Origin of the sequence: Paracoccus sp. (in: a-proteobacteria), from assembly GCF_030538755.1 — a bacterium.
In the GTDB taxonomy this organism is placed as follows: domain Bacteria; phylum Pseudomonadota; class Alphaproteobacteria; order Rhodobacterales; family Rhodobacteraceae; genus Paracoccus.
On sequence record NZ_JAUNTJ010000001.1, the window covers coordinates 165,438 to 218,918 of the forward strand.

Annotated in this window: 62 protein-coding genes (2 of these 62 running past the window's edge); 32 read left to right on the forward strand and 30 right to left on the reverse strand. The window is 66.4% G+C overall.

Translation table 11 applies throughout. The annotated features are described in order from the left end of the window. The 5 genes from Q4G14_RS00845 to Q4G14_RS00865 form a co-directional block, all read left to right on the forward strand. Positions 1–1,608 carry the 3' portion of an alpha/beta hydrolase gene (locus Q4G14_RS00845; RefSeq protein WP_303359818.1) on the forward strand. 126 nt of this gene lie to the left of the window's left edge, so 1,608 of the gene's 1,734 nt are visible here — the last part of the coding sequence; the start codon falls outside the window, past its left edge; it ends in the stop codon at positions 1,606–1,608. 118 nt (positions 1,609–1,726) lie between these two features. After that, positions 1,727–2,545 carry a UDP-2,3-diacylglucosamine diphosphatase gene (locus Q4G14_RS00850; RefSeq protein WP_303359819.1) on the forward strand — a complete coding sequence of 273 codons (819 nt, stop codon included), beginning with the start codon at positions 1,727–1,729 and terminating at the stop codon, positions 2,543–2,545. Continuing rightward, entirely contained in the window at positions 2,542–3,669 is a 1,128-nt protein-coding gene (locus Q4G14_RS00855) for a ceramide glucosyltransferase (protein ID WP_303359820.1), read from the forward strand. The genes Q4G14_RS00850 and Q4G14_RS00855 overlap by 4 nt, the downstream gene beginning before the upstream one ends. Next, the gene (locus Q4G14_RS00860; RefSeq protein ID WP_303359821.1) at positions 3,669–4,241 is read left to right on the forward strand and encodes a DedA family protein; all 573 of its coding nucleotides are present in this window, start codon (positions 3,669–3,671) and stop codon (positions 4,239–4,241) included. The genes Q4G14_RS00855 and Q4G14_RS00860 overlap by 1 nt, the downstream gene beginning before the upstream one ends. Continuing rightward, a complete protein-coding gene (locus Q4G14_RS00865) occupies positions 4,241–4,915 on the forward strand; it encodes a glycosyltransferase family 2 protein (protein WP_303359822.1) in 675 nt (224 codons plus the stop codon). The genes Q4G14_RS00860 and Q4G14_RS00865 overlap by 1 nt, the downstream gene beginning before the upstream one ends. Before the next feature lie 55 nt (positions 4,916–4,970). Here Q4G14_RS00865 and Q4G14_RS00870 read toward each other — a convergent pair whose 3' ends face one another. The 9 genes from Q4G14_RS00870 to Q4G14_RS00910 are packed head-to-tail and all read right to left on the reverse strand — an operon-like array spanning position 4,971 to position 11,842. Further along, positions 4,971–5,369: a CBS domain-containing protein gene (locus Q4G14_RS00870; RefSeq protein WP_303359823.1), complete on the reverse strand. Its 399-nt coding sequence runs from the start codon at positions 5,367–5,369 to the stop codon at positions 4,971–4,973. Then, on the reverse strand, positions 5,366–5,584 hold the full coding sequence (locus tag Q4G14_RS00875) for a hypothetical protein (RefSeq protein ID WP_303359824.1): 219 nt from the start codon (positions 5,582–5,584) through the stop codon (positions 5,366–5,368). The genes Q4G14_RS00870 and Q4G14_RS00875 overlap by 4 nt, the downstream gene beginning before the upstream one ends. Further along, positions 5,538–6,506, reverse strand: coding sequence for an FAD:protein FMN transferase (locus Q4G14_RS00880; protein ID WP_303359825.1), 969 nt, complete (start codon positions 6,504–6,506; stop codon positions 5,538–5,540). The genes Q4G14_RS00875 and Q4G14_RS00880 overlap by 47 nt, the downstream gene beginning before the upstream one ends. A 4-nt stretch (positions 6,507–6,510) precedes the next feature. Then, positions 6,511–7,731, reverse strand: a complete 1,221-nt coding sequence (gene nqrF, locus Q4G14_RS00885; protein ID WP_303359826.1) for an NADH:ubiquinone reductase (Na(+)-transporting) subunit F — start codon at positions 7,729–7,731, stop codon at positions 6,511–6,513. Further along, positions 7,728–8,339, reverse strand: coding sequence for an NADH:ubiquinone reductase (Na(+)-transporting) subunit E (gene nqrE, locus Q4G14_RS00890; protein ID WP_303359827.1), 612 nt, complete (start codon positions 8,337–8,339; stop codon positions 7,728–7,730). The genes nqrF and nqrE overlap by 4 nt, the downstream gene beginning before the upstream one ends. Then, positions 8,336–8,995 (reverse strand): NADH:ubiquinone reductase (Na(+)-transporting) subunit D, encoded by a 660-nt coding sequence (locus Q4G14_RS00895; RefSeq protein ID WP_303359828.1) that lies wholly within the window; start codon positions 8,993–8,995, stop codon positions 8,336–8,338. The genes nqrE and Q4G14_RS00895 overlap by 4 nt, the downstream gene beginning before the upstream one ends. A 3-nt stretch (positions 8,996–8,998) precedes the next feature. Next, the gene (locus Q4G14_RS00900) at positions 8,999–9,853 is read right to left on the reverse strand and encodes an FMN-binding protein (protein WP_303359829.1); all 855 of its coding nucleotides are present in this window, start codon (positions 9,851–9,853) and stop codon (positions 8,999–9,001) included. Continuing rightward, complete coding sequence (locus Q4G14_RS00905; protein WP_303359830.1) at positions 9,798–10,586, reverse strand: RnfABCDGE type electron transport complex subunit D; 789 nt, start codon at positions 10,584–10,586, stop codon at positions 9,798–9,800. Before Q4G14_RS00905 ends, Q4G14_RS00900 begins: the two co-directional genes overlap by 56 nt. Beyond that, positions 10,583–11,842 carry a Na(+)-translocating NADH-quinone reductase subunit A gene (locus tag Q4G14_RS00910; RefSeq protein ID WP_303359831.1) on the reverse strand — a complete coding sequence of 420 codons (1,260 nt, stop codon included), beginning with the start codon at positions 11,840–11,842 and terminating at the stop codon, positions 10,583–10,585. Before Q4G14_RS00910 ends, Q4G14_RS00905 begins: the two co-directional genes overlap by 4 nt. A 98-nt stretch (positions 11,843–11,940) precedes the next feature. Between Q4G14_RS00910 and Q4G14_RS00915 the strand changes: the two genes are divergently transcribed. The 5 genes from Q4G14_RS00915 to Q4G14_RS00935 all read left to right on the forward strand — a co-directional run bounded on the left by Q4G14_RS00915 (position 11,941) and on the right by Q4G14_RS00935 (position 20,308). Then, positions 11,941–13,155: a cytochrome C gene (locus Q4G14_RS00915; RefSeq protein WP_303359832.1), complete on the forward strand. Its 1,215-nt coding sequence runs from the start codon at positions 11,941–11,943 to the stop codon at positions 13,153–13,155. A 217-nt stretch (positions 13,156–13,372) separates the two neighbouring features. After that, on the forward strand, positions 13,373–13,972 hold the full coding sequence (gene mobA / locus Q4G14_RS00920) for a molybdenum cofactor guanylyltransferase MobA (protein WP_303359833.1): 600 nt from the start codon (positions 13,373–13,375) through the stop codon (positions 13,970–13,972). Positions 13,973–14,163: 191 nt separating this feature from the next. Continuing rightward, the gene (locus tag Q4G14_RS00925; RefSeq protein WP_303359834.1) at positions 14,164–14,610 is read left to right on the forward strand and encodes a hypothetical protein; all 447 of its coding nucleotides are present in this window, start codon (positions 14,164–14,166) and stop codon (positions 14,608–14,610) included. After that, a complete protein-coding gene (locus tag Q4G14_RS00930; protein WP_303359835.1) occupies positions 14,607–17,501 on the forward strand; it encodes a hypothetical protein in 2,895 nt (964 codons plus the stop codon). The genes Q4G14_RS00925 and Q4G14_RS00930 overlap by 4 nt, the downstream gene beginning before the upstream one ends. An 11-nt stretch (positions 17,502–17,512) precedes the next feature. Further along, complete coding sequence (locus Q4G14_RS00935) at positions 17,513–20,308, forward strand: hypothetical protein (protein WP_303359836.1); 2,796 nt, start codon at positions 17,513–17,515, stop codon at positions 20,306–20,308. Positions 20,309–20,561: 253 nt separating this feature from the next. Here Q4G14_RS00935 and Q4G14_RS00940 read toward each other — a convergent pair whose 3' ends face one another. Beyond that, positions 20,562–22,337: a M10 family metallopeptidase gene (locus Q4G14_RS00940; protein ID WP_303359837.1), complete on the reverse strand. Its 1,776-nt coding sequence runs from the start codon at positions 22,335–22,337 to the stop codon at positions 20,562–20,564. A gap of 185 nt (positions 22,338–22,522) precedes the next feature. Here Q4G14_RS00940 and rfbC point away from each other — a divergent pair, with 185 nt between their 5' ends. Genes rfbC through rfbA form a run of 4 tightly spaced genes read left to right on the forward strand, consistent with a single transcriptional unit; the run spans position 22,523 to position 25,823 of the window. After that, positions 22,523–23,077, forward strand: coding sequence for a dTDP-4-dehydrorhamnose 3,5-epimerase (gene rfbC / locus Q4G14_RS00945; protein WP_303359838.1), 555 nt, complete (start codon positions 22,523–22,525; stop codon positions 23,075–23,077). Beyond that, entirely contained in the window at positions 23,074–24,111 is a 1,038-nt protein-coding gene (gene rfbB, locus Q4G14_RS00950; protein ID WP_303359839.1) for a dTDP-glucose 4,6-dehydratase, read from the forward strand. The genes rfbC and rfbB overlap by 4 nt, the downstream gene beginning before the upstream one ends. Continuing rightward, the gene (gene rfbD, locus Q4G14_RS00955) at positions 24,108–24,950 is read left to right on the forward strand and encodes a dTDP-4-dehydrorhamnose reductase (RefSeq protein ID WP_303359840.1); all 843 of its coding nucleotides are present in this window, start codon (positions 24,108–24,110) and stop codon (positions 24,948–24,950) included. The genes rfbB and rfbD overlap by 4 nt, the downstream gene beginning before the upstream one ends. Before the next feature lie 3 nt (positions 24,951–24,953). Then, positions 24,954–25,823 carry a glucose-1-phosphate thymidylyltransferase RfbA gene (rfbA, locus tag Q4G14_RS00960; protein ID WP_303359841.1) on the forward strand — a complete coding sequence of 290 codons (870 nt, stop codon included), beginning with the start codon at positions 24,954–24,956 and terminating at the stop codon, positions 25,821–25,823. Here the strand turns inward: rfbA and Q4G14_RS00965 are convergent, their stop codons facing one another. Continuing rightward, entirely contained in the window at positions 25,824–26,435 is a 612-nt protein-coding gene (locus Q4G14_RS00965; protein ID WP_303359842.1) for a TetR/AcrR family transcriptional regulator, read from the reverse strand. Positions 26,436–26,490: 55 nt separating this feature from the next. Between Q4G14_RS00965 and Q4G14_RS00970 the strand changes: the two genes are divergently transcribed. Continuing rightward, on the forward strand, positions 26,491–26,709 hold the full coding sequence (locus Q4G14_RS00970) for a hypothetical protein (protein WP_303359843.1): 219 nt from the start codon (positions 26,491–26,493) through the stop codon (positions 26,707–26,709). On the opposite strand, the gene Q4G14_RS00975 is transcribed toward Q4G14_RS00970, so the two are convergent. Genes Q4G14_RS00975 through Q4G14_RS01020 form a run of 10 tightly spaced genes read right to left on the reverse strand, consistent with a single transcriptional unit; the run spans position 26,669 to position 32,253 of the window. Continuing rightward, a complete protein-coding gene (locus Q4G14_RS00975; protein WP_303359844.1) occupies positions 26,669–27,634 on the reverse strand; it encodes a glycosyltransferase in 966 nt (321 codons plus the stop codon). The genes Q4G14_RS00970 and Q4G14_RS00975 overlap by 41 nt on opposite strands. Positions 27,635–27,690: 56 nt before the next feature. After that, on the reverse strand, positions 27,691–28,203 hold the full coding sequence (locus tag Q4G14_RS00980) for a hypothetical protein (protein WP_303359845.1): 513 nt from the start codon (positions 28,201–28,203) through the stop codon (positions 27,691–27,693). Positions 28,204–28,212: 9 nt separating this feature from the next. Continuing rightward, entirely contained in the window at positions 28,213–28,959 is a 747-nt protein-coding gene (gene flgH / locus Q4G14_RS00985) for a flagellar basal body L-ring protein FlgH (RefSeq protein WP_303359846.1), read from the reverse strand. Between the two features lie 3 nt (positions 28,960–28,962). Then, on the reverse strand, positions 28,963–29,376 hold the full coding sequence (flgA, locus tag Q4G14_RS00990; protein ID WP_303359847.1) for a flagellar basal body P-ring formation chaperone FlgA: 414 nt from the start codon (positions 29,374–29,376) through the stop codon (positions 28,963–28,965). Beyond that, a complete protein-coding gene (gene flgG / locus Q4G14_RS00995; protein WP_303359848.1) occupies positions 29,376–30,161 on the reverse strand; it encodes a flagellar basal-body rod protein FlgG in 786 nt (261 codons plus the stop codon). Before flgG ends, flgA begins: the two co-directional genes overlap by 1 nt. Before the next feature lie 13 nt (positions 30,162–30,174). Then, positions 30,175–30,891, reverse strand: a complete 717-nt coding sequence (locus Q4G14_RS01000) for a flagellar hook-basal body complex protein (RefSeq protein ID WP_303359849.1) — start codon at positions 30,889–30,891, stop codon at positions 30,175–30,177. 3 nt (positions 30,892–30,894) lie between these two features. Next, positions 30,895–31,161: a flagellar biosynthetic protein FliQ gene (locus Q4G14_RS01005; RefSeq protein ID WP_303359850.1), complete on the reverse strand. Its 267-nt coding sequence runs from the start codon at positions 31,159–31,161 to the stop codon at positions 30,895–30,897. 10 nt (positions 31,162–31,171) lie between these two features. Further along, on the reverse strand, positions 31,172–31,462 hold the full coding sequence (gene fliE / locus Q4G14_RS01010) for a flagellar hook-basal body complex protein FliE (RefSeq protein WP_303359851.1): 291 nt from the start codon (positions 31,460–31,462) through the stop codon (positions 31,172–31,174). Between the two features lie 11 nt (positions 31,463–31,473). Then, positions 31,474–31,863: a flagellar basal body rod protein FlgC gene (gene flgC / locus Q4G14_RS01015; RefSeq protein ID WP_303359852.1), complete on the reverse strand. Its 390-nt coding sequence runs from the start codon at positions 31,861–31,863 to the stop codon at positions 31,474–31,476. A 3-nt stretch (positions 31,864–31,866) separates the two neighbouring features. Next, positions 31,867–32,253, reverse strand: a complete 387-nt coding sequence (locus tag Q4G14_RS01020; RefSeq protein WP_303359853.1) for a FlgB family protein — start codon at positions 32,251–32,253, stop codon at positions 31,867–31,869. A gap of 99 nt (positions 32,254–32,352) precedes the next feature. Between Q4G14_RS01020 and Q4G14_RS01025 the strand changes: the two genes are divergently transcribed. Beyond that, the gene (locus Q4G14_RS01025) at positions 32,353–33,690 is read left to right on the forward strand and encodes a FliI/YscN family ATPase (protein ID WP_303359854.1); all 1,338 of its coding nucleotides are present in this window, start codon (positions 32,353–32,355) and stop codon (positions 33,688–33,690) included. A gap of 105 nt (positions 33,691–33,795) precedes the next feature. Then, complete coding sequence (locus Q4G14_RS01030; RefSeq protein ID WP_303359855.1) at positions 33,796–34,527, forward strand: Crp/Fnr family transcriptional regulator; 732 nt, start codon at positions 33,796–33,798, stop codon at positions 34,525–34,527. Here the strand turns inward: Q4G14_RS01030 and Q4G14_RS01035 are convergent, their stop codons facing one another. The 3 genes from Q4G14_RS01035 to Q4G14_RS01045 all read right to left on the reverse strand — a co-directional run bounded on the left by Q4G14_RS01035 (position 34,528) and on the right by Q4G14_RS01045 (position 37,347). After that, positions 34,528–35,292, reverse strand: a complete 765-nt coding sequence (locus tag Q4G14_RS01035) for an extensin family protein (RefSeq protein WP_303359856.1) — start codon at positions 35,290–35,292, stop codon at positions 34,528–34,530. Further along, on the reverse strand, positions 35,292–36,473 hold the full coding sequence (locus Q4G14_RS01040) for a L,D-transpeptidase (RefSeq protein ID WP_303359857.1): 1,182 nt from the start codon (positions 36,471–36,473) through the stop codon (positions 35,292–35,294). Before Q4G14_RS01040 ends, Q4G14_RS01035 begins: the two co-directional genes overlap by 1 nt. Positions 36,474–36,660: 187 nt before the next feature. After that, entirely contained in the window at positions 36,661–37,347 is a 687-nt protein-coding gene (locus tag Q4G14_RS01045) for a GntR family transcriptional regulator (RefSeq protein ID WP_303359858.1), read from the reverse strand. A 58-nt stretch (positions 37,348–37,405) separates the two neighbouring features. On the opposite strand from Q4G14_RS01045, the gene Q4G14_RS01050 reads away from it, so the two are divergent. The 6 genes from Q4G14_RS01050 to Q4G14_RS01075 all read left to right on the forward strand — a co-directional run bounded on the left by Q4G14_RS01050 (position 37,406) and on the right by Q4G14_RS01075 (position 42,957). Beyond that, a complete protein-coding gene (locus tag Q4G14_RS01050; RefSeq protein ID WP_303359859.1) occupies positions 37,406–37,624 on the forward strand; it encodes a hypothetical protein in 219 nt (72 codons plus the stop codon). 35 nt (positions 37,625–37,659) lie between these two features. Continuing rightward, a complete protein-coding gene (locus Q4G14_RS01055) occupies positions 37,660–38,862 on the forward strand; it encodes an MFS transporter (RefSeq protein ID WP_303359860.1) in 1,203 nt (400 codons plus the stop codon). Next, positions 38,859–40,613 carry a glycosyl transferase family 90 gene (locus Q4G14_RS01060; RefSeq protein ID WP_303359861.1) on the forward strand — a complete coding sequence of 585 codons (1,755 nt, stop codon included), beginning with the start codon at positions 38,859–38,861 and terminating at the stop codon, positions 40,611–40,613. Before Q4G14_RS01055 ends, Q4G14_RS01060 begins: the two co-directional genes overlap by 4 nt. A gap of 9 nt (positions 40,614–40,622) precedes the next feature. Continuing rightward, positions 40,623–41,105, forward strand: coding sequence for an ureidoglycolate lyase (locus Q4G14_RS01065; RefSeq protein ID WP_303359862.1), 483 nt, complete (start codon positions 40,623–40,625; stop codon positions 41,103–41,105). Next, positions 41,102–41,719 (forward strand): ribonuclease HII, encoded by a 618-nt coding sequence (locus tag Q4G14_RS01070; protein ID WP_303359863.1) that lies wholly within the window; start codon positions 41,102–41,104, stop codon positions 41,717–41,719. Before Q4G14_RS01065 ends, Q4G14_RS01070 begins: the two co-directional genes overlap by 4 nt. A gap of 107 nt (positions 41,720–41,826) precedes the next feature. Further along, positions 41,827–42,957, forward strand: a complete 1,131-nt coding sequence (locus Q4G14_RS01075) for a site-specific DNA-methyltransferase (protein WP_303359864.1) — start codon at positions 41,827–41,829, stop codon at positions 42,955–42,957. Between the two features lie 96 nt (positions 42,958–43,053). Here the strand turns inward: Q4G14_RS01075 and Q4G14_RS01080 are convergent, their stop codons facing one another. Then, positions 43,054–43,449 (reverse strand): helix-turn-helix domain-containing protein, encoded by a 396-nt coding sequence (locus tag Q4G14_RS01080; RefSeq protein ID WP_303359865.1) that lies wholly within the window; start codon positions 43,447–43,449, stop codon positions 43,054–43,056. A 90-nt stretch (positions 43,450–43,539) separates the two neighbouring features. Between Q4G14_RS01080 and Q4G14_RS01085 the strand changes: the two genes are divergently transcribed. Together Q4G14_RS01085 and Q4G14_RS01090 are read left to right on the forward strand one after the other, a co-directional pair. After that, a complete protein-coding gene (locus Q4G14_RS01085; protein WP_303359866.1) occupies positions 43,540–44,385 on the forward strand; it encodes an SDR family oxidoreductase in 846 nt (281 codons plus the stop codon). A 116-nt stretch (positions 44,386–44,501) separates the two neighbouring features. Next, positions 44,502–44,654 (forward strand): hypothetical protein, encoded by a 153-nt coding sequence (locus Q4G14_RS01090; RefSeq protein WP_303359867.1) that lies wholly within the window; start codon positions 44,502–44,504, stop codon positions 44,652–44,654. Here the strand turns inward: Q4G14_RS01090 and Q4G14_RS01095 are convergent. Both Q4G14_RS01095 and Q4G14_RS01100 read right to left on the reverse strand, forming a co-directional pair. Then, complete coding sequence (locus Q4G14_RS01095; RefSeq protein ID WP_303359868.1) at positions 44,651–45,766, reverse strand: alkane 1-monooxygenase; 1,116 nt, start codon at positions 45,764–45,766, stop codon at positions 44,651–44,653. The two genes, Q4G14_RS01090 and Q4G14_RS01095, sit on opposite strands and share 4 nt — an antisense overlap. Before the next feature lie 9 nt (positions 45,767–45,775). Beyond that, entirely contained in the window at positions 45,776–46,804 is a 1,029-nt protein-coding gene (locus tag Q4G14_RS01100; RefSeq protein ID WP_303359869.1) for an A/G-specific adenine glycosylase, read from the reverse strand. Positions 46,805–46,890: 86 nt separating this feature from the next. On the opposite strand from Q4G14_RS01100, the gene Q4G14_RS01105 reads away from it, so the two are divergent. Together Q4G14_RS01105 and Q4G14_RS01110 are read left to right on the forward strand one after the other, a co-directional pair. Beyond that, positions 46,891–47,424 (forward strand): DUF721 domain-containing protein, encoded by a 534-nt coding sequence (locus Q4G14_RS01105; RefSeq protein WP_303359870.1) that lies wholly within the window; start codon positions 46,891–46,893, stop codon positions 47,422–47,424. Between the two features lie 11 nt (positions 47,425–47,435). Further along, a complete protein-coding gene (locus Q4G14_RS01110; protein WP_303359871.1) occupies positions 47,436–48,074 on the forward strand; it encodes a DsbA family protein in 639 nt (212 codons plus the stop codon). A 54-nt stretch (positions 48,075–48,128) separates the two neighbouring features. Here the strand turns inward: Q4G14_RS01110 and Q4G14_RS01115 are convergent, their stop codons facing one another. After that, the gene (locus Q4G14_RS01115) at positions 48,129–48,845 is read right to left on the reverse strand and encodes a glutathione S-transferase N-terminal domain-containing protein (RefSeq protein WP_303359872.1); all 717 of its coding nucleotides are present in this window, start codon (positions 48,843–48,845) and stop codon (positions 48,129–48,131) included. A 92-nt stretch (positions 48,846–48,937) separates the two neighbouring features. Between Q4G14_RS01115 and mscL the strand changes: the two genes are divergently transcribed. Beyond that, complete coding sequence (gene mscL, locus Q4G14_RS01120; protein ID WP_303359873.1) at positions 48,938–49,372, forward strand: large conductance mechanosensitive channel protein MscL; 435 nt, start codon at positions 48,938–48,940, stop codon at positions 49,370–49,372. A gap of 149 nt (positions 49,373–49,521) precedes the next feature. On the opposite strand, the gene ald is transcribed toward mscL, so the two are convergent. Then, entirely contained in the window at positions 49,522–50,640 is a 1,119-nt protein-coding gene (gene ald, locus Q4G14_RS01125) for an alanine dehydrogenase (RefSeq protein ID WP_303359874.1), read from the reverse strand. Positions 50,641–50,752: 112 nt separating this feature from the next. Here ald and Q4G14_RS01130 point away from each other — a divergent pair, with 112 nt between their 5' ends. Continuing rightward, the gene (locus Q4G14_RS01130; RefSeq protein WP_303359875.1) at positions 50,753–51,211 is read left to right on the forward strand and encodes an Lrp/AsnC family transcriptional regulator; all 459 of its coding nucleotides are present in this window, start codon (positions 50,753–50,755) and stop codon (positions 51,209–51,211) included. Between the two features lie 102 nt (positions 51,212–51,313). Here the strand turns inward: Q4G14_RS01130 and rpsU are convergent, their stop codons facing one another. Next, positions 51,314–51,520 (reverse strand): 30S ribosomal protein S21, encoded by a 207-nt coding sequence (rpsU, locus tag Q4G14_RS01135; protein WP_022705914.1) that lies wholly within the window; start codon positions 51,518–51,520, stop codon positions 51,314–51,316. A gap of 97 nt (positions 51,521–51,617) precedes the next feature. On the opposite strand from rpsU, the gene Q4G14_RS01140 reads away from it, so the two are divergent. The 3 genes in view from Q4G14_RS01140 to dusA are tightly spaced (at most 56 nt apart) and all read left to right on the forward strand, a layout consistent with a single transcriptional unit that may run on beyond the window. Next, positions 51,618–52,280 (forward strand): COQ9 family protein, encoded by a 663-nt coding sequence (locus Q4G14_RS01140; RefSeq protein ID WP_303359876.1) that lies wholly within the window; start codon positions 51,618–51,620, stop codon positions 52,278–52,280. Then, positions 52,277–53,272 (forward strand): NAD(P)H-quinone oxidoreductase, encoded by a 996-nt coding sequence (locus tag Q4G14_RS01145; RefSeq protein WP_303359877.1) that lies wholly within the window; start codon positions 52,277–52,279, stop codon positions 53,270–53,272. Before Q4G14_RS01140 ends, Q4G14_RS01145 begins: the two co-directional genes overlap by 4 nt. Before the next feature lie 56 nt (positions 53,273–53,328). Further along, positions 53,329–53,481, forward strand: partial view of a tRNA dihydrouridine(20/20a) synthase DusA gene (gene dusA, locus Q4G14_RS01150; protein WP_303359878.1) — the start only. 831 nt of this gene lie beyond the right edge of the window; only the first 153 of its 984 coding nucleotides appear in the window; its start codon is at positions 53,329–53,331; the stop codon falls past the right edge of the window.

A 53,481-nucleotide genomic window follows, 5' to 3' on the forward strand; every position in this document is an offset into this window, starting at 1 on the left:
CTGGCGGATTGGATCACGCATCTGGCGATGTCGCCGGGCAAGCAGATGTCGCTGCACTGGAAGGCGATGCGCAAGGCGCGGCGGCTGCTGGCGGGGCTGAACGACCCGATGGGCACCGAAGGCCAGCGGATCGAGCCGTTGCCGCAGGACCGCCGCTTTGCCGCGCCGGAATGGCAGGACATGCCGTTCAGCGCCGTCTGGCAGTCGTTTCTGCTGACCCAGCAATGGTGGCACAACGCGACCACCGGGGTCAAAGGCGTGTCGCGCGAACATGAACGCATCGTGGAATTTGCCAGCCGCCAGTGGCTGGACATGATGTCGCCCTCGAACTTTCCGTGGCTGAACCCGGTGGTGCTGAAACGCGCCCGTGACACCCATGGGCAAAGCCTGATGGACGGCTATGGTTTCTGGCTGCGCGATCTGGTCGGGCTGCTGACGCCGAATCGCGGCGGTCCCTTGCCGGGGTTCGAACCGGGCCAGCGGGTGGCGCTGACCCCCGGCAGGGTGGTGCTGCGCACCCGCATGATGGAGCTGATCCAATATGCACCGGCCACCAAACAGGTTCACGCCACGCCGATCCTGCTGGTTCCGGCATGGATCATGAAATACTATATCCTTGATCTGTCGCCGGAAAATTCGCTGATCCGCTGGCTGGTGGGGCAGGGGTTCACCGTGTTCTGCATGTCCTGGCGCAACCCGGTCGAAAAGGATCGCGACACCGGCTTTGACGATTATCGTCAGGATGTGATGGCGGCGCTGGATGCCGTGCTGACCACCACCGGCGCGGCCAGGGCGCATGGGCTGGGCTATTGCCTTGGCGGCACCTTGCTGACCGTGGCGGCGGCGGCGATGGCGCGTGATGGCGACGACCGGCTGGCCTCGATGACGGTTCTGGCCGGGCAGGCCGATTTTTCCGAAGCGGGCGAGCTGACCCTGCTGACGACCGAAGCACAGGTCGCCCTGCTGGAGGCGATGATGTTCGAACGCGGCTATCTGGATCAGCGCGCCATGGCCGGGACATTTTCCATGCTGCGTTCGCAGGATCTGATCTGGTCGCGCATCACCCGCGAATATCTGCTGGGCGAACGCGAAGACCCTTCGGACATCGCCGCGTGGAGCAAGGACACCACCCGGATGCCCTACCGGATGCATTCGGAATATCTGCGCCGGCTGTTCATCGGCAACGACCTGTCCGAAGGCCGGTTCGACGCCGGTGGCAAGCCGGTCTTTCCCGCCGACATCCAGATTCCGGCCTTTCTGGTCGGCACCGAACATGACCATATCGCGCCGTGGCGATCCGTGTGGAAGCTGATGTATCTGCTGTCGGGGGATGTGCAATTCGCGCTGGCCTCGGGCGGGCATAACACCGGGATCGTGGCCGCGCCGTCGAATCCGCGCGCCAAATATCGGCTGATCGGGCGCAAGGCGGGCGATCTGCAACCCGACCCGGATGCGTTCATCGCCGATACGCCGAAACAGCCCGGATCGTGGTGGCAGGCATGGGCCGACTGGTTGTCGGCGCTGGACCCGGCCATGGTGGCCCCGCCGCGAATGCGGGGCGGCAAATCTGCGCATGATGCAGCTCCGGGCCGCTATGTGCATGAATAAGTTGCGGTTTTGCCACGGATCTGGTGAAACTGCACTGGCCGGTGCGTTCTGTCGGATGATATACAAGAACGTCTGGTTTACTGATTGAACAGGTCAATGCACGCGGGGGGCAAGAAAGATGGATGACGGCGCTGTTGGCAGATCAGCCCCGAGGCCTCGTCCCGCTGCGCAGTTCCGCACGCTGTTCCTGTCTGACCTGCATCTGGGCGCGCTGGGGTGCAAATCGGCGCGGCTGCTGGATTTCCTGAACAGCCATGACGCCGAAACCATCTATCTGGTCGGCGACATCATCGACACATGGCGCCCGCTGGGGGCCAACTGGCCCGATGCGCATCATCAGGTGCTGCGCCTGCTGACCCGCCGCGCGCAGGCCGGGCGGCGGGTGGTGTATATCCCCGGCAACCACGACGCCTTTTTCCGCCACCACACCGGCACCGCGATGTTCGGCTTTGACATCCTGCCGCATGATGCTCACCGCACCGCTGACGGGGTGCGCCTGCTGGTGACGCATGGCGACTGCTGCGACATCTTTTCCGACCGGCTGGGCATGTTGTCCAAGGCCGGCAGTTGGGTCGAGGCGGGCATCCGCCGCCTTGGCCACGGCATCAACATCGTGCGCGAACGTCTGGGCCGCGACGGCTGGGACGGGCTGGAAGCGGCGCTGGCACGGTTCAACCGGTTGATCCGGTCGCGCGACAGGTTTCAGGACCGGCTGACCGATATGGCCCGCGCGCGCGGCTTTGACGGCATCGTTTGCGGGCATTTTCACAAACCCGCGCTGCTGCGCGATCGCGACATGCTTTATGTGAACTGCGGCGATTGGGTCGAACATTGTTCCGCCGTGACCGAGGCGCATGACGGCACGCTGCGGCTGATCCGCTGGAACGCGATGCCCTGCACCCACACCCACCCCACGCAGATCGAGGCCGTGGCATGAGCATCCTGACCACCGTTCTGTTGCTGATCGTGCTGGCCGCGCTGGGGCTGCATCTGTTCAATGTGCTGGTCGTCACGCGCCGCCTGTCGGTGCCGCCCGAAGCCGTCGCGCCGCAGGATATGCCGCCGGTGACGCTGCTGCGCCCGGTCTGCGGGCTGGAATATGCGCTGGAACGCAACCTTGAATCGGCATTTCAGCAGGATACGCCGGGATACGAACTGATCCACTGCGCCGATGATCCCGACGACGCCGCCATCCCGGTGCTGCGCCGCCTGATGGAGCGTTATCCCCACGTCAACGCGCGGCTGATGATCGGGCGCAACCCGGTCTGCGGCAATCCCAAGCTGAACAATCTGGTCAAGGGCTGGGCCGAATGCACCGGCGACTGGGTGGTGATTGCCGACAGCAACCTGTTGCTGCCGCCCGATTATCTGCGGCAGGTGCTGGCCTGCCGGGCGTCGGGGGTGGGCATGGTGTCCTCGCCCGGTGTCGGGGTGGATGCGCATAACTTCTGGGCGCGGGTCGAGGCGGCGTTTCTGAACAGCTTTCAGGCCCGCTGGCTGCTGGGGGCCGACAGCCTTGGCATCGGCTTTGCGCAGGGCAAGACGCTGGCCTATCCGCGCGAATGGCTGAGCGCACGCGGCGGCATGATGGCGCTGGCCGGCAAAAAGGCCGAGGATGTCGCCTCGACCCACCTGATCCGGGGCGAAGGTCTGCGCGTGCGCACCGTCCGCCGCCCCTTCACGCAACTGCTGGGGCAGCGCACGGCGGGCGAGGTGTGGAAACGTCAGGCCCGCTGGGCGCAACTGCGGCGCGAAGGCTTTCCGACGATCTACCCCTCGGAACCGCTCAGCGGGCCGGTGGCGAATGTGGCGATGCTGGCGGTCGCATGGCCGGGCGCGATCCTGCCGTTTCTGCTGATCTGGTATGGCAGCGAATGGTTTCTGGCCCGCTGCGCGGGTTGGGGCCACAGCGCGGCCGACGTGCTGGCATGGGTGGTGCGCGACCTGTGGCAACTGCCGATGTGGGCCAAGGGCTGGCGCGACGCCCCCATCGTCTGGCGCGGCAATGTCGTCACCGAAACGCCCGGCGGCGGCGCGCAAGGGGGGCAGGGGCAGGGCTGATGGATCTGGAAACGATCCGCGCCGTCATCCAGAGCTATGGCCTGGCGGTGCTGTTTCCCATAGCCATTCTGGAAGGCCCGATCGTCACCGTCATCGCCGCATGGTTCGCCCGGCAGGGCCTGATGAGCATCCTCGGCGTCTATATCGTCTGCGTCGTGGCCGATGTGGTGGGCGATGCCGGGTTCTACTGGCTGGGCCGCCACGGCCTGTCGCCACGCTGGCAACGGCGGCTTGGCCTGACGCCCGACCGCCGCCGCGTGCTGAAACGAGTGTTCCGCGATCACGGTGCCCGCGCGCTGGTCATCGGCAAGCTGACCCATTCCGCCGGGGCGGCGGTGCTGCTGGCGGCGGGGGCCTCGCGCATGGGGTTCGGGCGGTTCGTGTGGTGGAACACGGTGGCGACCATCCCCAAGACGCTGCTGTTCACGGTGATCGGCTGGTCCTTTGGCTGGGCGGCGGAACAGGTCAACGGCTGGATCGCGGCGGTCTCGCTGGCGATGCTGGTGGTGATGCTGCTGGCGGGCGGCTGGTGGCTGGGGCGGCGCTATGGCACGGACAGCGGGGTGGCGTGATGCGGCTAAGCTGCATCATCCCCGCCTATAACGAAGGCCCCCGCGTCGCCAGCGTGGCCCAGATCGCCGCCACCCACCCCGGCGTGGCGGAAACGCTGATCGTCGATGACGGCTCGACCGATGACACAGCGGCGCAGGCGGCGTCGGTGCCCGGCACCCGGCTGATCCGCCAGCCGCGCAACGCCGGCAAGACCGCCGCGCTGGCCGCAGGTCTGATGCAGGCACGGGGCAGCCATATCCTGCTGCTGGATGCCGACCTGATCGGCCTGACCCACGATCACCTCGGCGCGCTGATCGCCCCGGTCGAACAGGGGCGCGCGCAGGTCGCCATCAGCCTGCGCGGCAATGCCCCGGCGCTGTGGCGGCTGATCGGGCTGGATTACATCTCGGGCGAAAGAGTGCTGCCCCGCGCCCTGATCGAACCGCATATCCCACGCCTGAACAGCCTGCCGCCCTTCGGGTTCGAAGTGTTCCTGAACAGCCTCATCATCCGCGAAAACCTGCCGCTGGCCGTCATCCGCTGGCCCACAGTCGCCAGCCCGCTGAAACATCACAAACATGGCCTGTGGCGCGGGCTGCGCGGCGATGCCGGGATGATTGCCGACATGCTGCGCACCCACGGCCCCGCCACATTGCTGAACCAGATCCACCGGATGCGAGGCCTGCGCAACTGACCGCCGCTTCCTGTTTGCCCAAATACGCATCTTGGGGCACGACCGCGCCGCCCGCTCACCCCAGCCGCAGCAGATAGGCCAGCAGATCGGCGCGCAGCAAAAGCCCCGCCAACTGCCCGTCCCGCATCACCGGAAAGCTGCGATGCGGATGGTCCAGAAACGCCTGCGCCGCGGTGACGGGATCGGTCGCGGCCTCCAGCGTGACGGGGGTGCGGCTCATCTGATCGGCGACGGTGCCGGACCATTGCCGGTAATAGCTGGCGTTCAGCGCCGGGCGGAAACAGTCTTTCTGCGTCAGCACACCGATCAGCGCGCCCGCGTCATCCACCACCGGCGCGGCGGCAAAGCCCTGATCCAGCATCAGCGCGGCGGCGTCGCGGATCGGCATATCGGCGCTCAGGCGCGGAAAATCGCGGCGCATGATCGTGCCGATGCTGTCGCTGGTCATGGTCATGGGGGGCTGTCCTTTGTGCGGTTGGGGCAGTCGGTGCAGCGCAGGCCGGGCACGCAATCCATGCTGCCGCAGGATGTGCTGACCGGGCGGCGGCCAAAGACCAGCCCCAGTGCCAGCCCTCCGGCGGCAAGGGCGATGACAAGGATGGCGAACAGGAACTCCATCGCGTCAGGCCAGATGCGCGGCCAGATCGCCGGTTTCCAGACGGCGGCCATCGGCGGTCAGCATCAGCGTGGTCAGCCCGTGCTGCCGGGCCATGTCCAGCGCCCGCGCCTCGCCCGCCGCGAACAGCGCGGTGGCCCAGCCATCGGCAAAGCGCGCCGAGCGGGCGATGACGCTGACCTGCGCCAGACCGCCCTGCGCCGGGGTGCCGCTGGCGGGGTCGATGATATGGCTGACCCGCCGCCCGCCCAGATCATAGCCGTTCACACCGCTGCCCGAAGTCGCCACCGCCATCCCGCCGCGCAGCGCCAGAACCTCGGCGGCTGCGCCGGGGCTGCCCTCGATCGCAACCTGCCATGCCCGGCCAAGGGGGTGCTGCCCGCCTGCGGCCAGCTCTCCGCCAAGGTCGATCAGCCAATGCGCGCCGCGCCCGGCCATCAGCGCGGCCAGACGGTCCAGCGCGTGGCCCTTGGCGATGCCGCACAGATCGGCGGTGGCGCCGGGGGTGGCCTTGGTCACGGTTTGCCCCGTCAGCGTCAGATGCCGCCAGTCGGGCTGCGGGTCGCCCTGCCGGATCGGGCCAAAGCCCCAGCGCGCGACCAGCGGCCCGACCGTCGGATCAAAGGCCCCGCCGCTGTCATGCGCCAGCCGCAGCGCAGCGGCCAGAACCTGCGCGGTGTCGCCGGGCAGATCGCGCGGCCCGGCCCCGGCCATGTTCAGCGCGGTGATGTCGCTGTCGGCCCGCCATGGCGACATCTGCCGGTCGATCCCGGCCAGCACATCATCCACCGCCGCGTGCAGCCCGGCCAGCGGCGCGGCATCGGGCAGGGTGATGGCCCAACCGCTGCCAAAAGCGCGCCCGGTCAGGCGCTGCGTCGCCGGGGCACCGGCCAGCAGCGCGGGCGCGGCCAGCATGACGCCCGCCCCGGCGATCAGCGCGCGGCGGCTTGGGCGCAGGGATGCGGTCTGTGTCATGGTCTCACGCTCCGAAATCGTCGTTAAAGATCGAGTGCGGCTCGACCCCCAGCCGGGTGAGGGTCGCGAGCACGGCGGAAATCATCACCGGCGGCCCGCAGAGGTAGTATTCGCAATCCTCGGGTGCCGGATGGCTGGCCAGCGCGCGGCGCACGGTTTCGTGGATAAAGCCGGTCGGCCCGTCCCATTTGTCGCCCGGTGCCGGTTCGGTCAGCGCCGCCACCCAGCCAAAGTTCGGATGCGCGGCGGCCAGTGCCTGAAACTCGTCCACATAGAACAGATCGGCGGCGGTGCGCGCGCCATAGAAATAGCGGATCTTGCGCGCTGTGCCTTGCCCAAGCTGTTCATGGATCATCGCGCGCAGCGGGGCCATGCCGACGCCGCCGCCGATAAAGATCATCTCGCGGTCGGTCGGCTGGACGTGGAATTCCCCGAACGGGCCGGAAATCCCGGCCTTGTCGCCGGGTTTCAGCGCGAACAGCCAGGACGATACGATGCCGGGCGGGATCACGCCCTCTTGCCCGGCGGGGGGCACGGCCAGACGGATGTTGAACACGGCGCGGCCCTGATCGGCGGGGCGGTTGGCGATGGAATAGGCGCGCGTCACCGGCAGGGCGGATTGGCCGCGCAGCCGGTCCCAGCCGGCGGCGGCCCATGCCTCGCGGTGTTCGGGGGCGACCTCGATCCGGGCGAAATCCAGATCATAGGGCGGCGCGGTCAGTTGCATAAAGCCGCCAGCGCGGAAATCGAACGGGTAGTCTGGCGGCAGTTCCAGCACCAGTTCGCGGATCAGCGGGGCCAGCATCCGGTTCGACAGCACCCGGCATTCGGCGCTGCCTGCCGACAGCACACCGCCGCTGACCTGCACATCCACCGGCCCGCGCAGGGTCAGCTGGCAGGCCAGCCGCACATGATCGCGCCGTTCCGCGCCCGACAGGATGCCGCGCTCGGTGGCCAGCGGGTCGCCCGCGCCCTCGCCCGTGGCGGTAACGCGGCACAGCCCGCAGGTGCCCGCCCCGCCGCAGCCCGCCGGGATGGCGATGCCCGCGCCATGCAGCACCGGCAACAGCCGGTCGCCGCGCGCGGCGCTGATCTGGTGGCTGTCGTTCACGGTCACGGTGACGGCACCCTGCGGCACCAGCCGCCTGCGCGCCGCCAGCAGACCCAGCGTCAGCGCCAGCAGCAGCGCGATGATGACCAGCGTGCCAAGGACGATCTCGGTCATGGCATCACCACTTGCGCAAAGGACGAAAAGCCCAGCGACATCAGCCCGGTGATGAAAAAGGCGATGCCCAGCCCGCGCAGACCGCCGGGCAGGTCGGCATAGGCCAGCCGCGCCCGGATCGCCGCCAGCATGACGACCGCCAGCGCAAAGCCCGCGCCGCTGCCCAGCCCGAATACCGCGCTTTCGGTCAGGCTATAGCGGCGTTCCACCATGAACAGGCTGCCCGCCAGAATCGCGCATTGCACCGCCAGCAGCGGCAAAAACACCCCGAACGAGGCATGGATGGCCGGGAACCAGCGGTCCAGCACCATTTCCAGCAATTGCACGCAGGCGGCGATGGTGCCGATAAAGGCGATCAGCGCCAGATAGGACAGGTCCAGATCGGGCATCCCGGCCCAAGCCCACGCGCCGGGGGCCAGCACGGCGGCATGGATCAGGTGGTTCAGCGGCACCGTGACGCCCAGCACGAACATCACCGCCAGCCCCAGCCCGACCGCCGCTTCGACCCGCCGCGACAGCGCCAGAAAGGTGCAAAGCCCCAGAAACAGCGTCAGCGGCATGTTATCGACCAGCGCCGCGCGCAGGAACAGGGCGAACAGATCGCTCATCTGCGCACCTCGCCGGGGTGCGGGGCGATGGCCTCGGGCGGCTCGATCTGTTCGGGGCGCAGGCTGCGGATGGCCCAGACCAGCCCGCCCAGCAGGAAAAAGCCGCTGGGGGCCAGCAGCATCAGGTTCAGCGGCGTGAACCAGCCACCGGCTTCGGTCGTGACCAGCACCTGCCAGCCCAGCAGATGCCCGGTGCCGAACAGTTCGCGCAACGCGCCGATGGTTATCAGCACCAGCGAATAGCCCAACCCGCTGCCAAGCGCATCGACGGCGGAGGGCAGGGGCGGGTTGTGCAGCGCGAAGCCCTCGGTCCGGCCAAGAACAAGGCAGTTGGTGGCGATCAGGCTGACAAAGACCGACAGTTGCTGGCTGACATCATACAGCCATGCCTGCAACATCTGGTCGATCACGATCACCAGTGATGCAACGATGACGATCTGCACAATCAGCCGGATCGAGCCGGGCACATGCCGCCGGATCGTGCTGATGATGACCGCCGCCAGCACCAGCACCACCGTCAGCGAGGCCGACATGGTTAGCGCGGTGGCAACCGAGGTCGTGACCGCCAGCGCCGAACAGATGCCCAGAATTTGCAGGGTGATCGGGTTTCGGGCGATCAGCGGTTCCGTCAGGATGTGCAGCAGCGGGCGGGCCATGGCCTAGAATTCCCCGCGGCGGATGGCGTCCAGCAGCGGGCCGTATCCGTTTGGCCCCAGCCAAAAGCGCATCATGTTGGTGATCGCGTTCGAGGTGCGGGTGGCGCCGGTGATGCCGTCCACCTCGTATTCGGTGGCGGCGCGGCCCCGCGCCACGGCAAAGCGCACGCTGCCGCGATCATCCAGCGCCGGCAGGCCCGCGAACTGCGCCTGCCACGCCGGTTCGGTGATCCGCGCGCCAAGGCCGGGGGTTTCCGACTGGCTGGTGATGGTCATGCCGGCGATGTTGCGGGCGTCGCCGCGCAGGGCGACCATGGCCTGAATCACCCCGTCATAGCCCGCGCCCGCGACCGGCAGGATCACCAGATCGACCGGCCCGCCCGCCCCCTGACGGGCGATGAAGATCTGTGCGTAATCCGGGCGGCTGCCCAGACCGGCCAGATCCTGCGCCGGGGTCAGCGCGGTATGGCTGGCGGGGTTGGTCAGCGTATCGGGCAGTGCTTCGGCGGTGATGTCGGGGGCGGCGCGGCCGGTGGTCAGATCGACGACGACGGTGGACAGCGCCGCATCGCCCGACTGCGCCAGCAGGTCCGACATGCCGGGGATGGCGGCGATCAGCGATTCCAGCCGCGCCTGTTGTTCGGCGGCGCGGTTGGCCGTCTGGATCGGGCGCAGCGTCACCGTGGCCGCCGTCACCAGCAGCGCGCAGACGGCGGCGGTGACAAAGGCGATGGCGACGGTCTTGCCCCGGCTGTCATTGGGCAGCGCCAGCATCCGCCGCCACGCGCTGATCGGGTTCGGATCAAAGGCCAAGGCGTTTCCTCCGGGCGATGCGCCAGAATGCCAGCGCGGTTTCATCCAGCAGCGGTGCCGCCAGCGAGGTCAGCAGCGCCGCCGAAACGGCGATCTGCACCGGGTTGCCGCCGGTCCAATGCGCGGCAAAGCCCGCCATCAGCAGGGCAAACAGCCCGCCCGTCAGCCAGCGGCCCAGCCTGGTGGCGGCGCTGGCCACCGGGTCGGCCACCAGCATGACCAGCACCACCAGCGCGGCGGTGGCAAAGCTGCCCGCCAGCGGCCAGCCCGCCAGTGCCGCCAGCCCGGCCCCGATCAGCGCGCCGCCGATCAGCCGGGCGCTGATGACGCCAAAGCCCATGCCGATCAGCGCCGCCGGGATCGCGGCCCAGCCGATCTGCGGGTCGGGCGTGGCCCAAGGCTCGGCCGGAAAGCCAAAGCTGACAAAGGCCAGCGTCACCGTGGCCGGGTTCAGGATGTTGCGGCCCCAGCCGCCAAAGATCAGCTCCGCCACCACCACGCCAAAGCTAACCGACAGCAGCAGCGCGACCGGCCCGATCTGCGGCGGTGCCAGCAGCGCGATGGCAATGGCCGACAGTGCCCCAGCGAACGAAGGCGGCTGCGCCCGCGCCAGCATGAAGGCCAGATGCCACAGCCCCGCCAGCACCAGCACAAAGACCAGACGCGACAGCACCGCAGGCCCCGCGGCCAGCAGCCATGTGATGACGATGGGCAGCATCGCCGCGATCAGGATCAGCGCCACGGTTTCGCGCGACCAGATGCCTTTGGTCACGGTCATGTCGCGCCCCCCTCGGCTGCGATGCGGTCCAGCATTCCGCGCAGCACCGAGGCCAGCGGCGGGTCGGCCTGCGTGACGTAATCGGCCAGCGCAAGGTCTGTTTCCAGCAGCGACAGCACGCCAAAGCGTTGCGCCGCGTCGTCATCACCCGCCGACAGGGCGCGCAGGAACGGGATGGCGGGCAGGCTGGGGGCCAGCGCCTGTTCCAGCGCGGCGGTGGGGATCAGCGGCGCGGGGCGCGACATGCGGGCCAGCGCGGCGCGGAACCAGTGCGGCGAGGCTGCCGGGGCCGGGCGCGGCATCACCGTCACCTGACGGTCGCGCAGAAACAGAAACCGCCCCTCGACCCCGTCCAGCGCGGAACCTGACAGGATCATTGCCGGGCCGGGCTGCATCACCGGCTGCGCCAGCCCGTGCAGGTCGGCCCCCGGCTGACAGCGCAGCACCCGCTGCCCCGATGCGGCTGGCCCGCCCACCGCCACCATGCGGGTTTCGGGCAGATAGCCACTGGCCAGCAGGGCACCGAGGACGGCGACCTCTTGGGCGTCTACCTCCCACACCGGGGCGTCGGGGCGGGCGGGGAATTGCGCGTGGATATGCGTTCCGGCCAGCCCCTGCGGATGAAGCGGCCCGGCGGGCAGCACGCGCAGGCGCGGCGTATCGGCCAGCGGCGGGCCGGGCGGCTGGACCAGCAGCAGTGGGCCATCGGTCAGGCCGGCCAGCGCGGTCAGGCCACGGGCGAAATCGTCCTGGGCATCGCGCAGCGCCATGGCCGGGGGCAGCGCGCCGGGGCGGGTATCATGCGCCATCACGCAGATCGCCGCCGGGCGGGTGCCGGGCGCGGGAAAGCCGCCAAAGGGCCGCTGCCGCAAGGCCGTCCACAGCCCCGACGCCAGCATCAGCGCCGCCACACCAGCGCCGCCGTTCACGCGGGCGGTATCAAAGCGGTGCCGGTCGGCCCCCTGATCGCGAAAGAACAGCACATAGCGCAGCACTCGCCCCGGCCCGGTGTCGATCCGCGCCACCCGCCCGCCCATCGGCGCGGTCACGCACAGGTCGGGGTGGCGGCGGTCGCGCAGGACCGGCTGACCCTGCGCCACCATCTCGCCCTGTTCCACCAGCGGATCGACGCGGAAATCGGGGGGGAAGCCGGGGCCAAGCGCGGCTTCTTCGGTCAGGGCCGGTTCCGGCTCTGCCAAGGTTGTGGCCGGGCCGCCAAAGGGCAGGGCCAGACCGCTGCGGAAGGCTGTCGTCACGGGCGATCCCTTGGGGTCAGGGTTGTTCAGAGTGGCGTTTTCCGTTACCCTGAAAGTTAGCAAGTTCGGTCCGGCGCATCAACCTTTGGGGGCGACACGTGAAGACCTTTCCAGCGAAGAAACTGATTGGCGTGACGATTCTGGCGGGGGCGCTGTCTTGGCTGCCTGTCGCGGCCATGGCGCAAGACGCCGCCGACACGGCCCCCGCGCCCGATGCGGCGGCGGATGCCGAAGCGGCCCCGGCAGTTGATGGGGGCGCGGCCCCGGCCTACACGCTGCCCAGCGTCGCGCCGCTGAACCCCGAACAGATCAAGATCGGCAATGCTGCCGAAATCGCCGCCTGGGCGCGGTCGGGGCACGCGGATGCCGCCTCGCGGTCGTTTACCAATTGGAACGAGGCGGGCACCATCCCCCCCGCCTGCGCCGCCTGCCATTCGGGCGCGGGCTTTCGCGCCTATCACGGGCTGGACGGCAGCCCCTCTGGCGAGGTGCCGCCGACCCCCGTGGGCGGCGTGATCGACTGCGACACCTGCCACAACCCCGGCATCGGCGACATCCGCGAGGTGCGCCTGCCGACCGGCGATATGCACCCCGTCCGCGGCGGCGAGGCGTCTTGCGTGGCCTGCCATCAGGGCCGCGCCTCGGGGTCTGCCATTACCGAGGCGGTGGCCGAAAAGGCCGAGGATCTGCCCAATGCCGACCTGTCCTTTATCAACCCGCATTACGGGACTGCGGCGGCGATGGCGCTGGGCGGCTATGCCGGGCTGGGCTATGAATATGACGGTAAGTCCTATGAGGGGCGCTTTACCCACGCCCCGCCGGTGCAGACCTGCGCCGCCTGCCACGATCCGCACAGTCTTGAGGTGGTGCAGGACAGTTGCCAGACCTGCCACGGCGCGGCGGATGCCATGACGATCCGCCTGTCGCGCGCCAGCCATGACGGCAGCGGCGACACCGCCAAGGGCATCGGCCATGACATCGCCGCGAATGCCTTTACGCTGAAGCAGGTGATCTTTGATTACGCGCGCGAGGTGGCGGGCACGCCGATGATCTATGACGCCGGGCGGCACCCCTATTTCTTTGCCGATGCCAATGACGATGGCGTGATCGACGAAGCCGAGGGGGCGCGGGTGGCCTATAACGCCTGGACTCCGCGTTTGCTGAAGGCGGCGTATAACTGGAAATTCGTCACCTCGGACAAGGGGGCGCATGTGCATAACCCGCATTACGCCCTGCAATTGCTGTATGATTCGACCGAGGATCTGAGCCGTGCCATGGGTCGTGATTTCGCCGCGATGGGCTGGGCGCGCTAGGCGGTGAATTTGCCGCGCCCTATTGCGGCGCGCGGGCAGGCAGGGCAAGTTGGCACCAGCCAGCCTTGAAAGCCAGCCACGATGCTTGGCCTTGCGACGGCGGCTTGGCGGTAATCGGGCGTAGGGGCGGGGCGCTGTTGGTGGACTGAACGGTCTGCGCCTGCTGGCCGATCCGATCTGCCGCGCCTAGACTGCGGCGATCTGAAAAGGGGGCCGTATGCGCGATATTCCGGCGATGATTCTGGCGGGCGGCAAATCCAGCCGCATGGGCGGGGGCGACAAGGGGCTGCGGCTGTTGGCGGGGCGGCCGATGCTGGCCCATGTCGCGGCCCGGCTGCGCGGGCAATGCGGGCCGCTGGCGCTGAATGCGAACGGCGATCCGGCGCGCTTTGCCGGGCTGGGCTTGCCGGTGCTGCCCGATCCGGTGGCGGATCAGCCCGGCCCGCTGGCCGGAGTGCTGGCCGCGATGGATTGGGCCGCCGGGCTGGGGGCGGTGCGGGTGCTGACGGCGGCGGGCGATACGCCGTTTCTGCCGGGCGATCTGGTGCAGCGGCTGGCGGATGACGGCGGGCTTGCACTGGCGGCCAGCCGCGACTGCGGGCAGCTGCGGGTGCATCCGGTCTTGGGCCTGTGGCCGGTGGCGCTGCGCGATGATCTGCGCGCCGCCATTGGGGCAGGGCAGCGGCGGGTGCAGCTCTGGGCCGAATCGCAGGGCGCGCGGCTGGTGATCTGGGACGTGGCACCGGGGCAGGGCGACCCGTTTTTCAACGTCAACCGCGCCGAGGATCTGGAACTGGCTGAAAGGCGGTTAAATTAGCGCGGGAACGTAGCGGAAACATTAACCGATTCGACCTGCCTGAAACCGTTGCGCATATTTTTTAATCGTTTGTTTTCAATATCGCGCAACGCGCGATCTGTTTTCCGGTTGATAACCTTTTAGAAACAGAACGGCTCTCCTGCTTGAAATGCGCAGGCTGTCCGCTGGGGCAACCATAACAGGAGATCGCTATGCTCACCACCGTCGAACTCAAGGGTAATTTCGATCGTCAGGACGGGGTGTCCTCTGTTTCGGGGACGCTGATTTTCACGCTGTCGCAACGTGATTTCGATGGATCGAGGGTTATTGAACCGGCGGCGCAGACCGTGCCCCTGGACGGTGAGGGCGAGTTTTCGGGCGTCAGGCTGTGGCCGAACGAAAGGGGGCGCGTGGGCAGCACCTATCGGGTGGAATATCAAAAGGCCGGTGCTGCCAAGCCCGATCTGATCGAACCGGCGCTGTTCGTGCCGGAAAGCGCCGGGCCGCTGGATCTGGCCGATCTGCTGCTGATGAACAACATCGCCCGCGAAACCCGGCTGAACCGGATCATCCCGATCACCGCAGACGTTTTTGCCCAGCGGCAGCAGGCCGGCACGCTGGTCGAGGCGCTGTATCTGGTCGAAGGGGAAGCGGCATGAGCCTGCAACGCTTTTTCGGGCAATTCGACCGCGCCGTGATCGTGCGCGCGGGGGTGGCGGCGGATGTGGCGCTGCTGCGCGCTGACGGCAGCTCGGTTCTGCGGCGCGCGGTGGTGCCTTCGGCGCCGGTGGCCGAGGTGGGCGTGGCGCTGTCGGGCGCGGCGCTGCCGGGGGAAACGATCACCGTGGTGCCGGGCGTCTATGCCGGGTTCCCGGATGTGTCGGTCAGCTATCGCCTGATCCGCGACGGGGTTTCCGAACCGCTGGAGGCGCTGGAGTTCGGCCTGACCGAAGCGGATCTGGACCGCAGCATCGAGGTGGTCGAGACGGCGGAAAACCCGCTGGGCACGGCGCAGACCAGCGCCTTGCTGAGCGTGGCGCGGCTGGCTCCGTCGCTGGTGGTGCCAAGCCATGGCGGCGCGGATGTGGCGACCGATGCCGAACTGCCGCTGGCTCTGGCGGAGCTGTCTGCCGATGGCACCCGCCCGCTGGACTGGGTGGCCGAGGGCTTGGGCGCGCATGTGGCGATTGCCACCGATGGCGCGGTTCCGGTGCTGCAACTGGTTTCCATGCCCGCCGAGGGCAGCCATGAGGTGGTGGTGCGCGCCGTCAACGCGGCGGGCGCGGCCGAGGCGCGCTTTGCGCTGACCGTGGCACAGCCGGAAATCCGCGCGCCGGGTCATGTCATGCTGTCGGCGGCGGATGCGGTGGTGGCGGCGGATGCCGAACTGCCGCGCGTTCTGGCGGTGGTGTCGGCGGACGGATCGGCCCCGCTGGATTGGGCGCTGGAACAGCCGGGTGATGCCTTTGCGCTGGAACAGGGCGAAGATGGGCTGGAACTGCGCCTGATCGCCATGCCCGATCCGGGCGTGACCACGGTGGCGCTGCGTGCCGCGAATGCGGCGGGGATGGCGCGTGCGCTGTTCGACCTGATCGTGACCGAGGCCACCGTTGCGCCGGGGCCGGTGGTTCTGTCGTCGCAGGCCGTGCGCGTGGTGCCGGATCAGGCGCTGCCGCTGGTGCTGGCGAATGTGGCGGCGGATGGCTCGTCCCCGATGGAATGGGCGGTGACGGGCAGCGAGGCGCTGATCCTGACCGAGGAAGACGACGTGGTGCAACTGGTGCTGATGGCCATGCCGGAACCGGGCGACCACAGCGTGCAGATCACCGCGAGCAATGCGGCGGGCGTGGCCGAGGCCGGCTTTACGCTGACCGTGGCGGGCGAGCTGAACCCGCCCGGCACCCTGACGCTGGATGCGGTGATGGCCGAGGTGCAGCCGGACGCCGAACTGCCGCTGCTGCTGACCACGCTGGTCAGCGATGGCACCGCTCCGCTGGAGTGGTCGCTGATTGGCGCTGACGGATTCTGCGCGCTGGAACCGGCGGGCATGGGCGCGCGGCTGATGCTGATCGCGATGCCCGGCCCCGGCGATCACGCGGTGCAGATTCAGGTGCGCAACCCGGCAGGCGTGGCCGAGGCGGGCTTTGCGCTGACGGTTGCCGATCTGGCCGAGGCTGCGCCGGTGCTGCTGTCGCCAGGCGCCGCCGGGATCGGCGTGGACGCGGAACTGCCGCTGCGGCTGGCCGAGGTTTCGGGCGGCACGGGTGCCGGTTGGGTGCTGAGCGGCGGCGACGGCTTTGCCGAACTGATCGCCACTGACGGGGGTGCCGAACTGGTGCTGGTGGCGATGCCGCAGGCGGGCCTGTGGCCGCTGCGGGTGCAGTCGGGCACGGCGGGTGCCGATTTCGCGCTGACCGTGACGGCGGCGGTTGTCGCGCCCCCTGCGGTCATGCCGCTGAAGCTGAGCGCGGGCGAGGCGCGCGAGGTGCGGGCGCTGGACAGTGGCGACATCATCTTTGCGCTGAGCGGAACAGAGCATGACGGCGAATATACCATCGCCAGCCACCAGATCGAGGCCGGTCATCCGGTTGTTCTGCGCCTGCCCCAGGTGACGGAATCGCCCGCAGGCACATTTACCGTGACGCGCGACGGGCTGTATGCCTGGCCCGAGGCGGACCCGGTGTCGGTCTTTGTCGATTGGGAAGTGGACGGCGCTGTGGCCGGGACGGGTGCCAGCTTTACCCGCGACCTGTTGCAGATGGATGCCGGGATCGACATGGTGGTGCGGTTGGTCAACCTTGCCTCGGTTCAGCAGCAGGCGGATCTGACGCAACGTGTCACCGTGCAGGCCCAAAGCCTGTTCTCGCCCGAAACCATGCGCTTTAACGCGGGCGAGGGTGATATGATGCGCTGGGACCGCAGCTTTGCGGATGTGCAGCAGGCGCTGGTGATGACGCGGTTCCGCTTTGACCCACAGGCCGGGACGACCGACTGGCGCGACAGCATGTTCCAGTTCAGCAACAGGTTCCAGATCAACGTATCCAGTGCGACGGGGGCGCTGCGGGCCTTTCTGCGTGCAGATCAGCCAACGGGCAACGCCACCAGCGGCTTTGCACAGACCTTGCCGATGAATGTTGTTCTGTCCCCCGGTGATCTGGTCGATGTGATCCTTGGATTGGGGGCATTTGGCCCTGATGGGGCGCGGATGGCCTATTCCACGGCGCGCATCAACAATGGCGAATGGCGGGATGGTGCCGTGATAAATGTTGGTGATCGTGTCATTCGTGCCGACTTTTCGACCGGCCTGCGTCTGGGCTTTGGCACCGGCAGCGCGCAGGCCCGTGGCAGCCACGATCTGCATCGCACCGCACTGTGGCTGGGTACTGCCGTCAATCGCGACGAGGCGCGCGAGATCTTTTTCCGCGCTGACGGTGGGCTGAAACAGCCCGAGGTGTCGCGCACCGTTCTGGGACAGCCGCTGATCGACGTTTATGACGGAGTCAACCACGGCACTGCGGGGGCACCTGATTTCATCACCGATCTGGCATAAGGGGGCGGCCCGTGACCTATCACATTTCGACCAAAGGGCTGGAAACGGCCCGCAACCTGATCTTTGTCCGCGACGGCGGAAGTGCCGAACCCGAGGCGCATACCGCCACGGCTGACTTTCTGGGGAACGCCTTTACGCGGCAGGCGAATGTCATGCAGGGACGGTTTGTGCCGCCCCTTATGGTGCGGCAGATTCAGCCTGACTCGATCGACCATGACCGCAATATCCTGCATTTCCCGCGCAATAGCATTGGCGGCTGGGACTCTTGGGTCAGCGGTTGGCTGGATGGTGCCGAGGTGGTGGCGTTCCGTTACGAAAACGGCCGCGCCATACAGGTGGGCAGCACCACGGTGACGCGCAGCGTGGTGCGGCAGGTTAACCCGCTTCACGGCGAAAGGCTGGCGCTGCCGCCGGGGATGGGCAGCTATCGCTGGTCGCCCGACGAGTGGTGGCGGCGCGGGGGCGTGGTCTGGATCGCGGTTGCGGCGCTGGATGAACAGGGCCAGCGCGGGCCATGGTCGGCGCCGGTGGCCTTTACCGTCGGCACCGGGCGCGGCGTCAAGGACGCCACTGACCAGGCCACGCTGATCGAGGCAGACAGCTTTCACCAGCAGGTGCTGAACCCGGCGCTGCCGGTGCCCGAAGGGCTGTCGGTGACGCCGCAGAACGACAGCCGCACTGCCGAAATCAACTGGACTCCGGTGCCGGGTCGGCGGCATGTGATCGGCCGGTCCTATGACCCAAGCTTTGAGCAGGTCGAAACGCTGACCGTCGCGGACAGTTCGTTCATGCGGGCAACCGATGTGTTCACCTTTCGCAAGTCGTTCGACCACCGTTACCGGCGCGAGGATGTTATCACCGACCGCCTGTGGGAAGCCTCGGCTGCGGGGCGGTTCGGGGTTTCGGGCATTGGCAACCTGGCAGACATGATGCCCGAAGGCGTCAGCTTTGAGTTCATGTCCGACGAGGGTGGCCCCTTCGTCCGGCTGCATGTGGCCGAGGGGCGCAGCCACACCATTCAAGCTGCGACTCATTCCGGCACCGAAGCATCATGGTATCACGTCCTTGACCCGGCGCGGTCTTACAACATCCATACGGTGATGCGAGCGGCGGCCCCCACGCAGTTGACGCTGCGGGTGGCAGAGGTGGGCGTCAGCAACATGACGCGCGAGGTCACGACCGAATGGACGGTGCGCGACAACATCTTTACCCCGACCAGTATGCTGCAATCGCCGGGTGCGCGGATGACGCAGATCGTTGTGCGGGGGCCGGTGCAGCTGGACATACGCCAGATCACCTTTTGCGAGGCGGGCACCGCGCCCTTTGCCGCCACCGCCGAGGAACGCAAGGTCATGCTGGCCAGTGCCGCCAGCCACATCCGCTTTCACGTTTTTTGCAAGACCAACCCCTGGACCTACAGCATGGAGGATTTTCTGGCCGAAACCGGCATCCCTGCGACCAGAGGCTGTTCCTTGCCGCAGCATTTGCGCATCCTGAAAGACCTGCGCGACAGCCCCGAAGGGCGCGATATGGCGGCGCGTGTCGGGCATTCGATCCTGAACCCGTGGATTCAGGTCGAACCGCCATGGTCGCGCGATCAGGACTGGCAGATGCTGGGCGGCTATCTGTGTTCGCCTTACGACCCCGCTGCCCCGGACAGCCCGGAACAGCGCGGCGCGGCGCTGCGTGTCAGTCAGGGGCAGATCAGGCCGTGGCAGGACGAATTCGACAGCATCCGTATCGAGGTCGGCAACGAGCCGTGGAACCGCATAGCGGCGTTCTATACCCTGACCGAAGCGGGCGGCGTTGGCGGCGGCACCTGGAACGGTGCCCTGCTGGACCGCGCGGCCGAAGGGATCATGGCGGCGCGCGGCTATGACGGCGGCAAGTTCAACTATTATCTGGGCGGCTGGTCCGTCAGCACGGCGTGGAACACCAGCAGCATCGCGGCCTCGCGTCATGCCGATTACATCGGCTATGCCGATTACAACGGCGGTTGGGACAGCGGCGTCAGTGAGGCGTATTCGGTCGATAACCCTGTGGCGGTGTTCAAGATGCTGGCCAATACCTCGGTTCAGGCGGGCACGGTTCCGCCACGGCTGCGCAACATGGCACGGCTGGTCGATCTGTGCCGCACGGCATCCGAAGGCCGCGCCAAGCCGATCCGCCCGCTGCATTACGAGGCCGGGCCGGGCTATGTCCTGAACGGGCTGAACGGCCACTCCGTGACCGCCGAACAGCGCGAAGGGCAGGAACGGCTGATGAAATCGGTGGCGGCGGGCACGGCGACACTGGATGCGTTCCTGTTCAACGCCGCTGCCGGTATCCACAGCACCAACTTTTTCACGCTGGGCGAGGGCGAGCATTGGAAGGCGCGGGCAAGTTGGGATCGTGGCGGCGCGTTCAACCCGCCGTATCAGTGGTTCTGCTTTGCCAACCAGCATCTGACCGGGCGCATCCGGGTCTTGCCGCCGCAGGTCGTGGATGTGCTGCATGACGAGGGTGGCACGGCGCAGGGCGATGTGGTGCGGGTTTACCTGATCGAGCGTCACAACGGCGAACAGGCGCTGGCCTTTGTCAATGTCGATGCCGAACGCTCGCACGAGGTCAGGGTGCGCTTGTCGCAGGGCGAAAAACGCTGGACGCGGCATTATATGACCGGGGATCTGCTGGACAGCAACATCACCGCGCAAACCGCCGATACGGTGTCGATTCTGTCAGAGCAGATGCCCGCAGGCTGGGGCCGCGCGTCGGTGGATGTGACCCTGCCGCCCGGCAAGGCCGAGGTCTATATCGCCGCCGCCTGACAACGCTGCCAAAGCAAACGCCCCGCAATCGCGGGGCGTTTTGCCGTGACAAGGGGGCGGCCTGGGCAGGTAATCGCGAGGCGTTGCGCGTGGTCTGCCGGATGACGGGCAGGGCAGGTTGCCTTGCCGTGCCCGCCCTGACTGGCACATGCGCGGCGGGCGAGGCGGCGCGGATTTGCCGACGGATGCCGGGCAGGGCGGCTGTGTCCCCCGTGCCCCGCATCCGCGTTGGCCGGTTTGCCCCCCAAGGCCCCTACAGGATCAGCGCGCCGTCGGGCAATGCGCCGAGGTTTTGCAGCAGGATGGCGAAATCGGCGCGGTTGTCGCCGTTAAGATCCGCGCTTAGCCGCAGGTCGTTTCCTTCCTGCTGGGTGCGCAGTTGGCGCGATCCGCCGGTAAAGGCCGCGTCGCCGATAAAGGTCAGCCGCAGGGCCGACAGATCCAGCCGGTCCTGCGCGGCGTTGAAGTCGGTGATGACATCGGGCGCGCTGACCCTGGAATCGGACAGCGCGCGGAACACGAACAGATCGGCCCCGGCCCCGCCCGTCAGCGTATCCGCCCCGGCCCCGCCGATCAGCGTATCATTGCCCGAACTGCCCGACAGCAGATCCCTGCCGCTGCCGCCCATCAGGCTGTCATGCCCGGTGCCGCCGTGCAGCGAGTCGTCGCCATCGCCGCCGTGCAGCGTGTCATTGCCCGCGCCGCCGTTCAGCACATCATTGCCGCTGTCGCCATGCAGCCGGTCGTTGCCATCGCCGCCGCGCAACAGATCACTGCCCGGCCCCCCGTTCAGCGTATCGTTACCCGCCGCGCCGTTCAGCGTGTCTTTGCCGGCTCCGCCATTCAGAAGATCGTTGCCGGTGCCGCCGTCCAGATGGTCGTCGTTGTTGCCGCCCCACAGAACGTCATTGCCATTGCCGCCATACAGGCGGTCGGCGTGGTCGCCCCCGTGCAGCGTGTCGTTGCCATTACCGCCGAACAGGGTGTCGCGCCCACTTTCGCCATACAGCAGATCATTGCCCGAGCCGCCCTCGATCCGGTCCCAGCCCGAGCCGCTCCGGATGGTATCGTTCCCGCCCACCCCAAGGATGGTGTCGTTGCCCGCACCGCCCCGGATCAGGTTGGAGGCCCCGTTGGCGGTGATATGGTCATTGCCGCTGCCGGCGAAATAATTCTCGATCACGGTGTCATAGGCGATGCCCATGATGCCCTTCAGGCCCAGAATGTCGGAAAACTGGTTCTGCCCCAGCCGCACCACCTGATCCTTGGTGTCGCGCGACATGTTGATCGTATCGACCCCGCCCTGATCGTAGATGGTGAACATGATCGGCTTGCGATAATCGCCCGCCTTGATCCAGTTCGACACGGCCTTGTGAATGCCGGTCGTATTGCTGCCCCAGCCATAGGTGGTGTTGCCGGTCGCCACGCCGGTCGGCTTGCCATAGATCTGATGGATCGCGATGATGTCGGCAGGCATCGGCGTGACCGCATAGGCATAGGATGCGTTGATGGTGGGGTTATCGTCCGGCGCGAAATAGGACATGACCGACAATTGCCAACTGTCGTTCGCAAACCAGTTGTCGCGGCCATAGCGCGCCTGACCGTTGTAAAGCCCGGCGTGCCCCAGACCCAGAGCATGGCCGATTTCATGCACCCATGTCTGCATGTAATAGCTGTTCAGGCTGCTGCCGTAATGCACCGACCACCATGAATCGACGTTGATCTCGGCCGAAACCAACCGTCCCGTCGTCGTCATCGTGGATTCGGTATAGGCGCCGCCGCCGAAATCCGTCAGCTTAATCGAGGACGAGCCAATAAACCTGCTTGGCGTGAAGGTGATCCCCGAAACCGAGGACCATGCGTCAAGGGCCAGTTTGGCGATCGCTGTTTCCTCGTCCGAAAGGAACGCGCTGTCAACACTGACCGTTTTTGACGAATCCAGATGCCATTTGCGCGCGATCTGCCCCGTTTCCGCCCAATAGGTCGAGGTCAGATAGGTTGCAAGCTGTCGCGCGGTCAGTGTTTTCATATCGTGCAAAAACCCTGTCTGTGGATGGCAAGACCATATTGCCGCCTAACACGCAGGTCATTCTGCGACAACATTGGAAAAACAGCGCATTTGACACAAGACGGACAGACCCCGCCATGCAGAGGGGTGACTTGACCACAAGACGGCACTATAAGCGCGGTCGATTGTGACGAGTAAGGTCGATAATGCGTATAGAACCAACCGCTATCCCGGATGTTCTGGTCATCACCCCGGCGCGCCACGGCGACGCGCGCGGCTTTTTTTCCGAAAGCTGGAACCGCCGTGCGCTGGAACAGGCCGGGGTCAGCCTGCCGGAATTCGTGCAGGACAACCATTCGATGTCATCTGCCATCGGCACCTTGCGCGGACTGCATTATCAGGCCCCGCCCCACGCGCAGGGCAAACTGGTGCGCTGTGGCCGCGGGCGGCTGTTCGATGTGGCGGTGGATGCGCGCATCGGCAGCCCGACCTATGGGCAGTGGGTGGGCGAGGAACTGTCGTTCGAAAACGGGCGGCAGTTGTGGATTCCGGCCGGGTTCCTGCATGGCTTTGTGACCCGCGAACCGGATACCGAGATCGTCTATAAATGCACCGATCACTATAACCGCGATGCCGACGGGGCCGTGCGGTGGGATTCGCTGGGGATCGACTGGGGCGTAGATGCGCCGGTGCTGTCGGAAAAGGATGCGGCGGCGCCCGCCTTTGCTGACTGGACATCGCCATTCGGGGGGCAGGCATGAAGATTCTGGTAACGGGCGGGGCAGGGTTCATCGGCTCGGCCGTGGTGCGGCTGGCGATTGCGCGCGGGCATCAGGTCGTCAATCTCGATGTGCTGACCTATGCGGCCAATCTGGAAAACGTCGCCAGCGTGGCGGGCGATCCCGGCTATGCCTTTGAACAGGCCGATATTCGCGACCGCGCGGCGCTGGACCGGGTGTTTCAGACCCACCGCCCCGATGCGGTGATGCACCTTGCCGCCGAAAGCCATGTGGACCGTTCCATCGACGGGCCGGGCGCGTTCATCGAAACCAATGTGACCGGCACCTATAACCTGCTGGAATCCGCCCGCGATTACTGGACGCGCGAGGGCCGGCCCGAGGGGTTCCGCTTTCACCATATCTCGACCGATGAAGTGTTCGGATCGCTTGGCGAGACCGGCCAGTTCACCGAAACCACGCCCTATGACCCGCGCAGCCCCTATTCGGCGTCCAAGGCGGCCAGCGATCATCTGGTGCGAGCCTGGCACGAAACCTATGGCCTGCCGGTGGTGCTGACCAATTGTTCCAACAATTACGGCCCGTTCCACTTCCCGGAAAAGCTGGTGCCGGTGGTGATCCTGAACGCGCTGCATGGCCGCCCGATCCCGGTTTACGGCGACGGCGGCAACATCCGCGACTGGCTCTATGTCGAGGATCACGCCGATGCGCTGCTGCTGGTGCTGGAAAAGGGCGAAATCGGCCGCAGCTATAACATCGGTGGCGAGAATGAGGCCAAGAACATCGACCTTGTGGCGGTGATCTGCGCCCATATGGACGAATTGCACCCCGAAGGCGCGCCGCACAGCAAGCTGATTACCTTTGTCAGCGACCGCCCCGGCCACGACCGCCGCTATGCCATCGACCCGACGCGGATTCGGGATGAACTGGGCTGGCGGCCCTCGGTCACCATCTCTCAGGGGCTGCGCCGCACGGTTGAATGGTATCTGGCCAACCGCGACTGGTGGGAACCGCTGCTGTCGCGCGAAGGTGTGGGCCAGCGGCTGGGCAAGGCATGATGCTGGTTTTCGGCAAAACCGGGCAGGTCGCCCGCGAACTGGCCCGCCGCGCGCCGGATGCGCGCTTTCTGGGCCGGGATGACGCCGATCTGACCCGCCCCGAGGCCTGCCGCGATGCGATCATGGAGCTGTCGCCCTCGGTGGTGGTGAACGCCGCCGCCTATACGGCAGTGGACAAGGCCGAAACCGACGCGGATACCGCGATGCTGGTCAATGGCGAGGCGCCGGGCGCGATGGCGCGGGCCTGCGCCGCGCTGGGGGTGCCGTTTCTGCATGTCTCGACCGATTATGTGTTCGACGGTTCGGGCGAACGTCCGTGGCAACCCGGCGATGCCACCGGCCCCTTGGGCGTTTACGGCGCGACGAAACTGGCGGGCGAAGAAGCCGTGCGCGCCAGCCGCGCCCGCGCCGCGATCCTGCGCACAAGCTGGGTGTTTTCGGCGCATGGCGCGAATTTCGTGAAAACCATGCTGCGGCTGGGGGCGGAACGCGACCGGCTGACCATCGTGGCCGACCAGATCGGCGGGCCGACCCCGGCGGCGGCAATTGCCGATGCGTTGGTGTCGATGGCCGGGCAGATGCAGGCGGGCAAGGACGGCGGCGTTTACCACTTCTCGGGTGCGCCGGATGTGTCATGGGCCGATTTCGCGCGCGAGATTTTCGCGCAGGCCGGGCTTTCCCCGGTGGTCGAGGATATTCCGACCAGCGCCTATCCCACGCCCGCACGCCGTCCGGGCAATTCGCGGATGAATTGCGACAGTCTGCTGGCCGATTTTGGTGTTGCGCGCCCCGACTGGCGCGCTGGTCTGGCCAAGGTTCTGGCCGAGTTGAAAGGTTAACACATGCAGCGCAAGGGCATTATTCTGGCAGGCGGTTCGGGCACGCGGCTGTATCCGATCACCATGGGCGTGTCGAAACAACTGCTGCCGATCTATGACAAGCCGATGATCTACTATCCGATCTCGGTGCTGATGCTGGCCGGCATCCGCGAGATCGCGATCATCACCACGCCCGAGGATCAGGCCCAGTTTCAGCGCCTGCTGGGCGATGGGTCGCAATGGGGGCTGCGCTTTGAATGGATCGTGCAACCCAGCCCCGACGGGCTGGCGCAGGCCTATCTGCTGGCGCGCGATTTTCTGAACGGCGCGCCTTCGGCTATGGTCTTGGGCGATAACATCTTTTTCGGCGTCGGTCTGGGCAAGATGCTGGCCGAGGCCAGCGCGCAGGAAGCCGGCGGCAAGGTGTTCGGCTATCATGTGGTTGACCCGGAACGCTATGGCGTGGTCGATTTCGATGCGGACGGGCGGGTGCGCTCGATCATCGAAAAGCCGCCGGTGCCGCCGTCGAACTATGCCGTGACCGGCCTGTATTTCCTCGACGGCACCGCGCCGGAACGCGCCGCACAGGTGCAACCGTCCGAAAGGGGCGAGCTGGAAATCACCACCTTGCTGGAAAGCTATCTGGCGGATGGCTCGCTGACGGTTGAACTGATGGGGCGTGGTTATGCCTGGCTGGACACCGGCACCCACGCCAGCCTGCTGGATGCGGGGAATTTCGTGCGCACGCTGGAAAACCGGCAGGGCCTGCAAACCGGCAGCCCCGACGAGATCGCGTTCCAGCAGGGCTGGATCAGCGCCGATCAGCTGCGCGACCGGGCGGCGAAATTCGCCAAGAACGATTATGGCCGCTATCTGGGCCGGTTGCTGGGTTAATCAGGCGCGCAGATCGGCGGTCAGGGTTCTGACCAGCGTTGCCGCCTGATCCGGCGCGGGCAGGGCGTCGGTCAGCAGCAGATACCACAGCATCGCGATCAGCCGCTGAGCCGCCTGTCGCGGCGACAACGCCGGGTTCAGTTCGCCCCTTTGCTGCGCGCGCGCAAAGATATGGTCCAGATGCAGCCAGCTTTCCTGCCGCTGCTGTTCCAGCGCCTGCCGGACGGTGGCATCGGTCTGCGCCTCGGCGATCAACAGCCGCAGCAGCGGGGCCAGCGGTTGCTGCCCGTCGCTGCCGTTCAACTGCCGCAACATGTCGGCCAGATGTGCGGTCAGATCCTGCATCATGTCGCCGCTGTCGGGTTCGGGCAGCGCCGATTTGGCTCGCGAATACAGCGCCAACAGCAGATGCGCCCGGCTGGGCCACCACCGATAAAGCGTGGCCTTGCCTGCGCGGGCACGGCGCGCGACCGATTCCATCGTCAGGCTGGCAAAGCCCTGTTCCGCGATGATCTGCATCGCCGCATCCAGAACCGCCGCTTCGGTCGCCGGGTTGCGGCGGGCACCGATCGAGGCGCGCGCTGTGTCGGCCGGCGAGGTTTGTGCTTGCATATCGGAACGATCCGTTCTATTAATCGAGACGCGACGTCTCGATAGGTGTTTTGCCATGACCACGCCCGCCGCTCAACCCTCACGTATTCGCTTGGCCCTGCTGGTGTTCGCCTTTGTCTATCCGCTGGTGACGCTGGGGCTGATGGTCCTGATTGCCCTGACGCCGGGCTGGCCGCTGCCGGTGCGGACGCTGATCTTGGTGCCGCTGGTGGTCTGTGCGATGATCTGGGGGATTATCCCGCTGATCCATCGCCGGTTGCATCACCTGCTGTAACGCACCGCAGTCTCCCCATCGCAGCGGCGGCATATAGCGCGGCGGTGCCTGCGGTTTCGTGGCGGTAAAGTCCCAGCCGCGCCAGCCGCGCCGCCGCCACGGGGCCGGGCGCGTGCAGAGCGGCACCGAAATCGTGCAGCACGGCGCGGTTGCGGGCGGTCAGCAGATCGCCCGCCCCGGTCAGCGCCGCGTGATTCGCCGCCAGCCAGCCGCCGAAACTGCCGTCGAACAGCATGGCCAGCCGCTTGCGTCGGGCGGCGGCGGTGTCGTTGCGCCCCATCTCGTTCGCGCCGTGCTGACGGTATTTCAGTACCGGCGTATCGTCTTTGAGGATCGCGCCGCCCGCGCCCGCAATCAGTTGATAGGCCCACCAGTCATGCGACACCACATGTGCCGCCCGCGCCGCCGCCGCGCCCGCTTGCAGAATTGCGGCAGCGGCGGGGTTGAAGACGCTGGTATTTCCCGCCGTGCAGGCCTGCACCAAAGCATTGCGCAATCCGAATGGCCGGGCAAAGCGCGGCGATTCGGTCAGCACGTTCAGATCTGCATCGCAGATCAGCGTGCGGGCGGAATAATGCGCCGGGCCGGGCCGGGGCGTGGTCATCGCCACGGCGCGGTGCAGCTTGTCGGGGTGCCAGTCGTCATCCTGATCGGAAAACGCCAGCCATGCGCCCGGTGCCGCCTGCGCGATCAGGTGCAGGAAATTCGCGGTCGCCCCCGCGCGCGGGCCGTCGATGATCTGCACCTGCCCCGGCGTGTGGCCGGCGGCGAAACCGGCGATCACCGCGCGCGTATCGTCGGTCGATCCGTCATCCGAACAGATCAGCCGCCAGTTCCGATGCGTCTGGGCGGCGATGCTGGCCAGTTGCCGGGGCAGGAACGCCGCCCCGTTATAGGTGGCCATCAGGATCACGATCTGCGGCATCGGCGCCCTTTCGGTTTGCGCGGGTGTGCCATTCCCGCGCCCGCGCCGCAACCGGGTCAGACCTCTTTGCGGGCGATGTCTTCGATCAGGACGGCGTGGACATCCGGCCCGGCCACCCGCTGCGCGGCGTTCAGCAAGGTCGAGCGCAGCGGCTCCAGCCGGGCATCGGCGGTAAAGTTGCCGTCGAACCCGCCGGTGTTGGCGTGGATCATCAGCGAGCGCAGCAGGGCGTCGCGCAGCCGCGCCTCCATATTTTCGACCTTGGGTCTGCTGGGGCCAGTCACCTCCAGCGAGACGGTCAGGATCATCATCGAATCGGTCTTGCCGTTGCGCACGATGGGCACAAAGAACTGGTTGGCAAAGCCGAACCACGCAAGTTCAACCGCTGCCCCCTCGGCGCCGTTTGCGGCGGGGGCTTCGTGCGGGGCGGCGGCGTGGTTCTGGCCCTCATCGTCCGGGGCTGCGGCGGCGGCATCGGCCTTGGCCCCGCCGCGCAGCATGTCGCCACCAAAAGCGCCGCCGATGAACGCCACCAGCGGCAGCACCAGCATCAGAATTTTCTTGACCATGGCTGAACCTCAATAGGGCAGAACGATGTCGGCCAGTTGCTGGCCATAGCGCGGCTGCTGCACATCGCTGATCTGGCCGCGCCCGCCATAGGAAATCCGCGCGCCCGCGATGCGGTCATAGGCCACCTCGTTGCGGCGGCTGATGTCTTCGGGGCGGACAAAGCCGCTGACGGTCAGTTCGCGCATCTCGAAGTTCACGCGCACCTCTTGCGTGCCCTGAATTTGCAGCACACCGTTGGGCAGGCGGTCCAGCACCGTGGCCGCCACGCGCAGCGTGACCTTATCCCGGCGCGAGATATTGCCGGTGCCTTTGAAGGTGGACGACGAATCCATATCGACCAGATCGGCCATGGTCGCGCCTTCGGGCAGTTTGCTGTCCAGCCGCTGCGGAATGCCCGCCAGCGAGGAAATGCCAGCTTCGTCCGAGGCTTTGCGCGACCGGCCGGTGGTGTTCGACATTTCGGCGCGGTCGTCGATCTGGATCACCACCGTCAGAATGTCGCCGCGCTGCGTCGCGCGGCGATCGCCCACCAGCGAGTTCTGAGAGCTTTCCCACAGCGAGGCGGCGGCCTCGGGGCGGCCGGTGCTGGGGGTGATTTCCAGCGGCGGATTGGTCATGGCGGCGAATTCGACCGAAGCCTGCGGTTCGGTCATGGTCGGCGGTTTGCCCAGATGGTCGGTGCGCCCGCAGGCGGCCACGGCCAGCGTCAGGCAGATCAGTTTGATGGCGGTTTTCACGAGGATTCTTCCATTCATGGATCAGTTGGTGACGGTCACGCTGCCGTCGGGGTTCACGCGCGCGGTCACGGTGCTGCGCGAGGCGGTGTTCATCACGCGGATCACATCGCCCGCTGCGCCTTCGGACAGGGCGCGGCCCTCGGCCTCGATGCGCAGCGCGCCGCGCTCATAGGCCAGCCGCACGATCTGGTTGCGGTCCACCAGACGCGGGGCGCGCAGGCCCGAGGCGGTGACGGGGCGGCCTTCGTAGATGGTAAAGCGGGTCTGCTGCCCGATGGCCTGCCCGGCATCGCTGATGCCGCGCGCGTCGGCGGTGCGGATCAGGTCGGATTCGGAAATCACCGTTCCGGCCGGCAGGGTGCGGGCGGCGGCCCAGCCTTCGGCCTGCGCCGGGCCGGCAGCGGCCAGCAGGGCGGCAAGGATCAGCCCCCGCATCAGCGCACCTGCACCGTTGCGCCCAGCATCTGGTCGGCGGCGGTGATAACCTTGGAGTTCAGTTCATAGCCACGCTGCGCCTTGATCAGTTCGGTGATTTCACGCACGGCATCGACCGAGCTTTCCTCAAGATAGCCCTGCCGCAGCGTGCCCAGACCCTCCAGCCCCGGCGCGGCGACCATTGGGGGGCCGGATGCCATGGTTTCCAGAAACAGGTTCGAGCCGACCGCCTCTAGCCCCTTTTCGTTCACAAAGCCCGCCAGCGTGATCTGGCCCAGCATCTCCGGTTCGGTCTGGTCGTTGAAATAGGCGTAAACCTCGCCCTGGGCGTTGATGGCGATGGACCGCGCCTCGGCCGGGATGGTGATGCCCGGCGCGACCTCGTAGCCGTCCGAGGTGACGATCAGCCCCTCGCCCGTGCGTTTCAGCCCGCCGTCGCGGGTATAGGCGGAAATGCCGGACGGCAGCGTGACCTCCAGATAGCCCAGACCCTCGATGGCCAGATCCAGATCATTGCCGGTATTCGTCAGCGAACCTTGTTGCAGGTTCACCGTTACGGCGGTCGGGCGCACGCCAAGGCCAAGCTGCACGCCGGCCGGAACGATGGTGCCGTCGGATGCGGTGATGGTGCCGGGGCGCGTCACCTGCTGATAGGCCAGATCGGCGAATTCGGCGCGGCGGGCATTATAGCCGGTCGTGGACATGTTCGCGAGGTTGTGGGAAATCACATCGACGCGGGTTTGCTGGGCGCTCATGCCGGTGGCGGCGATTTGCAGGGCTTTCATAGGGTTAAACCTTTCAGCGGCTCATGGCGGTGATGACGTTGCGGATGCGCTGATCCTCGCGGTCAAGGAAGGACTGGCCAAGTTCGTAGGCGCGCTGCACCTCGATCATGCGGCTGATTTCCTGCAAGGGGTTGACGTTGGAATCTTCCAGAAAGCCTTGCAGGATGCGGGGGTTTTCCAGCGGCTCGACCTCGCCCGAAGGGACGAACAGGGTGCCGCCGGTATAGGTGATGTCCTCGCGCGGGGGTTCGGCAAAGACGCCGATCTGCGCCACCGGCTGGCCGTCGGCGGACACCGTGCCGTCGGGACCGATGGCGATGCGGTCAACGCCGCCGGGGATGGCAATCGGGGCCTGCCCTTCGTCCAGCAGGCGATGCCCTTCGGCGTTCATCAGCTCGCCCTCGGGTGACAGCATATAGGCGCCCGCGCGGGTCAGGCGGTTGCCTTGGGGCGTCTGGACCATGAAAAAGCCCTCGCCCTCGATGGCGACGTCAAAGGTGCCGTTGGTCTGGCTGACGGGCGCGGCGGTCAGATCGACCAGCCGCCCGCGGGCATTGGCCATCGACAGCGTATCGCCGCGCCGGTCCAGCGCGGTCAGGTGTTCGGAAAAGATCACCCCCTCGCGGCGGAAACCGTTGGTGTTGGCGTTGGCGATATTGTTGGCGACGGTGCGCATTTCGTTCATCAGACCCGATTGGCGGGTCAGGGTGGCATAGATGGCGTTGTCCATGGCTCAGCTTCCGGCAATCAGCGGGATGATCTGCCCGGTGTAGAAATCGGACAGGGCGGTGGTCATAAAGCTCATCGTGACCCAGAAGACGATCAGCATCAGCCCGACCTTGGGCACGAAGGTCAGCGTCATTTCCTGAACCGAGGTCAGCGCCTGAAACAGACCGATGATGACACCGGCCACCAACGCCACGATCAGCAGCGGGGCCGAGATGCGCACCGCCAGCAGCAGCGCCTGACGCATCATGTCAAAGAGGATCGTCTCGTCCATCGGGGCGGCCTTACACCGGCATCCGCAGGATTTCCTGATAGGCCTCGACCACCTTGTCGCGGATGGCGACGACCGTTTCCAGCGCCAGCTGGGTTTCGGCCAGCGATTGCACCAGATCGTGGGTGTCGGCCTTGCCTGCCATGGTGGCGGTGGCGGTCTTGTCGGCCTGCTGCATCATCGCGCCGAATTCGTCGGCGGCGTTGCGCAGTTGCGGGGAAACCTGACCTTCTGCCGGGCCATCGGGTGCGGTGGCGCGGCGGGCGGTGGCATAGGCGTTGGCGGCGTTTACCGTCGTAATCATCTGAAATCCTTTCAGCGGCGCAGCAGTTCCAGAAGGGACGATCCCATCTGACGTGATTGTTCAAAGGCCCGCAGGTTCGCCTCATAGCTGCGGCTGGCCTCGCGGGAATCGGCGATCTCGACGATCAGGCTGACGTTCGATCCGGCATAGTATCCGGTCTCGTCCGCCATTGGGTGGGCGGGGTCGAAGACCTGCGGCAGTTCGGTCTGATCCAGCCGGGTGCGCCCCACCTGAACGCCGCCGGTCGGGCGGCCAAAGCTGACCTGTTCTTCAAAGCTGACCAGCTTGCGGCGATAGCCGGGCGTGTCGGCATTGGCGATGTTTTCGGACACGCGGCGCAGCCGTTCGGCCTGTGCCTTCATGCCGGATGCGGCCAGTTCTGTGGCGGAGATGCGATCCATCGCTTAGCCCCGGCCCAGACTGGTGCGCAGCATGTCCAGCCCCGATTTGTAGATCCCCAGGGCCAGATCGTGCTGCCGCTTGACCGAGGCCGAGCGCATCATCTCGTCCTCGATGGTGACGGTGTTGCCGTTGGGCGAGGCACCTTCGGTTTCCGCGATGATACGCGGGCTGCCACCGGACCACAGCGGTGCGGTGATATGGCGCGCACGGGTCGCGTTCATGCCCGAGGTGGACGGCCTGCCATAGCTGTCGGCAAACTTTTCCAGATCCTTGGCCTGATAGCCGGGCGTGTCGGCATTGGCGATGTTGCGGGCTGTCACCACCTGTCGGGCCACAGCGTGATTCGTCATGGCCCGTGCCATTTTCAACGTCGTAATTCTTTCAAACACCGAGGCTTCTCCCTGGTTCCGATAAACCCGGTCTTAACCCCGAATGGTTTAGAAACCCTTTCGACGCGGCAGAAATTCGCAAGACAGGAGAGTGCTGAGATGGAAAAACTGGAATCTATCGCCACCCGGATCAGGGCCGCGCGTGCGGCCCGCTATCATGGGCGCGTGCAGGCGATCCGGGCTGGAACGATCAGTGTCAGCGGGCTGAACGGGCACGCTTCTGTCGGGGATCGTGTTTCGTTTTCAATGCCTTCCGGGAATGTCGGTGGCGAGGTGATCGGCCTGTCGCAGCGCCATGCCAGCATCCTGCCCGAACGCCATGTCGAGGGGCTGTCGATCGGCGCGCCGACGGAACTGCTGTTCGCGCCGACGCTGGCGCCCTGCGAATCATGGATCGGGCGAATCATTGATCCCTTTGGGCAACCGCTGGACGGGCGGGTGTTGCCGCAGGGTCTGCGACCGATGCCCTATCGCCCCGATGCGCCGCCTGCCGCCCGCCGCCGCCGGCTGGGCGCGCGGCTGGATACCGGGCTGGCGGTGTTCGACACGCTGCTGCCTATCGTGCAAGGCCAGCGGATCGGCCTGTTCGCCGGCTCGGGTGTGGGTAAATCCACGCTGCTGTCGATGCTGGCCAAGGGGGTGCAGGCCGATGTCGTGGTGATCGCGATGATCGGCGAACGCGGCCGCGAACTGCGCGAATTCGTGGAAGAAACGCTGGGGCCGCAGGGCATGGCGCGCGCCGTGGTCGTGGCGGCGACCTCGGACCTGTCGCCCCTGGTGCGGCGGCGCTGTGCCTGGGCGGCAATGACCGTGGCGGAATATTTCCGCGATCAGGGGCGGCATGTGCTGTTTCTGGCCGATTCGATCACCCGCTTTGCCGAGGCGCATCGCGAAATCGCGCTGGCCGGGGGCGAAGCGCCCAGCTATCGCGGCTTTCCGCCCTCGACCTCGAACCTGATTATGGGGCTGGCCGAACGCTCGGGGCCGGGGGTCGAGGGGACGGGCGATATTACCGGCATTTTCAGCGTTCTGGTCGCCGGTTCGGATATGGAGGAACCCGTGGCCGACATCTTGCGCGGTGTGCTGGATGGCCATGTCGTGCTGGATCGCGCCATCGCCGAGCGCGGGCGGTTTCCGGCGGTGGATGTGGTTCGGTCGGTGTCGCGGTCTTTGCCGGCGGCGGCCAGTGCGGTGGAAAACGGGCTGATCGCCCATGCCCGCGCGGCAATGGGGGCCTATAGCGAATCCGAACTGATGATCCGTGCCGGCCTGTATTCGCCGGGCGCAGACCCCAAGCTGGACGAGGCGGTCAGGCTGTGGCCTCAGCTTGACGAATTCGTGACCCGCCGCACGCGGAATTGCGCCGACAGTTTTGCCTTGCTGGATCAGTCGCTGCGTCTTTCCGGCCCAGCAAAATCAGCGGTTAGAAAGGCTTGAGGCAAATTGGTCAGCCGGTCTTAATCAATGTTAGACATGGCGGTGCGCCCATTGCGCCGTCAGTGTCTATTTGCAAATGTCCGCCAGCTAAAGAGGAGGCGGGATTTGGCAATCACTGAGTATTTCATCCGCTATCTTCAACGCCGTGACACGCTTGACGACAAGGCGATCGCGCGTTTGCGGGCGATCCCGACCGAACATGTCATGTTCGGCCCGGACGAGGTTATCATCCCGTTCGACCGTCAGGTTCAGCGCAGTTGCATGATGCTGCGCGGCATGTCGGCGCGGTCGCATCAACTGGTCGGCCGCCCCGATGATCGCGTGATCACGGCGCTGCATGTGCCGGGCGATTTTGTCGATCTGCATGGCTTTGTTCTGGCGGGGTTGGAACATTCGGTTGTTTCGGTCGGCCCGACCGAGGTCGAATTTATCAACCACACCGAGCTGACCGAGATCACCGAAACGCATCCGCATCTGACGCGGCTGATGTGGATGTCCACCCTGATCGACGCCGCGATCCACCGGCAATGGCTGGTCGCGGCGGCCTCGCTGCGGTCAAGCGCGCATCTGGCGCATCTGCTGTGCGAGATTTACACCCGCCTGAACGCGGTCGGCGCGGCGGATTCGATGCGCTTTTCCCTGCCGCTGTTGCAGCGGGAACTGGCCGATATTCTTGGTTACTCGCCCATCCATATCAACCGGGCGGTGCGCGACCTGCGGGATCGCGCGCTGATTCGCTGGCAGGGCACCGAAATCGAGATCCTCGACTGGAACGGCCTGACCCGGCTGGCGCGGTTCGATCCGACCTATCTCGATCTGGAACGCACGCAGCGGTGATTACTGGCACAGCCGCCAGTCGCCGCGCCGCTGTGCCAGATCCAGATGCAGGTGGTCGTCATGCGCCTCGTCTGATCCGGGGCCAAGAACCGTGGTAAAGAACAGGCAGGCGGTCGCACGGGCCGCGCGCTGAAACGCCATTTCGGGCTGGCCCGACCCTTCGCGCGGCTCGACCGCCAGATCGGGGGCATCGGCAAAGGTAAAGGCCATGATGTCCAGCGCATTGCCAAAGGCATGTTCCGACATTCTGCCCGACCCGGCATCGCCGCCAACCCGCCCCCGGCACTGATAGGTCGATCCCAGCCGGTATCCGCTGATCTGCGGGGCACCGGGCAGGCGTGCGGCGGCGGGGCGCGCGAATTCGCGCGTCCACAGCGCCAGCGACCGCGCCATTTCGCAGCGCATCGCCGCGCCGCCATGCAGCGTGATGCCGGGCTGAATATCCTGCACCAGAACCGGGCGGTCGATGCCGCAACCGCTGTTGTCGGGGTCGGTCACGGGAGGCTGTTCCTGATAGCGCACGCCCAGCATCGTCAGCGCCAGCAGACAGGCCGAGTGGTCAAAGTCGCTGGTCGCGAACTGCTCGCGCCCCGGTGCGGCAGGCTGCGCCATCGCTGCGGTCTGGGGCGGCTCGGGCGCGGGTTCAGGCGCCGCCTCTGGCCGCGTCGGGGGCCGGGTGTCTGGTGTCGGCTGGGACGCAGGTTGCGCCACCGCGGCAGAGGCACCCGCCACAGCCGCCGCCAGCACCCAGAGCCGCAACCCCATCACAATCCCCCGGCGGGCGCGGGAATAATCGTGGTATCTTGCGGCAAGGCATCGCCCAAGGCGCGTGCCAGCGGATCGGCCAGTTCCTCGGTGGTGTTTTCCTGCACCTTGTCCGCCGCAGTTTCCGCCGCTGCCGTCGTTTCCGTCACCACCGGGGTTTGCGGCACAGCCACGGGCACGGTGACGCCGGTGGCATCGGCGATGGTCACGCCCGGTTCCAGAAAATGCACGCGCGTCACGCCCGGCTGCACCAGATGCGCCAGCTCGCGCGCATCCCAGTTGGTCAGCCGAACGCAGCCATAGCTCTGGTTGCGGAACAGTTGCGACGGCGTGGGCGTGCCGTGAATGCCATAGGTCGGCTTGCTGAGGTCGATCCAGACCGTGCCGACCGGCCCGTTCGGCCCCGGCGGCACCACCAGCACGCGGTCATTGCTGCCCTGCTGAAAATTCCGCGACGGGTTATAGGTATAGGTCGGGTCCAGCGCCACCGCCCGCACCATCACCTCGCCCGAAGGCGAGGGCGTGGCATCCGAGCCCACGGTCGCCGGATAATCGGCCAGCATCCGGCCATTGGCATCATAGGCGGCAACGCGGCGGGTCGCCTTGTCGATGTAAATATCCGCCACCTTGCCCCGCAGCCGTGGCGCGGGGGCCATCACCCTGATCGTCGCGCCCGGCACCAGATCGACGCCGGGGTTCAGAAAGGCGATGAATCTTTCGTCCATGTGGAACTGCTCACCCAGCTTTTCGGCGATGCTGGTAAAGCCCATATGGCTCATCTGCGCCTTTTCCGCGTAATCGACCGGGATCGCGTCCACCAGCCCTTCGGCATCGGCGGCGGTGATGGTATAGTCCTGCGTGACCGGACGTTCGGCATAGGCTTGCAACATGGCCCAGACGGCGTGATCCATGATCCCGTCCATCGGCAGCCCGGCGCGGCGTTCAAAGGCCTTGATCGCGCTTTCGCTCATCCCGCCCTTGAAACCGTCGATCACACCGGGCGAGGTGCCGCTGCGGTCCAGCAGAATCTGCACCTTGGCCGTCAGCGCCGACCGCCCCGCAGGCAGATCACCGCCGCCATAGGTCGCGGCCTCGATGTCTGCGGCCGAAAACGGCACATCCTGCGCCACGGCGGCAGAGGACAGCAACAGGGAACACAGGGCGATCAGACGCAGGGACATGGCGGACTCCGTTCGGTTTGCCCGGTAATGCGGCTTTCCCGGCACAAGCGCCAGCCCTCGCTGCCCTTGGCGATTCACATTTGCATCAGCGGGATCATGCCGACCCATCTTTGGTCCCCAAATATCCCGGGGGGAAATCCGGCCTTGGCCGGATTGGGGGGCTGGCCCCCCGCGTCGCGGGACGCAATCAGTCTTCGGAAATCAGGCGATGGCCGGGGGGATAGGACTGGCGGGAATAGGATACCGGCATGGTGTTGGACCAGTTCGTCCGCTCGATGGTCAGCAAGGGGGTGCCGGAGGGCACTTGCAGGCTGCTGGCGGTTTCGGTCCCGGCGGCTTCGGCCAGAATGCTAAAGCGGCCATGAGTCAGCGCAACATTCCGTGCCAGCCATTCATGCGGCGAGGCGATGGCGAAATTCTCGCACTCGACCGGGGGCAGGGCGGTCAGGTTCAGCCAGACCGTTTCCGAACAATGCGGCCGGCCATTGGCCAGATACAGCAGCCGCGCCGCCATCACCCGCCGGTCGGGCGCGATCTGCAAGGCCAGCGCGACATGTTCGGGCGGGATCACGGTGCCGCATTCCAGCAGGGTATAGCCGTATTCCGCGCCCGTCGCCTCGATTTCCTGACGGATGACCGAGATTTCCAGAACCGTCCGCCGCGATGGCGTGGTGGTGACGCGAGTGCCGACCTTGCGGCGGCGCTCCACGATGCCGCTGTCGGCCAGTTCGCGTAAGGCGCGGTTCACGGTGGCGCGGGCGCAGCCCAGTTCCACCGCCAGTTCCTGTTCGGTCGGGATCAGCTCGCCCGGTGCCCATTTGCCCGAACGGATGCGGTCCAGCACCTCGGCCCGGACAGATTGCCATGTGTTCATGCGAGGTTTCGGACCATTGGCCTGAACCCCGCGCAATGATCTTGCCACGTCTCCTGGAATGCGCGCCATGCAGTTTGGTCTTTTTGCTAAGTATTCCGTTGCAAAGCATAGTGATGTCCTGTTTGCCTGCCGTGAACCTGCCAATATCTACAAGAAAAGCAGACTTGACAGTTCAGCGATTTTTTGCATTAAAGAGGTAATATATGGCGCAGGTTGTATGGGCTGGGCTGGCGCAACTGCACATGCCGGGATTTGCTTTGCCGTGACCGGCTGCTAAGGCTGGCGCAAGTCGTTGATCCGCAGGAAATCCAGATGTCCGCCGTTCCTCCGCCCGCCATGGCAGTCCGGGCCACCGTCTGGCCGGTGCTGATCGCCATAAGTCTGTGCCATATGGTCAATGACGTGATGCAGTCGCTGCTGTCGGCGATCTATCCGCTGCTTCAGGCGGAATTCAGCCTCAGCTATGGCCAGATCGGGTTTCTGACCTTTGCCTTTCAGGTCACGGCGTCCTTGCTGCAACCCGTGGTCGGCGCCGTCACCGACCGGCACCCGCAGCCGCGATCGCTGGCCCTTGGCATGGCATCGACGCTGGCGGGCGTGCTGCTGCTGGCCTTTGCGGGCAGCTATGCCATGCTGCTGGGCGGGGCGATGCTGATCGGGATAGGCAGTTCGGTGTTCCACCCCGAAAGCTCGCGCGTGGCGCGGATCGCTTCCGGCGGCAGGTTCGGCACGGCGCAATCGCTGTTTCAACTGGGCGGCAATGCCGGGCAGGCGGCGGGGCCGCTGCTGGCGGCCTTTGTCGTCGTGCCGCTGGGCCGCCCGGCGGTGGCGTGGTTCGCGCTGGCGGCGGCGGTGGGGGTGATCGTGCTGGCCCGCGTCGGCGCATGGGCCGAAGGCCGCCGCCGCGCCGCTGCCGCCGTGGCGCAGCCGCTGCCCGCCGCCGCGCGCCCGGTCATCATCCGGGCGCTGATCGTGCTGGCGATTCTGGTCTTTACCAAGAATATCTATACCGCCCTGCTCAGCAGCTATTTCACCTTTTTCACCATCGAGAAATTCGGTCTGGCCCCGCGTGGCGCGCAGATCATGCTGTTTCTGTTCCTTGGCGGCATGGCGGCGGGGGTGATGCTGGGCGGCATCATCGGCGACCGGATCGGCACGCTGCGGGTGATCTGGTTTTCCATCCTCGGCGTGCTGCCGTTCACCCTGCTGCTGCCGCATGTGGGGCTGGTGCCGACCGGTGCGCTGGCCTTTGTGATCGGGCTGATCCTTGCCTCGGCCTTTCCGGCGATCATCGTGTTCGCGCAGGAACTGGTGCCGGGGCGCACCGGGATGATTGCCGGGCTGTTCTTTGGCTTTGCCTTTGGCATGGGCGGAATTTCGGCGGCGGCGCTGGGGCTGCTGGCGGATGCGCGCGGGCTGATCTTTGTGTTCAACATCTGCTCGGCCCTGCCGGTGCTGGGGCTGCTGACGGTGCTGCTGCCGCGCCCGGCCGATCTGGTGCAGGGGCGCGGATGACGGCGCGGCCGGTCTTTTTCCACATCGGTCCCGACTGGACGGGCGAGGAACGGCTGGTGCAGATGTTCCGGCTGAACGGCCATGCCGCCGCCTGCCACGAGGAAGGCCGGCTGGCCGAAGGCATCGCGCATGCCAAGGCGACCGGCACCGTGCCGCTGCGGCGTTGGGGCGGGGCGCGTCTGTTTGCCGGGCTGCACCGCATCAACCGGCTGGAGCGCCCGCTGATCGAGGGCTGGCGCGCCTTCCCCTTTATCGCCGCGCAGCGCCCCGAGGCGGCGTTCATCCTGACCACCCGCGACCCCGAGGGCTGGATCGCCGACCGCCTGTCGCGCCGGGGCGGGGCGGTGGCGCGGGCCTATGCGCATCATCTGAACTGTGCCGTTTCCGACCTGCCCGAGATCTGGCTGAGCGACTGGAACGACCATCTGGCGGCGGTCGATGGTTTTTTCGCCCCCGGCGATCCGCGCCTGATCCGGCTGGATCTGGATCGCGAAACGCCGCTGGATCTGGCGCGGCATCTGGCGCCGCTGATCGACCTGCCGCGCCGCCCGCCGCGCCTGCACTGGCACCCGCCACCTGCGGCGCATGATGCCGGCACGCTGCTGGCTCTGCTGGACGAAGACCGCCCGCCGCAGCTGCGCCCCTCGCCCCCGCCCGGCATCGGTCTGGCCGAGGATATGGCCGCGTTCTGCCTGCGCGGGCTGGCCCCGGATGCCGCTGTCGGGCTGGCGGGCGTGTCGCCGCTGTTCGCGCAATGGGACGGCGGCGGGCAGGTGACGCGGCTGGATGGCGCGCCCTGGCCCGTGGCGATCGGTCCGCGCGACCGCGACGGCGCGCCGCGCGCCTTTGCGCAGCCGGGCCACCACAACAAGCTGGAGCGGGTCGAGGGCGTCATCAACCAGATCCTGTCGCTGGGTCGCCGTGACCCGGTGCGTATCGACATGGAGGACGGCCGCCGTATCGGCAGCGATCAGGGGCGGCCCATCGGTCAGCCGGTGCTGGCCCATAACCGCCGCAGCGGGGCGCGCAACGTGGTGCTGTGGCCCTTGCCCGGTTTTCACCAGCCGGGCGGCGCGACCTATGCCCGGCCCGATTGCCCCGACCCGATCCCGTGGGACGAAAAGCAGGATCGCGCGGTCTGGCGCGGCAATATCTCGGGCCGGGTGGAACCGGAACCGGCGGCGGGCCGCCCCGCCGGGCCGACCTCGCATATCCTGCTGGCGCAACTGGCCGCTGCCGATGATACCGCGCGGCAGGCGATGCTGGAGGATCTGCACCGCATCCCCCGCTTTGCCTTTGTGCGCCAGCATATCGACAACCCCGATTTCGACATCGGGCTGGTGCTGGCATGGTCGCTGCGCCAGCACGCCGACGACCCGTTTCTGGCCCCTCTGATCCGGCCTGCCGCCGGGGCGGGCTATTTCAACCGCTTCCGCTATCAGATTTCGATGGCGGGTTATGACCACCCGACCGGCTTTCTGAACGCGATCAACCGCCAGTCGGTGCTGCTGTCGGAAATGGACGGGTGGGAGGTGCATTATTCCGGCCGTTTCCGCCCGTGGGAACATTACATCCCCTTGCAGCGCGGCTGTGCCGACGTGCAGTCCAAGCTGGACTGGGCGCGCGCCAACCCCGCCCGCTGCCGCGAAATGTCTGCCGCCGCGCGGGCCGAGGTGGCGGCGCTGTCGGCCCCTTGGGTGCAGGCGCGGATGATGGCGCTGATCCTCGACGCGCTGGCGGGGCTGGGCTAGGCTGCGGGCATGACCACGATCACCGCCCGCCCGATCTCTGCCACGGCCTTTGCGCCCTTTGGCGATCTGCTGACCCCGCGCGCCGCGCCCGACCGGATGATAAACGCCGGTCGCTGCGAACGGCATCACGCGCTGGCCACCGTTCAGCGCGGCGAGGGCGAGGCGATCATCTCGCTGTTTCGCAGCCAGCCGGTCAGCCTGCCCTATGTCTGCACCCTGCTGGAACGGCACCCGCTGGGCAGTCAGGCGTTCATGCCGCTGCGCCTGTCGGGGCCGTGGCTGTCGGTGGTCGCGCCCGATCACGATGGCCGCCCCGGCGCGCCGCTGGCCTTTCTGGTGCCTGCCGATATGGGGGTGAACCTGCGCGCGGGCGTCTGGCACGGGGTGCTGACGCCGCTGGATCACCCGGCGGATTTTCTGGTCATCGACCGCGACGGCCCCGGCCTCAACCTTCAGGAAGTGGCGATCCCCCCCGTCACCATCACCGCATGAGCCTGCCCGATTTCACCCATGAAGCCGCCGCCATCGCCGCAGGCCACAGCCGTATCGCCGGGGTGGATGAGGTCGGGCGCGGCCCTTTGGCCGGGCCGGTCACGGCGGCGGCGGTGGTGCTGGACCCGGCGAATATTCCGCCCGGCCTGAACGATTCAAAACGGCTGACGGCGGCGCGGCGGCAGGCGCTGGCCGACTGGCTGCTGGCGAATGCCGATTGCGCCGTTGCCCATGCCGATGTGGCCGAAATCGACGCGCTGAACATCCTGAATGCCGCGCATCTGGCGATGAGCCGCGCGCTGGCCGGGCTGCGCACACCGCCTGATTTCGCGCTGATCGACGGCAATCGCCTGCCGCGCGACCTGAGCTGCCCGGCGCAGGCGGTGGTCAAGGGCGATGCCCGCTGCCTGTCGATCGCGGCGGCCTCGATTCTGGCCAAGGTGGTGCGCGACCGGATCATGGTGGATTTGGCGCAACAGCATCCCGGCTATGGCTGGGATGTGAACGCCGGATACCCGACGCCCGCGCATAAAAAGGCGCTGCTGGATCTGGGCGTGACCCCACACCATAGGCGGTCATTCAAACCTATCCACAACATCTTGTGGCAAGGGTAAATATCAACCTGTTGATTCAAAAAAGAAATTGACGGCGAATCGTCTGCGACTCATAGTTATCCACAGGCAGGCTGGCGCAAGACCGGCGTGGATAAGGCAAGGGCAGTATGACGACGATCAAGCAAAAACGCGCTGCGGCGCGACCGTTACCGCTGAACGAAATTCTGGCGGGCGATTGTGTTTCGGTGATGAACAGCCTGCCCGAAGCCTCGGTCGATCTGATCTTTGCCGACCCGCCCTATAACCTGCAACTGCGCGGCGATCTGCACCGGCCCGATAATTCCAAGGTCGATGCGGTGGATGACCACTGGGACCAGTTTTCGGGCTTTGCCGCCTATGACAGCTTTACCCGCCACTGGCTGGCCGCCGCCCGCCGTCTGCTGAAACCCAACGGCGCGATCTGGGTGATCGGCAGCTATCACAACATTTTCCGCGTGGGCGCCGAGCTGCAAAATCAGGGCTTCTGGCTGCTGAACGACGTCATCTGGCGCAAGTCGAACCCGATGCCGAATTTCCGCGGCAAACGGCTGACCAACGCGCATGAGACGCTGATCTGGGCCTCGAAATCCGAAAATGCCAAGCCGACCTTCAACTATGAGGCGCTCAAGTCGCTGAACGAAGGGGTTCAGATGCGGTCCGACTGGGTGCTGCCGATCTGCACCGGGGGTGAGCGGTTAAAGGACGCATCCGGCGACAAGGCCCACCCGACGCAAAAGCCCGAAAGCCTGCTGTATCGCGTGCTGGTCGGCACCACGAACCCCGGCGATGTGGTGCTGGACCCGTTCTTTGGCACCGGCACCACCGGCGCGGTGGCCAAGATGCTGGGCCGCGATTTCATCGGCATCGAGCGCGAGGAATCCTACCGCGAGGTTGCCGCCCGGCGTCTGGCCCGCGTCCGCCGCTTTGACGGCGAGGCGCTGGCCACCACCGCCAGCAAGCGCGCCGAGCCGCGCGTGCCCTTTGGTCAGGTGGTCGAACGCGGGATGCTGCGCCCCGGCGAAGAACTGTTTTCCATCGGCAACCGCCACAAGGCCCGCGTCCGCGCCGATGGCAGCCTGATCGCCCCGGATGCCGATGCCAAGGGCAGTATCCATCAGGTCGGCGCCGCGCTGGAAGGCGCGCCAAGCTGCAACGGCTGGACCTACTGGCATTTCAAGCGCGAGGGGAAGATGGTCCCCATCGACATGCTGCGCCAGCAGATCCGCGCCGAAATGGCGGATGAGACCCGCCCCAACTGATATTGGTTTCGCCAGAGTTCCGGCACCGCTAGCCGTGCGGCCGGAACCAACTTGCCCCGCCATGCCTGTGCGCATGGCGGGGTATTTTTCTTCGGCTCAACCGTCCTGCGCCGCCGGATTGTTCTGGTGATCCTGAATGCGCGGCAGGCTGGTTTCGATCCAGTCGGCCAATGCGCGCAGCTTGTCCGCGCCTTCGGTCCCCAGCGGGGTCAGGCTGTATTCGACATGCGGCGGCACCACCGGCAGGGCCTGGCGGCGCACCATGCCATCCTGTTCCAGCCCTTGCAGCGTCTGCGCCAGCATCCGTTCGCTGACCCCGCCGATCATCCGGCGCAGTTCGGAAAACCGCAGCACCCGCCCCTGCAACGCGATCAGCACCAGCACGCCCCAGCGGCTGGTCATGTGTTTCAGCACCCCGCGCGAGGGGCAGTTGGCGGCCATCAGATCGCCGCGCGCGATCTGCTCTGACAGGGGGGATGAAACTTTTTTCATACTTACATTTTTGTGCGTTCTTACTTTTGGTAAGTGTATGCGTTATCTGCTGTCGCAAGTCAAACACAGATCAAGGAAACGGAGATTACCATGACCATCGCCATCACCGCCGCAACGGGGCAACTGGGACAGCTTGTCGTCGAAGATCTGCGCCGGCGTGCGCCGGATGCCGACATCATCGCGCTGGTGCGTTCGCCCGAAAAGGCCGCAGGTCTGGGCGTGCCGGTGCGCGCTGCCGATTATACGCGCCCCGAAACGCTTGGCGCCGCGCTGCAAGGTGTCGATACGCTGCTGCTGATTTCCTCGAACGAGATCGGTCAGCGCGCCGTGCAGCATCGCAATGTGATCGCCGCCGCCAAGGCCGCAGGGGTGGGGCGGATCATCTATACCTCGCTGCTGCACGCGGATACGTCGATCCTCGATCTGGCTGGTGAACACCGCGAGACCGAGGCAGAGCTGCGCGATTCGGGGATTGCCTTCACCATTTTGCGCAACGGCTGGTATAGCGAAAACTACACCGACTCGATCCCGGCGGCGCTGGCGAATGGCGCCTTTGCGGGCAGTGCGGGCAAAGGGCGCATCTCGTCGGTGCCGCGCCGCGATCTGGCCGAGGCGGCGGCGGTCGTGCTGACCACGCCGGGGCATGAAGGCAAGATCTACGAACTGGCCGCCGACGCGCCCTATACGCTGACCGATCTGGCGGCCGAGATCTCGCGCCAGACCGGCCGCGACATCCCCTATGCCGATCTGCCGCAGGCCGATTATGCCGCTGCGCTGGTGGGTGCCGGCCTGCCCGAAGGGCTGGCGCAGGCGATTGCCGGCTGGGATGCCGCCGCCGCGCAGGACGCGCTGTTCGACGACAGCCGCCAGCTTGCGGCGCTGATCGGGCGGCCGACGACCCCGCTGGCGGATGCGGTGCGGGCGGCGCTGGCCTGATGTAACGGCAGCGAGGGCGGGGTATTTTGCGCCCCGCCCCGACCATAAAGCCAGTTTCCCCCGACGCGCCTTGCCTGCCACCCTTTAACGATTCGTTAACAGGTGGCAGGGCTGCCGTGAAATATCTGTTTGTTCTGCTGACGGCGTTGATGTCGCTGTCCTTTGCCGCCTCTGATGCCTTTGCGCATGGGGGCGGCTGCCGCAAATCCTCGCCTCCGGGGCAGTGCTGCCATATGGATAACAGCCGCGGCGTGGTTCACTGTCATTAACTGCCGCGCGGTTGTGGCAGGGTGCCCCGGTTATACGGTGTCCAGTCCGCTATATCGGGATAGAACTGCCGCCGCCACGCCCGCACGCGCGGGTTCATCCGCCGCCGCCACAGGGGCGGGATCATCGCCAGAAAGGTCATCGCCGGATAGCCCATCGGCAGGGCGGGGGCCTGATCGGAGGTGTAGGTCTGCAACAGCGGATAGCGGCGGTCGGGGCGGAAGTGGTGATCCGAGTGGCGTTGCAGGTTAATCAGCAGCCAGTTCGAGGCGCGATGATCGGCGTTCCATGAATGATGCGGGCGCACGGGTTCGTAACGCCCCTCGCCCAGATGGCGGCGGGTCAGGCCATAGTGTTCGACGTAATTGGTCAGCTCCAACTGCCAGATGGCGATGAAGGCCTGCCAGATGAACAGCGCCGCCCCCAGCCAGCCGCCGATCGCAGCGGCCAGCGCGATCATCGCCGCTTGCAGCAGGGCATAGCGCCAGAAGGGGTTGCGCCGGTCCCATGGGCTGCGCCCGGCACGGGCCTGCCGCGCCGCCTCGGCCCGCAAGGCGCTGCGCGGCCCGGTGGTCAGCACACGCCAGAAAAAGCGGTGAAACCCCTCGTTATAGCGGGCGCTGACGGCATCGCGCGGGGTGCCGACCCATGAATGATGCACCAGCAGATGCTCGGTGCGGAAATGGCTGTAAAGCGTCGAGGCCAGCAGCAGGTCGCCCAAGGCCCGTTCCCATGCTGGTTTCTGATGCAGCAATTCATGGGCATAGACCATGCCGATGGTGCCGGACAGAACGCCGATGCCAAAGAACAGCCCGGTCAGTTCCCAGCCGCTCAGCCGCCCGCTGGCGGCCACGGCGATACCGGCAAAGATCACCGCGACTTGCAGCGGCGCCCAGATCACGGTGATGGCGCGGTGCCAGAACAGCGCGGCTTCGGGCGTGTCGGGGTCGGGATTGTCGCGGTTTTGGCCCAGCAGCAGGTCCAGCCCCGTGACCAGATACCAACTGTAAAGCGGCAGGCAGGCCCACCACCAGCCGCCGCGCCACATGGCCCAGGCGGCCAGGGGCACCAGCAGCAGCGACATCCAGAAGGGCAGGGCGGCGGGGGTTTTCATGTGTGCAGCCTAGCCCTTTGCATCCGGCTGTGCCAGCACCCAGACCTTGCGCATCAGGCCGGGCAAGGCGCCTGCGTCGAAATCACGCAAGGGGATCAGCCCGCCCCGTTCGGGCGGGCCGGTCAGGGTGCCGCGCATCACTGTCAGGTTCAGGGTGAAATGGGTGAACACATGCCGCACCTCGCCGATCTTGCGCCAGCCCGCGACGGCGGGGGGCGGCAGGTCCGACCCGTCCCAGCCGGTCGAGGGGAAGGCCAGCACGCCCCCCAGCAAGCCGCGTTCGGGCCGGGTTTCGGTCAGCACCGCATCGCGCGTCAGCCCGACCCAGACGGTGCCGCTGCGCTGCGGCTTGGGCGCTTTGGGTGTGCGGCGGGGCAGATCGGCGGCGATGCCCGCCACCCGCGCGGCGCAATGGTGGATCAGCGGGCAGATGCCGCAGGCGGGGTTGCGCGGGGTGCAGATCGTCGCGCCCAGATCCATCATCGCCTGCGCATAATCGCCGGGGCGCAGCGCCGGGGTCAGGATGGCGGCCAGATCGCGCAGCTTGGCCTTGGCGGCAGGCAGGGGCGTTTCCACCGCGAACAGCCGCGCCACAACCCGTTCGACATTGCCATCGACCACGGTTTCCGGCTGCTCAAAGGCAATCGCCGCGATGGCCGCTGCCGTATAGGGACCAATGCCGGGCAGGGCGCGCAGGCCATCGGCGCTGTCGGGAAAGCGCCCCCCCGCCGCCGCAACCGCCCGCGCGCAGGCGATCAGGTTGCGGGCGCGGGCGTAATAGCCAAGCCCGGCCCATTCGGCCATCACCGCCGCATCCGGGGCCGCCGCCAGATCGTGAACGGTCGGCCAAAGCGTTGTAAAGCGCAGGAAATAACCCTTTACCGCCGCCACGGTGGTTTGCTGCAACATCACCTCGGACAGCCAGACGCGATACGGATCGGCCCGCCCGCCGCCCGGTGGCACGCGCCACGGCAGCACGCGGGCGTGGCGGTCATACCAGCCCAGCAAAGCGGTCGCGATCACCGCTGCGTCACGCATAATTCAGCCATGTTGCGCCTGCTTGCACTTTCATCCTGCCGTCTGCGCTTTTAATGAAAAGACATTGCTTAACCCTTAAGGCACCCATGTCCCGCGTGAAAGACAGCACCAGCGCCACCCCGCCCCGCCGCAAGCGCGGGTTCGAGGCTGCGGCCAGCCTGTTGTCGCGGCAGGTGCAGCGCGCGGCCGAGGGGCGCGGCTTTGCCGTATCGCGCCTGCTGACCCAATGGGCGGAAATCGCGGGCGCTGATCTTGCCGCGCTGGCCCGGCCGGTGCGGATCACCCATGGCAAGGGCGGATTCGGGGCGACGCTGGTGCTGTTGACCTCTGGTCCCGCCGCGCCGCTGGTGCAGATGCGGGCCGAGGATCTGCGCGCCCGCGTCAATGCCTGTTATGGTTATAACGCGGTGCAGCGCATCTCGATCACGCAATCCGCGCCGCAGGGCTTTGCCGAGGGCGCGGCCCCCTTTGCCCATGCGCCGCCCCAGCCGCGCGGACCCGATGCCGCCACGCTGGCGCGCGCCGAAACCGTGGCGCAACAGTTTGCAGACCCGGCCCTTGCTGCGGCAATGGCGCGCCTGACCCTTAATCACGCTGACAGATTGTCGCGCAAATCCTGAAAGGACATTTCATGCTGATTCGTTCCACCCTGACCGCGCTTGCGCTGGTCTTTGCCGGTCCTGCCCTTGCCCAAGAGACCGCCCCGGCGACCGAACAGGCTGCCCCCGCGACCCTGCCCGACATCTATCTGGGGGCCGAGGATGCGCCGGTGACGATCTATGAATATGCCAGCTTTACCTGCGGTCATTGCGCGGCGTTCCACAACGACAACTTTCCCAGGCTGAAGGCGGAATATATCGATACCGGCAAGGTGCGCTTTGCACAGCGCGATGTCTATTTCGACGCCGTGGGCCTGTGGGCCGGGATTCTGGCGCGCTGCGGCGGCGATGACAAATATTATGCCGTGTCCGACATGCTGTTCGAAGAACAAAGAACCTGGCTGTCCAGCCAGTCGGGCGACGATATTGCCGCGAACCTGCGCAAGATCGGCCTGAAAGCCGGCATGACCGAAGACCAGATGAACGCCTGCTGGGACGATACCGCCAAGGTCGAACAACTGGTTTCCACCTTCCAGACCAATGCCACCGCCGACGGGATCAACGCCACCCCGACCTTTATGATCGCGGGCGAACAGGTGCCGAATCAGTCGTGGGACAACCTGAAGGGTATCATCGACGCCAAACTGGCCGAGGCAGGCGCGGCGAACTGATGATCTGATCCGGTCAGGGCGCAGCATGACGCCCTGACCATCCGCAGCGGTGGCTCAGTCAGGGTTTGCCGGAATCAGCAGCCCACGCTGCACCGCCGGACGCGCAAGGAACCGTTCCTGCCAGCGGGCGACATGGGCGAAATCGTCCAGCCCCACCTGTTCTGCCGCGTCATAGCCCGTGCGCAGATTGCGCACCCAGGGGCCGATGGCGATGTCCGCGATGGAATAATCCCCCGCGATCCAGTCGCGTTCTGCCAGTTGCCCGTCGATTACGCCCAGAATCCGGCGGCTTTCGGCGTAATACCGCTCACGCGGGCGGGGGTCCTGGATCTCGCGGCCCTTGTAGCGGTGGAAAAACCCAAGCTGCCCGAACATCGGCCCGACCCCGCCGACCTGAAACATCAGCCATTGCAGCACCTGATAGCGCGCCGCCCCGGCAGCAGGCAGAAACCGCTGATACTTGTCAGCCAGATAGATCAGGATCGCCCCCGATTCCCACAAGCCCATCGGTGCCCCGTCCGGCCCGTCAGGATCAAGAATTGCTGGTATCTTGTTGTTCGGATTAAGGCTGAGAAACTCGGGCGTCATCTGGTCGGCAGGGTCGCCGATGCTGATGCGATGAACGTCATAAGGGACGCCCAGTTCCTCCAGCATGATCGACACCTTGACCCCGTTGGGCGTCGCCAGCGAATAAAGCTGGATCACATCGGGCCGTTTCGGCGGCCAGCGCCGGGTGATGGGGAAGCCTTGCAGGCCGGTTGTTTCAGACATGCGGTTCACTTTCTCTGGTTGGCGGAATTTAACGATTGTGTTATTGGCCCGCCCGCAACGTTAGCGCGTAACAGGAATCTAGGACAAAACTCATGATCCAAGAATTTAAGGACTTCATCGCCAAGGGCAATGTCATGGACATGGCCGTTGGTATCATCATCGGTGCGGCCTTCACCGCCATCGTGACCTCGCTGGTCAGCGACCTCATCAACCCGGTCATCGGCCTGATTACCGGCGGGATTGATTTCTCGAACCTGTTCATCAACCTGACCTCGACCGACTATGCCTCGCTGAAAGCGGCGCAGGATGCGGGCGCGGCCGTGTTCGCCTATGGCTCGTTCATCACCGCCGTCATCAACTTCCTCATCATCGCCTTTGTCGTGTTCCTGCTGGTCAAAGGGGTGAACCGGATCAAGGACGCCGCCTCGGCCAAAGAAGAAGTGCCCGGCGCCCCCGAAGGCCCGACCCAGGAAGAACTGCTGGCCCAGATCCGCGATCTGCTGGCCGACCGTGGCACCCGCGTCTGATTTTCAGACTGGTTTATACGGAAAGGGCGCACCCCGCTGCGGGCGCGCCCTTTTTTCATGCGGATCGCCCCAAGGTGCGTATTTGACCAAACAGGAAGCGGCGCGGGTTGTTTCCTGTTTGTCTAAATACGCAAAGAAAGCGGCGCGGATCACTGGGCCAGAAGCTCGTCTGGTGTCACGGCCTGAATCCCAAGCGCCTCGCCTGCCGGGGGCGAGGTCAGCCGCCCGTCATGCGTCGAAAGCCCGGCGCGCAGATGCGGGTCATCGGTGATGGCGCTGCGCCAGCCTTTCCCGGCCAGAGCCAGCACAAAGGGCAGGGTGGCATTGCCAAGTGCCTGCGTCGAGGTGCGCGCCACCGCGCCCGGCATATTGGCGACGCAGTAATGGATGATGCCATCCACCTCGTAGATCGGGTTTTGATGCGTGGTCGGGCGCGACGTTTCAAAGCAGCCGCCCTGATCTATCGCCACATCCACCAGCGCCGCGCCGGGCTGCATCAGGTCAAGCTGTGCCCGTGTCACCAGCTTGGGGGCTGCCGCGCCGGGGATCAGCACCGCGCCGATGACCATATCTGCGGTTGGCAACAGGTCGGTAACGGCGGCGACGGATGAATATTGCGTGGTCAGCTTGCCCATGAACACATCGTCCAGATAGGACAGGCGCGGCAGCGAGCGATCCAGCACGGTGACATTCGCTCCCATCCCCACGGCCACCCGCGCCGCCGCCGTGCCCACGACTCCGCCGCCGATGATAACCACCCGTGCGGGCCGCACGCCCGGCACACCGCCCAACAGCACTCCGCGCCCGCCATTGGCCTTTTGCAGCGCCCATGCCCCGACCTGAGGCGCCAGCCGCCCCGCCACCTCGGACATGGGGGCCAGCAAGGGCAGGCCGCCGCGCGCATCGGTCACGGTTTCATAGGCGATGGCTGTGACGCCCGATTGCAGCAGGTCGCGGGTCTGATCGGGGTCGGGTGCAAGGTGCAGATAGGTAAACAGCACCTGCCCGCGCCGCAGCATCGCGCGTTCTGCCGCCTGCGGCTCCTTGACCTTGACGATCAGTTCCGCCGCATCAAACACCGCCGCCGCATCCGGGGCGATTTGCGCGCCTGCCGTGCGATAGGCATCGTCGTCAAAGCCCGCGCCCAGACCCGCGCCCGTTTCGATCAGCACCTGATGACCGTGGGCCACCACTTCGGCCACGGCGGCAGGGGTCAGACCGACGCGAAATTCCTGCGGCTTGATTTCCTTGGGGCATCCGATCTTCATCCTGTCCTCCGCCTTGGCGATGCTTGCTCTGACATTCCATGTTGCGAGGGGCGCCGCCCGGATGCAAGATCGTTGCGCCGGGACGTTTGCCGCCCGGCAGTTCCGGGCAGCCATGGACCTTGACGCAACAGACCGCCGCATCCTGACCCTGCTTCAGCGCGAGGGGCGGATCACCAATGCCGATCTGGCCGCCCGTGTGAACCTGTCGGCCAGTGCCTGCCATCGCCGGGTGGAACGCCTGGAACAATCCGGCCTGATCCGCGCCTATGTCGCCCTGCTGGATGAGCGCAAACTGGGCCGCCCGACGCTGGTTTTCGTGGAAATCACCCTGTCCGGTCAGGCTGACGAAGTGCTTGAGGCGTTTGAACGCGCCGTCCGCACCATCCCCGATGTGCTGGAATGTCACCTGATGGCGGGGACAGCCGATTATCTGCTGAAAATCGTCGCGCAAGACACCGATGATTTCGCCCGCATCCACCGCCAGCACCTGACCCGCCTGCCGGGGGTGGCACAGATGCAGTCCTCTTTCGCGCTGCGGACCGTGCAGCAAACGACGGCGCTGCCGGTGTAACGCTTCCTGTTTGTTCAAATACGCATCTTTGGGCGCAGCCGCACAAAAGAAAACCCCCGCAGCCGCGCCACGGGGGTTTCAAACCTTACAAGGTTCGCTGTCTTACAGCGCGCCTTCGCGCTGGGCCTTTTTACGGGCCAGCTTGCGGGCACGGCGGACGGCCTCGGCCTTTTCACGGGCTTTCTTGACCGACGGTTTCTCGAAATGCTGCCGAAGCTTCATCTCGCGGAACACGCCTTCACGCTGAAGCTTTTTCTTCAGTGCGCGGAGCGCCTGTTCGACGTTATTATCACGAACGTTGACCTGCATGTGGTTGTCACCACCTTCCTAGGTTAGAGTTGCAAAGATTGCAGGAACCGTTCTTCTATCAGCAACGCGCCCGCCTGTCCAGTGACCGAGGAAAACCATGACCCAGACAGATGCCCTGATCGACGCCGCCCTGATCCATGTCCCGTTCGAGGGGATGAACGACCGCGCCCTGACCGCCGGGGCGCGCGATCTGGGGATCGCGCCGGAACTGGCGCGGGTGCTGGTGCCGATGGGCGGGGCCGGGCTGGCCGCCAGCCTGCACCGACGCGGCGATGCCGCGCTGGCGCGTTGGCTGGCCGATACCCCGCCGCAGGGCCGGTTCCGCGACAAGGTGGCGGCGGCGGTCTGGCACCGGCTGGAATTGTCCGACCGCGAGCTGGTGCGCGCAGCGTCTGCCACGCTGGCGCTGCCGCAGAATGCGGCACTGGCGGCGCGGTTGATGTGGGAAACGGCGGATACGATCTGGACCGGGCTGGGCGACAGCTCTGACGATGTGAACTGGTATTCGAAACGCGCGATTCTGGCAGGCGTCCACAGCGCGGCAGCACTGTATTGGCTGGGCGACGACAGCGAGGGCGGGCACGACACCCGCGCCTTTATCGACCGCCGGATCGACGGGGTGATGCGGTTCGAAAAGATCAAGGCCGCAGCGCGCAAGGTGCCCGGCGTGGCGATGCTGGCCGATCTGGCCACCGGCTGGGTCCGCGCGCCGCAAGGACCTGCCGATCTGCCGGGCCGCGCGCAGGGGGGCAAGGCATGAGCATGATCCCCGACGCCATGAACGCCATCGAGATCGCCGAACCCGGCGGCCCTCAGGCTCTGCGCCCCGCCCGCCGCCCGGTGCCGGTGCCCGCCAACGACCAGATCCTGATCCGCATCGCCTATGCCGGGGTGAACCGTCCCGATGTGCTGCAACGGCAGGGGGCCTATCGCGCCCCGCCCGGCGCATCCGACCTGCCGGGGCTAGAGGCTGCGGGCGAAGTCGTCGGCCTTGGCGCAGGCGTCACCCGCTGGCGCAAGGGCGACCGGGTGACGGCGCTGCTGCCCGGCGGCGGCTATGCGGAATATGCGGTCTGCCATCAGGATCACGCCTTGCCGGTGCCGCAGGGGCTGACGCTGCAACAGGCGGCCTGCCTGCCGGAAACCGCCTTTACCGTCTGGTCCACCGTGGTCATGCGCGGCGGCCTGCGCGCGGGCGAGCGGTTTCTGGTCCACGGCGGCTCGTCGGGGATCGGCACCATGGCCATCCAGATCGCCCACAGCCTTGGCGCGCGGGTCTTTGCCACCGCCGGATCGCCCGAAAAATGCGCCGCCTGCGCTGAACTGGGGGCCACGGCGATCAATTACCGCGATCAGGATTTCGTCGCGGCCCTGACCGAGCAGGGTGGGGCCGATCTGATCCTCGATATGGTTGGCGGCAGCTATATCCCGCGCAATATCAAGGCACTGGCCGATGATGGGCGGCTGGTCTTCATCGCCTTTCTGGATGGGGCCAAGGCGGAACTGAACTTTGCCCAGATCATGCTGCGCCGCCTGACCGTGACCGGCGCAACCTTGCGTCCGCAATCCGATCTGGCCAAGGCCGCCATTGCGGCAGAACTGCGCGACCGGCTGTGGCCCAAGGTCGAATCCGGCGCGGTCAGAGTGCTGATCGACAGCGAATTCGCCCTGACCGACGCCGCGCAGGCGCATCGCCGCATGGAAAGCAGCGAACATATCGGCAAGATCGTGCTGCGCGTCGCCGGCGACTGAGGCTGGCCAAACCGGCACCGCGCCGCTAAAACCCGCGTTTTGCCCAAGGAAACCCCATGGACCCGCGCGCGCCCTTGCTGTCCGTCGCCCCGATGATGGACTGGACCGACCGGCTGTGCCGGGGCTTTCACCGGCTGATGTCGCGCCGGGCCTTGCTCTATACCGAAATGGTGACAGCGCCTGCAGTGATCCATGGCGACCGGGCGCGG

Coding starts and splice junctions, on each gene's coding strand:
- ald (WP_303359874.1), bottom strand. CDS start 50,640: ATGAAGATCGGATGCCCCAAGGAAATCAAGCCGCAGGAATTTCGCGTC.
- rfbB (WP_303359839.1), top strand. CDS start 23,074: ATGAAGATTCTGGTAACGGGCGGGGCAGGGTTCATCGGCTCGGCCGTG.
- mobA (WP_303359833.1), top strand. CDS start 13,373: ATGCGCGATATTCCGGCGATGATTCTGGCGGGCGGCAAATCCAGCCGC.
- Q4G14_RS00930 (WP_303359835.1), top strand. CDS start 14,607: ATGAGCCTGCAACGCTTTTTCGGGCAATTCGACCGCGCCGTGATCGTG.
- Q4G14_RS01055 (WP_303359860.1), top strand. CDS start 37,660: ATGTCCGCCGTTCCTCCGCCCGCCATGGCAGTCCGGGCCACCGTCTGG.
- Q4G14_RS01045 (WP_303359858.1), bottom strand. CDS start 37,347: ATGAACACATGGCAATCTGTCCGGGCCGAGGTGCTGGACCGCATCCGT.
- Q4G14_RS00855 (WP_303359820.1), top strand. CDS start 2,542: ATGAGCATCCTGACCACCGTTCTGTTGCTGATCGTGCTGGCCGCGCTG.
- nqrF (WP_303359826.1), bottom strand. CDS start 7,731: ATGACCGAGATCGTCCTTGGCACGCTGGTCATCATCGCGCTGCTGCTG.
- Q4G14_RS01115 (WP_303359872.1), bottom strand. CDS start 48,845: ATGTCTGAAACAACCGGCCTGCAAGGCTTCCCCATCACCCGGCGCTGG.
- Q4G14_RS01140 (WP_303359876.1), top strand. CDS start 51,618: ATGACCCAGACAGATGCCCTGATCGACGCCGCCCTGATCCATGTCCCG.
- Q4G14_RS00925 (WP_303359834.1), top strand. CDS start 14,164: ATGCTCACCACCGTCGAACTCAAGGGTAATTTCGATCGTCAGGACGGG.
- Q4G14_RS01145 (WP_303359877.1), top strand. CDS start 52,277: ATGAGCATGATCCCCGACGCCATGAACGCCATCGAGATCGCCGAACCC.
- rfbA (WP_303359841.1), top strand. CDS start 24,954: ATGCAGCGCAAGGGCATTATTCTGGCAGGCGGTTCGGGCACGCGGCTG.
- Q4G14_RS01065 (WP_303359862.1), top strand. CDS start 40,623: ATGACCACGATCACCGCCCGCCCGATCTCTGCCACGGCCTTTGCGCCC.
- Q4G14_RS01040 (WP_303359857.1), bottom strand. CDS start 36,473: ATGTCCCTGCGTCTGATCGCCCTGTGTTCCCTGTTGCTGTCCTCTGCC.
- rfbD (WP_303359840.1), top strand. CDS start 24,108: ATGATGCTGGTTTTCGGCAAAACCGGGCAGGTCGCCCGCGAACTGGCC.
- Q4G14_RS01075 (WP_303359864.1), top strand. CDS start 41,827: ATGACGACGATCAAGCAAAAACGCGCTGCGGCGCGACCGTTACCGCTG.
- Q4G14_RS01105 (WP_303359870.1), top strand. CDS start 46,891: ATGTCCCGCGTGAAAGACAGCACCAGCGCCACCCCGCCCCGCCGCAAG.
- Q4G14_RS01080 (WP_303359865.1), bottom strand. CDS start 43,449: ATGAAAAAAGTTTCATCCCCCCTGTCAGAGCAGATCGCGCGCGGCGAT.
- Q4G14_RS01110 (WP_303359871.1), top strand. CDS start 47,436: ATGCTGATTCGTTCCACCCTGACCGCGCTTGCGCTGGTCTTTGCCGGT.
- Q4G14_RS01085 (WP_303359866.1), top strand. CDS start 43,540: ATGACCATCGCCATCACCGCCGCAACGGGGCAACTGGGACAGCTTGTC.
- Q4G14_RS01100 (WP_303359869.1), bottom strand. CDS start 46,804: ATGCGTGACGCAGCGGTGATCGCGACCGCTTTGCTGGGCTGGTATGAC.
- Q4G14_RS00880 (WP_303359825.1), bottom strand. CDS start 6,506: ATGACACAGACCGCATCCCTGCGCCCAAGCCGCCGCGCGCTGATCGCC.
- Q4G14_RS00850 (WP_303359819.1), top strand. CDS start 1,727: ATGGATGACGGCGCTGTTGGCAGATCAGCCCCGAGGCCTCGTCCCGCT.
- Q4G14_RS01000 (WP_303359849.1), bottom strand. CDS start 30,891: ATGGACAACGCCATCTATGCCACCCTGACCCGCCAATCGGGTCTGATG.
- Q4G14_RS01130 (WP_303359875.1), top strand. CDS start 50,753: ATGGACCTTGACGCAACAGACCGCCGCATCCTGACCCTGCTTCAGCGC.
- Q4G14_RS01005 (WP_303359850.1), bottom strand. CDS start 31,161: ATGGACGAGACGATCCTCTTTGACATGATGCGTCAGGCGCTGCTGCTG.
- Q4G14_RS01035 (WP_303359856.1), bottom strand. CDS start 35,292: ATGGGGTTGCGGCTCTGGGTGCTGGCGGCGGCTGTGGCGGGTGCCTCT.
- Q4G14_RS00905 (WP_303359830.1), bottom strand. CDS start 10,586: ATGACCGTGACCAAAGGCATCTGGTCGCGCGAAACCGTGGCGCTGATC.
- Q4G14_RS01070 (WP_303359863.1), top strand. CDS start 41,102: ATGAGCCTGCCCGATTTCACCCATGAAGCCGCCGCCATCGCCGCAGGC.
- Q4G14_RS01095 (WP_303359868.1), bottom strand. CDS start 45,766: ATGAAAACCCCCGCCGCCCTGCCCTTCTGGATGTCGCTGCTGCTGGTG.
- Q4G14_RS01050 (WP_303359859.1), top strand. CDS start 37,406: ATGCGCGCCATGCAGTTTGGTCTTTTTGCTAAGTATTCCGTTGCAAAG.
- Q4G14_RS00875 (WP_303359824.1), bottom strand. CDS start 5,584: ATGGCCGCCGTCTGGAAACCGGCGATCTGGCCGCGCATCTGGCCTGAC.
- flgC (WP_303359852.1), bottom strand. CDS start 31,863: ATGGATCGCATCTCCGCCACAGAACTGGCCGCATCCGGCATGAAGGCA.
- Q4G14_RS00870 (WP_303359823.1), bottom strand. CDS start 5,369: ATGACCATGACCAGCGACAGCATCGGCACGATCATGCGCCGCGATTTT.
- flgH (WP_303359846.1), bottom strand. CDS start 28,959: ATGAATGGAAGAATCCTCGTGAAAACCGCCATCAAACTGATCTGCCTG.
- mscL (WP_303359873.1), top strand. CDS start 48,938: ATGATCCAAGAATTTAAGGACTTCATCGCCAAGGGCAATGTCATGGAC.
- Q4G14_RS01025 (WP_303359854.1), top strand. CDS start 32,353: ATGGAAAAACTGGAATCTATCGCCACCCGGATCAGGGCCGCGCGTGCG.
- Q4G14_RS00940 (WP_303359837.1), bottom strand. CDS start 22,337: ATGAAAACACTGACCGCGCGACAGCTTGCAACCTATCTGACCTCGACC.
- rpsU (WP_022705914.1), bottom strand. CDS start 51,520: ATGCAGGTCAACGTTCGTGATAATAACGTCGAACAGGCGCTCCGCGCA.
- Q4G14_RS00895 (WP_303359828.1), bottom strand. CDS start 8,995: ATGGCCCGCCCGCTGCTGCACATCCTGACGGAACCGCTGATCGCCCGA.
- Q4G14_RS00865 (WP_303359822.1), top strand. CDS start 4,241: ATGCGGCTAAGCTGCATCATCCCCGCCTATAACGAAGGCCCCCGCGTC.
- flgG (WP_303359848.1), bottom strand. CDS start 30,161: ATGAAAGCCCTGCAAATCGCCGCCACCGGCATGAGCGCCCAGCAAACC.
- flgA (WP_303359847.1), bottom strand. CDS start 29,376: ATGCGGGGGCTGATCCTTGCCGCCCTGCTGGCCGCTGCCGGCCCGGCG.
- Q4G14_RS00965 (WP_303359842.1), bottom strand. CDS start 26,435: ATGCAAGCACAAACCTCGCCGGCCGACACAGCGCGCGCCTCGATCGGT.
- Q4G14_RS00900 (WP_303359829.1), bottom strand. CDS start 9,853: ATGAAACCGCGCTGGCATTCTGGCGCATCGCCCGGAGGAAACGCCTTG.
- Q4G14_RS00975 (WP_303359844.1), bottom strand. CDS start 27,634: ATGCCGCAGATCGTGATCCTGATGGCCACCTATAACGGGGCGGCGTTC.
- rfbC (WP_303359838.1), top strand. CDS start 22,523: ATGCGTATAGAACCAACCGCTATCCCGGATGTTCTGGTCATCACCCCG.
- Q4G14_RS00970 (WP_303359843.1), top strand. CDS start 26,491: ATGACCACGCCCGCCGCTCAACCCTCACGTATTCGCTTGGCCCTGCTG.
- nqrE (WP_303359827.1), bottom strand. CDS start 8,339: ATGAGCGATCTGTTCGCCCTGTTCCTGCGCGCGGCGCTGGTCGATAAC.
- Q4G14_RS00980 (WP_303359845.1), bottom strand. CDS start 28,203: ATGGTCAAGAAAATTCTGATGCTGGTGCTGCCGCTGGTGGCGTTCATC.
- Q4G14_RS00860 (WP_303359821.1), top strand. CDS start 3,669: ATGGATCTGGAAACGATCCGCGCCGTCATCCAGAGCTATGGCCTGGCG.
- fliE (WP_303359851.1), bottom strand. CDS start 31,462: ATGATTACGACGGTAAACGCCGCCAACGCCTATGCCACCGCCCGCCGC.
- Q4G14_RS01060 (WP_303359861.1), top strand. CDS start 38,859: ATGACGGCGCGGCCGGTCTTTTTCCACATCGGTCCCGACTGGACGGGC.